We start from the raw sequence: 57,671 nt of genomic DNA, 5'->3' as shown, positions 1-57,671 counted from the left end.
CGCCTGCAATCCATGCACCATAGACTAGCGGACTGCCATTCACATCCATCATACGGTAATATCTGAGGAACATCGGATGAAGCAAGTACATGCCAAACGATGCATGGCTGAGATGAATAAGAACAGCTTTCAAATATTCGATGCGGGATGCCTTAATCCGAAGTGCTAAATGAATAAGGAGCAGGCATGCAGCAGTGATATAAATTTCATTTTTCAATTGCACCAAAAAGATATCGTTAAATAGTATTTTTCCCTGAGCTTCACGTAAGTAGTAGATCACATTGATAGCGCCGGAAGTGACTAATACCAGAATTAATGTGCTACGTAAAGCAATGCTGTTTCGATTGCGCTCCCAATAGGAGTAAAGCTTCGTATAGTTGATTCCAATGTAAGCCCCGATACAAAAGTACAAGCTATATGCGAAAAATCCGCTGGTGACGTATTTAATTCCGATTTCTTTCGCATTCAGCATATAAGCCCATTGTACGAGAAGTCCTCCTGTTATCAACCAATTAACGAGACGAGGCCACTTTCTCATCACATACCACAGCAGTGGGAAGAGCAAATAACACTGGATGATAATGAAGATAAAATACAAATGAGCATAGGTTTTTCCAATCATCAATTTAACGAAAAAATCCCAGGTTTGAAAATAAGAAATAAACTGTTCAAAACTAGTAAATCCATATCTGAAATAGATGATAGTGGCATAATAAATAAATGAAAATAGAAGAAACGGCAGCATAATTTTAGTCAAACGCTTCTTGTAGAACGATTTAGCCGTCTGCTTGTTTAATGGTTTATCATTGTAATTGTAGAAAAGAGATATGCCACTGATCAGAATGAATAGAGGTACGGCGAATTTGGATAAAGTATTGAACAGGACCAGAATCAGAAACAGTGTGGAGTTAGGGTCGGCATTGACCACCGAAGAGGATGTCGCGTGAATCATAATGACGGCAAGTATGCCAAATGCGCGAAGGCTCTCAATCTCGGTCAAAAGCGCCTTCTTAGTTGGCGGTTGAGACATTATGCACCTCTTGAATAAGTTGATAATCTTACATTATTTGTTGTTAAAATGCTGACAAGCTAGTATAGCACAAAAGTGGGAAAATATAATGAACTAGTTTGTGGAGAAATTGTGCTCTGGCAGCCTTGAAATGGATATAAACACAAATAAGGACAACCATCTGGTTGTCCTTATTTATGCATGATGAACGGTGACGCTAACCTTGCTCTGGTAGATGCTCTGGCTGATTGACTACGACAGATCCATCATCCAATCTAAGCCATGTTTGAAAGTCAGCTTCCCCTTCGGTTAATTGTATGATCCGTGCGCCTCGCGGAAAGCCTTCTTTTCCATAGGTGTTATAACCCGTTGCCCGTCCATAACAGAGACGTATGCCGTGAAGCTCACCCCAGTAATCATTGATATGGTCATGACCCACGAACGTGCCACGTACATCTTTCATTTCAAGAAAGGCGGTAAATAGTCCGGAATTTATTTTTGGACTTGCTACGCCTTCGTGTTTTTGCCCATAGCAGGTATGCTCGTTCCATACCTCGTTATATTCGGGTACAGGGATATGGAAAAACGCTAGTGAGGGTAGTGGAACATCATTGTTTTGCTTCGTTAAACGAGCGGACTGCTCCTTATACCAGCCAATTTGGCTGTGAGTTACCCATGCATAGCCGCCAACTGGCTGATCGGCATATTCGCCAGAATCTAATAAATATAATGCGGCAGCTGGTCCGTTATTATTTTTAGAATGGATTTCAAGCACATAATTTCCTACACGATCCCCTAGGCTAGGGCCCATTTCTGTTAAGCTAAGCGGTCTTTCCTGCTGCAATCGAATAAGCTCTTCTCTGGTGGTGCCAACCTCGGTATCATGATTGCCAAACACAGCTGCCCAGGGGATATTAAATTCTTCCGCTGCTTTGACAGCATTTTTATAGGACTCTTTCCTATCTGCACAATGCTCGCTATAAATAACGTCACCTGTAAAGATCACCAAATCCGGTGCTTCTTCTTGAAGGATATTCTTCATTAGCGAATACGTCTGTAAATCCTCTTGCTGCCCATTTTGCCAATGTAGATCGGTAAATTGAACAATTTTAAAATTGCCGTCCTCTCGAAAATGTAAGCTCGCCATAGTACCCTCCACTTTTATGTGATTAGAATGTTATACGCCAGAAAGCTGTATTGATGGTTTATGTACAATCATTTCGATACCATTGCTCATTATCCTGCAAAAAAAAAACGCCATCTCTTTCATTATTGAAAGAGACGGCGTTTTCGTTACTGGGACCATATATTAAAAATCAAAGTTGTCAGGATCTGGGCCAACCCGAAGATTCTGGTTTAAAGCATCAATCTGAGCTAGCTCCTCTTCAGAGAGCACAAAATCAAATACGTCAGAGTTTTCAATGATGCGCTGTTCTTTCGTAGATTTCGGAATCGTTACAATACCATGCTGTAAATCCCAGCGCAGAATGACTTGGGCAATGGATTTGTTATGTTTATCAGCGACCTCTTTAAGAACAGGATGTTCTAACAGCTGACCCTGCATTAACGGAGACCATGCTTCGATTTGAATGCCTTGTTCCTTGCTATATTCAATCAACTCTTTCTGAGTTAGCTGCGGATGGAGTTCCACTTGATTGACCATCGGTTTAACGACAGCATCTTTCATTAACGTCTCCAGATGATGAATCTGAAAATTGCTTACGCCGATCGCTTTTACACGACCATCCTTATATAGAGTTTCCAAAGCTCTCCACGCTTCTTGGAATTTACCTTCTACAGGCCAATGAATAAGGTACAAATCAAGATATTCCAGACCTAGCTTATTTAGCGTTGTTTCGTAGGCTGCCAGCGTAGATTCATATCCAAGATCAGCATTCCATACTTTTGATGTAACAAAAAGCTCTTCTCTAGCCACGTTGTATTCAACCATAGCCTCACGAATACCTTGTCCGACACCTGTTTCATTGTCATAAATAGCTGCAGTATCAATACTGCGGTAGCCATTCTTGATGGCTGCTTTGACAGCATTAACGAGCTCAGCACCATCCTCAACTTTAAATACGCCAAGACCAAACCATGGCATTTGAACACCGTTGTGAAGTGTAGTTGTATCCTGTAAATGTTTTGCGATCATAGTGAAGCCCTCCTGTGTTTTGTTTCATCTTTTTTTTCCAAAGCTCTTGCCCAGCCGGTTAATATGACAGCTCCGACAACCATCAAAGCTCCTACCCATGCTGTATGAATAAGTCCAATCGAGTCCGTAACGACACCGCCCAAATAGGCTCCAATTGCAATACCAGCGTTAAACGCAGCAATGTTAACAGCGGAAGCGACATCTACCGCCTTCGGCGCATATCGCTCAGCGAGCATAACCACATGCACTTGCAAGCCGGGTACGTTCATAAAAGCAAACAGTCCCATTAAGAAAATTGTAATCAAGCCAGCTACTTTAAACGGAGCGGTGAATGTGAGAATGAAGAGTATAATAGCCTGCAAAATAAACATGTAAAACAAGGCGGTAATCGGCTTCTTATTGGCAGCTTTTCCTCCAATGACATTGCCGATTGCTATCGCGATGCCGTAAACCAAAAGAATGGCCGCTACCGTACTTTCCTTAAATCCGGTTATATCGTGAAGTAACGGGGATAAATAAGTAAAGACAACAAACGTGCCCCCATACCCAATGGCAGTAATAGCGAATGCAAGCAGCAATCGTCCATTCGTAACCAGCTTCACCTGCTCGCGGAGCGGTGTTCGAGTTCCTTTGCGCAAATCAGAAGGAATCAAAATCATATTGGCTATAAAGGCTATTATGCCAATGACAACAATGCCGACAAAGGCAGCACGCCAGCCCCAGTTTTGTCCAATCCAAGTACCCAAGGGCACGCCTGTAACGGTAGCTACTGTAAGTCCTGAAAACATAATAGCGATCGCACTTGCCCTGCGGTTCTCGGGAACGAGATCAGCTGCAATGGTAGATCCAATCGACATAAATACACCATGAGCCAACGCCGAGATGACGCGTGCTGTCAGTAAAATGCCAACCCCACTCGCTATTGCGGCAAGGCTATTTCCGGCAATAAAAACAATCATAATCCAAAACAATAATGTTTTTCGCGGAATATTAGATGTTAAAGACGTTAGTATCGGCGCTCCAAAAGTCACCCCCAAAGCATATAAAGTAACGGTTAGTGCGGATGTTGTAACAGATATATTCAAGTCTTCAGATATAAGCGGGAGAAGCCCTACACTGATGAACTCTGTTGTCCCAATCGCAAAGGCGCTTATGGCTAACGCAAGGAGCGCCAAAGTACTTCTTTTTTTATCTAAAGCCATTTGTATAACCCCTTTTGTGTAGTATTGCCGGCCGGTAAGTGCTATTATGATTGGTTTAGGCGGGAATGAACAGTACGTACTTTGAAGTACTATAGGTACTAAAAAGTAATAATTGCATCAACAGTAGGCTACAGCTCAGTTTGGGAGGATTAACCTGTGATTAAGAAGAAATATAATATTTCAGTGGAAGCGACCCTCGAGGTAATTGGGGGAAAATGGAAGTGTGTAATCCTTTGTCATTTAACACATGGCAAAAAAAGAACGAGCGATCTAAAACGTATTATGCCCTCTATTACACAAAAGATGTTAACGCAGCAGCTGAGGGAGCTGGAGCAAGATGGCATCGTGAATCGGATAAGCTACAATGAGGTCCCCCCGCGGGTTGAATATGAGCTTAGTGAATACGGATGGAGCTTAAAATCGATATTGGATTCCCTTTGTTCATGGGGTGAAATCCATATTATAAAAGAGTACGGGGATAAGGCTGCCGTATTAGAAGACAACGGACTAAATAATCTTGAAATGGACATCGTCGAACAGGAAAAAGATGTGCTTTGCTAAAAGATCCAATCACAAACAGGCTTAGACAATATAAATAATAAAAATCGGTTAAGCGGCCTTGGTCCTGAATTCTATTGGACTGAGGCCGTTTAGTTTTGCCTGCAAACGCTCGTTATTGTAAAAATAAATGTACGCATCGATGTCTTTTGAAGTTCTTCGAAGGTTGGGTATGTACGACGCAAATAATACATAAAAAAGACCTCCCGCCGCTCCGTGTTAAGGAATGGGGGAAGGTCTCCGGTTATCCAGTCGTCCGTCCTGCATATTATGCGAATAAGTTCGGTATGGTACGAGATCGCACCTAATCGCGTATCTCTGGTTTATTAGGGGGCTGCTTGTATAGATGCGGAATGCGGAGGAAGCCGTCACGTACCTCATGCAGGGATGCGTATTCGTGTGCCACCAAGACGGCGGTATTGCAGCCTGTCTAATAAAAGGCGTCGCAGTGGATTCTTACCCTATTAAGGAGCATCAACTAAGTTCCAACTAATCAATCCTTTATATTCTGCTGCATAGACATAGGGGTTGATTTTCAATAATATTCCTCGATCTATTTCCCACTGAATGCTTACCTCCTGCTGGTCATAAGAAATATCGTCATAAACATTCATAGGTATTCCAAGCTCCATCGTTGTTTCATTTCCATGCTCATCAACAAATATTAATGCATCTTTCAAGTGGTGTCCTTTGCCATCTGTAAATTCTTCAGTCAAAGTCGCTGAGAGACGCCATGGACTGCCTGTTCCACGGGTATCTTTCACATGGATGTCCCAATCATTATTTCGTTCTGAAATAGTCGGTTGGCTTGCAATCTTTATATTCTCAAAACTCATGTTTTCAGCCACACTCGTGAAAACTAATTTTCCGGTAACATTGACTTTTACGGTTTCAACATTGGAGTGCCAGCCCCTTTCATCCACTGCATAAACTGCAATTTGATGCATGCCTAATGTTAATTGGTCTGCGGGTATAGTATATTGATAGATGATTTCTTCACCTTTAATAGTCGAATTTTCTGCACCGGGAGCAAAATTGACTGGAGCAGCACTATCTATTGCATAATATAAATCAACTGCATGACTATCAAGGTCGCTCCAGCTCCCGTTAATGGTATAAGTTGTGCCGAAATCAACTGGAATTTCCTTATTCGCATCCATTAACGTAACGGTTGGCGGACTCTCAACAAAAATATTTAGAAAAGCTATAGAATAGGCCCCTCTCGGATCTCTTGATGCTACTTGAAATATATTTTCGCCTTTTTGCAATAGACTGGATGATACGAGATAGTTCCACGGCACTGGATCTGTAGAACCGCCATTATCCAGCTCTTCAGTGTTTAGGAGATTATTGTTCAATGCATAGTATAGCGTGTTGGTGGAATTATCAGGATCTTGCCAGGTTCCTGTGACCTCATAATCTTGACCAACCTTAATATGAATAGTGCCAGCCTCATCGATTGCCACTTTGGGGGCTTGGTTAATATCAATAAAGTAATTCACTGGTGAAGTTTGGGTAACATGGTTACTTCCCCGAAAGTCTGTCTTTTCAGCAACTGGGGTTGTTTGTGATACCTGGTTTACTGCAACCTTAAAAGAAATGCTCTGTTCATGATTATCAGCATTCATGTCAGATAGATTAACGGCTAACGTATTCCCAGACCACAAAGCATCATTCAAGGGTACAGTTCCGTTACGATCTGTTAATGTCAATGAACCCGGTACATACGTAACATAGTCATTAATTGTTGTTTGTCCCACGATGTTTTTCCAGTCTTGTTTGCCTGAGAGATATTTCGCCGTGATGGTGTAAGTTAACTCATCACCAAAAAAGACGGTGGCGCCGTTTACATTAAATGAATCTCTGGTTATCGTTTCTTTCACTTCGCTGTTTACCAGTCCAGGAACAGTTTCAAATACAACCTGATTCAAGGCATAGTCACCTCCGGTTGAACCCGTAAACCCCCAATAGATCTGGTTCGAACCAAAGACATCTTGTACATTGATGGGGATATTAACCTTACTTGTCCCTTCCAGTTGATAAGATAACATGCTTTTCGCCACATTCCATTCCACTTCAAATCTGCGCCATGTATCGTTGGATAATATCCCAGTATATTGAAGATTGTTATGCATCATCTTTCTTGTAAAATCAGGGAAATGATAGTAATCAGTATATATGCTGGTTTTACCTGGATAGTTCCAAGCAATATGGTTCCCAGCGGAACTGTCTACGTCAAATCGACCTTCACCAATGCCACCATTATTTATATGAGTGTCAAATTCAACCGCTAGACTATTTTGAATGCCATCATACGGACCATTATGATTCTGTGATGCCCACACCCCAAGACCGGCGCCGTTGTTAGGAGACAATGCGTTTGTGCCTCTGGAATCATTATGCATAACAAAAGCAATACCATCCGCTGCATCCTTTCCTCGATTTCCGAAGTAGATATACATTGACGATTTGAAATCTTGTGTTAAATCGAAAAAATTGTTGCTGGTCGACCAGATTCCACCTTTTTTCCAAGTAGATGCAGGAGTTATTTGAACGATTGAACCATCAATAATGGAACTGTTCGAACCCGTAGGTATCGTAAAAATATTATCTAGATCAATCTTGGCTGGAGGAATGTTTGCACTACGGGTTCTTCGTTGCTCACCATAGGTAGCATAAGTAACATAAGTAACGTCAACAACGGAAGGATCAAGATCCGGAGGAATAAACAGATTGTCTAATTTAATCCCTTCGAGAGGCTGATTCGCAACTGCAGCTTCACCCCGGGCTGGTGCCATCCACACGAAGCTGGGAAGCAGTACACACATGATTAATAGGAGCATAAACTTAGGATAAGGGAATTTGTTGTTCATCATTTGGATGGTTTTCCCCTCTTTTTTTCTTTAACAGCAATATAAAAATAATGAATAATAATATTAAAATGATCGCGCCCATGCCCCAATAAACAAACCTATTTCCTTTTTCGGCAGTGGTTTCAACTGCGACTTCATTGATCTGCTGTGCATCTTTACTTTTAATTTCGAACATTTTATCAAATCTCCAGGTTTGATTGCCGTCATTAGCCGTTACATATATATGATATTTTCCAGGTTCAAGCTGTTTGCCGTCCCAACTAATCGGAAAATCAAAATTAGAATTCGGAGCCATGGATAATTTGCTTTTTTTCGTTTCGTGAAGCGTCTTTTGTTGACCTTCTTTAGTGACTCTGGCATCTACATCCAAATTGTTTACAATAACCGCTTCTATATTTTGCAGATTGGCGGTAACCACCGGACGATAGTTCATTAATCCCGCTTGAACCTCATTTAACTTTAGATCAGGCCGTACCGATTTTTCAGTTTCGGTTAATTTCACGCCAATCACATAAGAAAATTTATTGTTTATTTGAACATTATGATTGGCTTGTGTTTTATCCGTTTGATTGATTTCGTAAATCTGGAAACCGCCCAAAATAATTCCGTCAAACGACTTCTCGGGCATTTGAATCGTAAACGGCACATTCTTCGTTTCGTTTCCTTTTAACGTTACTTTTTGCTTTGGAGTAATAAGCTCAGAAAATGCATATTTCAATGAACTGTCTTTTTCATGATCATGTTTGCTGTAATCAATGACTCCATTTTGGTTCGTTATCGCTGTGTTAGGTTCAATTATCAGCTCTATTTCTTCGGTTGATCCGTTTTTCACGGTTAACGAAATCGTTTGTTTTGAACCGGGACTCATTTTCAAGTCAAAATAGGTAAGTTTCTTATTGATCTGATTCTTGGGAATATTCGCTTTAACGGAATAACTCATCGATCCAGCAAAAGCCGTGTCATGGTTTGCGACCATCCCCAACCCAATCCATAATGAAACCAGAAGCATTAATAAACCTTTTTTCATTCGACATCCCTTCCTCGTTCAAATGGAACGCATGTTCATGCCCTGAAAACAAAGTTGAACCCGGCTTTAAAAAAAGCCCAGTTCAACAATTGAAACGATTTTAACTTGGTGCGTTAGACAATTCCCAAGTAATTTCTGCCGTATAATGGATAAGCGTATCTGCCGACCCCTCCAAAACCTTTAATTGGACATTTCTATTATCGCCGCCCGTTCCTGTGAAAACGTCGACCCAGGTTCCGCGTCCGGCGCCTTCTTCAGCCATCATCACCGGCTTTGCATCCATATTATCAAAGACAACGTCATACGCTTCAGGAGGAGCGGATACATTGCCGGACAGTGATTTTACTCGTCCGTTTCGAAAGGATAATATGGCGCCTGCCAACACTTTCCGATCCTCGCTTGTGAATTCGGAAGCCTGTGCCTTCAGAGACCATCCTTCACCGGTTCCGCGTTTATCTGTAACTTGTACAAACGGATTTTTATTTAAGGCATAATACGTTATGTTTCCGCTAGCAATTTTTTGGGTTCCGAATTGGATATTGGAGACATAATCAAGTGTCAACGCTCCAATGCTTCCAGTGCCTCCGTTTCCCGGATCTTCAGGATCAATCGGCCAAGGCGGATCCGGATTATCCGGATCTTCAGGATCTACCGGATTCGTTGTCCCCTCATCGGGAATAAAGCTTATGGTGCTGCTGGAAACGGCCGAATCAACCCCAGCTGCCTTGACCGGATTGCTTGAATAGGCTGCCCCGGCAAGGATAATTCCTAATACCAGTAGCTTAATAACCTTCATCTATCTCGCCTCCTACTGTATACTATTGCGGCGCATCCAGCAGACTCCAGTATAATGTGGAAGCATATTCACCAACCAGGTTCCCTGCAGGGACTTCAATTATCACATTGCTAGCGTTAAATTTATCCACCCATGTTCCCAGACCTGTATTAACCGCCGCAACCATCAGGTTTTGCGGTGCGGTTACGTCCGTATCTGTGCTTAATTGAACGCTATTTGCCATGGGCGTTGCGGAAACATTCCCGGTAGTCGTCACGAACATTCCAACCGGAAGCGTTACAACCGCACCTTTCAACACTATCGTGTCGTCCGTTTGATCTTTGAATGGCGTGGCCGATACTTGCAAGGTCCAACCTGTTCCCGTTCCGCGAGTATCCGTTACTTGAACATTGGGATTTACTGTCGTCGTTGAATAGGTCATTTTTCCGCCGGCCAATTGATGCGTATCGAACAGTAACGGCGAGACATTATCAATGGTTAATGACCCTTGATTTCCAGTACCTCCGCCCGGCACGCTTGGGTCGATCGGCGGGGTTATAGTATCTCCCGGAGTTATCTGAATACTGCCTTGAGAAGTGGCATTATCTGCCGCGCTTGCCGCTGCGGGGAACGCTAGTAATAGAATAGCTATTGATAATAGAAATACTTTTTTGATTTTCATTTGCTGATTCACTCCTAATGGTATCGTTCTTTAATAGTTAGTTAATTCTCACAAGCCAATTTGATGGGTCATAAATTTTGTGAAATTTTCACTAGTCAATGACTTGCTAAAATAAAAACCTTGATAATAGCAGCAACCAAGCTTTTGCAAGATTTCAAGCTGTTGTTTTGTTTCCACACCTTCTGCTACCACCATGACATTCAATTTCTTACACAACGAAATAATGGACTCTACAAGGATCTGCCGCTTCTTGCAACTTTCGATTTCACGGACCAGAGCAATATCCAGCTTTACGCAGCTTATAGAGTATTCACATAGATACGACAAAGAGCTATGTCCCATGCCAAAATCATCAATGGATACATTGATATCCATAGCTTTCAACTTCTCAAGGTTGCGACGAACGGAGCGGCTTTGAGGAATTACCGTTCTTTCCGTAAGCTCCAGTTCCACATATTTAGGGTCAATAGTCGCTTTATTTATGCATACCTGTATCGTCTGAACAAGGTGATCCTCTTCTTCCAGCTGTCTCGGATCCACATTGATCGAAATGGTCAGGTTGCTATGGCCCTGTATATGCCATTGCTTTAAATCGCTTATAGCCTGATTCAAAATCCATGCAGTCAATTGTTTGGTAAGACCTGCTTCTTCGCAAATACCTAAGATTAGCTCTGGCGATATCGCTCCGCAAACCGGATGATTCCAGCGCAATAGAGCTTCCGCCCCTATTACTTCACTCTGACCGTTTAATTTGGGCTGGTATTCTAAATGTATAGTGTCTTTCTGATTATTGAATCCGTATTCCAGTTCGATAGCCAGTGCACGACGGAAAAACGAACGTCGTGAATCGTCGCAATTATGAAGAATGCTACGCGTTTCTTGTCGGAGATGTCGAATTTCCTCAAGCTTCTGTCTAAATATCAAAGTATGCTGTCGTTGTCTGTACTTTTTCTTTAAGCGTCCGATATCGATGTTGCTTAGCATATTTAAAAAAATTCACCTCCCCCATTACAACCATAATACATGAGACCTTCCTCCTGATTACTAGTGAGTCTGTATTTACCGAGTTAGTGCTTGTCTAAGTAAAAAGGAAAGCAAAGCAAAGGATCGGATCGGGCAGAACGCCTGTCCTTTGCTTTGCTTTGCTTTACCTTCAGCTCATCTGAGAAGCTCAAGCGGCTACCGTATGATTAGATCATAGCTAAAAAGTTGAGCACTTCGTTGATTGAGTATCGAATGATTGTTCTTTTGTTCCAAATAAGAGCACTTTCATTCAGACCAGGGATTTCAATACACAACGAAGGCATACGGTAACCTTTTTCGGAGAAAGCGTTGACTACAACAATGAACGCTTTCAGAAAAAAACAGGCGACCACTCCCCGGTTGAATACCGAGAAACAATCGCCGCTTAAGGTTCTTATTTTACTGTCTACTTGATGGGGCTATAACCACAGAAGTCATCCTTTTCTTGCCGAGACCGCAATCATTTGATTCTAGCATTTAATAAATCATCACTACTGTGCGGGTATATGAAATTTAGTAATAAATATTTTCTCTATCGGGTCTATGTCCATGTGAATTAATCCGCCGCTCTTCTCAACGATTTCTTTTAATATTCTTATGCCGACACCGTGGTTTTCTTTATCTTGTTTGATGGTAACCACCCCTTCATCTTCCATCTTTATCTCTCCGTTGAATGAATTTTTGATCATAATACATAGCCAACCTTCATTAGTAAAGCTTGAAACTTCGATAAACCGATCCGAGTAATCCTCTATCCTGCAGCATGCTTCAATGGCATTTCTTAGTGCATTTGAAAAAATACGGATGATATCCAGCTTAGACAGCGCAATGTGAGGAGGGATAAGTGCAAGCGCCGAAAAACGAATATGATATTCGTCACATACATTGGCCTCATCCTGTAAAATGGCATCCAGTATAAAATTATTGGAATAAGTCTTATGAACTAAGACACTATTGTGCATTGTATACTCAATATCATCTATTAATTTGGACGCTCTATCATTCTCATTATTTTTAAGCAGAGTCTTAACCCATGACATCATCGTATTATAATCATGTTTAAAATTCCGGAAGCTCTCCGTGTATTTTTGATACGATTTGTAATGTCTCAGTTGGCGTTCGAGCTGTTCTTGCAGTTGCTTGGTTTGTCGCTCATATTCCTGAAGATATGCAGCCCGAATAGTTTTGTTCCAAACAACCAGCATTAGAGCAAGACTCCAAATATTTGATACTAAATATAATATCGTAAACCATAGTGGGTTCGAATCAACAAATCGCCCGTCGAAGATCAGCATAAGGTAAAAAAGTAATGCTATTTGAAGAACGACGATATTTTTCATTTGGCTTCCATTCCAATGAAATTTCCTTAATTGTAATTCATTAACAATCGTTTTCTTTATAATATAAATAAATAGGATTGAAGCCAGCGCTGCAATCGAAACAACCGTATAAAATTTCTCGCCTTGAAGAATATAATCAATATCTTCACTCAAAATCAAGGCAAAAACCGAGGCCACAATTCCTTTAAAGGAGAAAATAATAAAAATATAAACTAATCCATAGAACAGCATGGGTATGAGGTTGATTTCGAAGAGAAATTTGAGTCCCAACATGAATAAAACACTCTTAGCCAAAACACCCGTTTGAGGAAGATTCATATATTCCACTGCTATATAACAGGCAATATTGGAAATAACGACAATCGCATAGTTAAGCCAGTGTCCTCGATTGACCGGAAATATATTATTACAGTAAAGCAGGAATTGGATATTATAGACAATCAATAAAGCAACAAATACAAATTGCATATCCCTCCCCCTTTATTTAGACATTTGGCAGATATAGTTTGAAAATTCCTGTTTCACTGATCTCATGTAGGTCACACCGATAGGAATACATTCATCTGTCTTTAACTGTAAATTTTGAGGCTGAAATTTTGCGATATATTGTAAATTAACTATATATGAGCGATGAACCCGAATAAAATCCTTTCCTTGAAGCTGATGCATTAGCTGATCCATTGTTCCGTAAAATTCAAAACTTTCATTTCCTTTATAGTGGACCGTAACGACCCGTTTTCTGATTTCGAAATAAGAAATGTCCTTCATAGGTATGATTTTGCATGAATAACCGGATTCACATATAAACATCTCGCCCTCTTTAACCTCAGCTAATGCAATGGCCCGAGCGAGAATCTGCTCAAACCTTTCCGTTGTCGTATTATGCTTTACCAAATATTGAACCGGAGAGATGTCAAATGCATCGAACACATAATCCTCGCTAGTCGTTAGGAATACGATTTCCGACTTGCAGCCAATCGTTCTCAGTTTTTTTGCAGTTTCAATACCATTCAATGATCCCATCAAGATATCCAAATAAATAATATCCACCTGATTAGGAGAATCAAGCAAGTGGAATACCAAAGATTCTCCATTTTGAAAAGTGAAAATATTTACTAATATGCGATTTTTGTTGGCAAATTCATTAATAAGAAGTCTGTAGTTATCTAACATTTGTTGATTGTCATCACACAGAAAAATTGTCAGCATTATTGTCCATCTTCCTTAACTATTATTGTTATCAAGAACGAAACTCACTGAAGTAATACAGATCGCTTAATAGAATCATAGATCAGGAATAATAAATCAATTGATTTTTATTAATTATTATATCACTATTCAATAAAAAAAGGGATGTAAGGCACTTGACAAATATTATCTATGCACCACAGTAAGAAGGAGTAGCGCGATCTTTGTGCTTAAATCTAACAGATATTGGATGTGGATATTCCTTTCCAACTAGACATAAAAAAGAAAGCCTCAAAAATATAGGCTTTCTCTTTTTTTCTTTTGGGAGCATATCATGTGGACGACAGCCTGTTTGTTTACTAGCGGGAGTTATGCTTTTTGTTCGTACAGCTTTACGATTTCAATAATAGTATTGACGGCTTGTACCATATTGTCAGCCGATACGTATTCAAAGCGGCCATGATAATTTTCTCCGCCAGTAAATATATTTGGTGTCGGCAATCCCATGTATGAAAGCTGCGAGCCGTCTGTACCGCCGCGAATCGGCTCAATAATCGGGGTGATGCCGAGGTTAATCATCGCTTGCTCGGCAATGTCTACGACTTCCATCACCGGCTCGATTTTCTCCTTCATATTGAAGTATTGGTCTTTGATTTCAAGCACAATACGTTCTTCTCCGTACTTCGCTTTCAGTTCCTCCACGATACGAGTAAGCTCAAGTTTTCTTTCGCTAAATCGGCTGCGGTCATGATCACGAATCAAATAACGAAGCTCGGTTTGCTCAACGTCGCCCTGAATGGATGACAGGTGGTAGAAGCCTTCATGGCCTTCCGTCTGCTCAGGCGTTTCATCAGCTGGCAATTTTCCATGAAGCTCCATCGCAATTTTGGCGGCGTTGATCATTTTGCCTTTGGCAGTACCGGGATGAACGTTTTTGCCCTTGCACGTAATGATGGCGCCCGCTGCATTAAAGCTTTCGTATTGAAGCTCGCCTAGCGGACCTCCATCCATTGTATAGGCATAGATGGCGTCAAAGGCGGCTACATCAAACTTATGCGGACCTCTGCCGATTTCTTCATCAGGGGTGAAGGCTACTCTTATTCTGCCGTGCTTCAGCTCGGGATGATTAATGAGATGAGCCATCGCTGTCATGATCTCTGTAATGCCAGCTTTATCGTCTGCACCAAGCAGCGTAGTGCCGTCTGTAGTAATCAACGTATGACCCTTATAGTTGCTTAGCTCTGGAAAATCGCTTGGTGACATAATGATGCGCTGAGCTTCGTTCAAGACGATGTCTTGTCCATCATATTGTTCAATAATTTGCGGATTTACGTTAGTACCAGTAAAATCGGTCGCAGTATCGATATGGGCGAGAAAACCGATCGTTGGGATCTCTTTATCCGTATTGGCTGGAAGGGTAGCCATGACATAGCCGTTAGCATCCATTGTAATCTCCTGCATGCCGATTGTTTTCAATTCCTCTACCAGCATATGGCCAAGCGTAAGTTGTCCAGGCGTGGAAGGGCAGGTGTCGCTGCTTTCATCGGACTGTGTGTCCACCTTCGCATAAGTGATAAATCGGTTTATAATCTCGGTTTTCATCATCATTCTCAGCTCCAATACAATTTGTCATATAACAAAGTATAATACAAAAGCGGCGTCGCTTCATCGTCATTAGAAGTGGATCCCTGTTCTATTCACTTTTAAGATGATACGCTGATCCATGATTTTTTTCAAATCGCTTTGGAAACAATGAGAGCGGAGGAGGGAAGACGGCATGAATAACTATATGGATATTATAATTCGTACAATTGTTGCTATTTTACTGCTTCTATTAGTAGCTAGGATATTGGGGAAACAGACGATTTCCAACATGACGTTTCATGATTTTGTGACCGGTATTACAATAGGGGCACTTGCAGCCAATTTGGCATTCAATGAAACATTGAAATGGTCGCATATCATTTTGTCACTTGCGGTTATGACTGTTACGTCCTATTTGTTATCCGTCATTGCCTTAAAGAGCCGTAAATTGAGAAGTTGGATCTCAGGTTCTCCAACCGTACTGATCGAAGGCGGGAAAATTCTTGAAAATAATATGAAGAAAGTAAGATATACACTGGATTCTTTGGATCAAGCGTTAAGGGAAAATGGCATTTTCAATATGGATGAGGTTGAATATGCCGTACTAGAGGACAACGGGATGGTGTCGGTATTAAAAAAAGAAGAGTATCAGCTTGTAACCAAAAAGGATATGAAGCTTCAATTAAACACACAGGCATTTCCCGTTGAATTAATAATGGATGGTTCACTTTTGGAGAAAGAAATGAAGGAGAATGGGCTGACGAAGGAATGGCTGGAAAGCGAACTGAGAAAGAAAGGGAAGAAAATATCTGACGTTTTCTATGCGGTAAGAGGGACGAAGCAGCAGCTTATCTTTGATTTTTATGAAGACGGTATACATAAACCTACGGATAAAGAATAAGGATGCGCGTAACGGTAATTTGCATCGCAGATTACCGTTACATGCTAATTAAAGACTTATATGTGCGCTGCGCTGGAAGGCTTGTTTTTCGCGGCTCCCAATCTGCTTGCACCAACAAACATTGCCGTGATCAAGCCAATGCTGCCGACACAAATACTGAGTATAAAGCCGTGATTGATGGCTGTTGCCAGCGCTTCTTGCAGAAACTTCCGTATTTGCGGGTCTAGTTGACCACCTGCACGCATGAGTAGTTCTGGATTGGCTAACGTGTTGATTTTATCAGAAGGAATCCCAGCCTTATCCGCACCCGCCGTAATTAATCGATGTAAGTTGTTATTCACAATCGTCGCCATAATGGAGGCACCCAATATACCGCCAATGTTGCGCCAGAAGCCGACGATAGAAGAACTAATGCCCATATATTTAGGATCAACGTTTGCAGCAATTGAGCTCTGCGCAACACTCATTAAAGGGCCGACCGCGCCAAAGCCAAGCAAAATCATAAGTGCAATCATATAGCCGCTGGAAGCATGAGCGCTAACTGTAGAGAGCAGTGTAGCTACAATAATGGTCATTAGCATAGTGAACAGCATTAGTGTACGGAAGGCGAATTTGGACTGTAGGAAACCAAATAGAATAGCACCACCGATTAACGAGGCCATCATAGGTGTCAATACGCCGTTGGAGTTGGTATGCCCTAATACCCCTACCGTAAAGCTAGGCAGATATGTAATGGCTGAGAACATAATTACACCCTGGCAGAAGCAAAGGATACTTGTGCCCAAGACCATCTTATTTTTAAAGATACTAAGAGGAAGAACCGGCTCAGGGGCACGCAGCTCGACGAAAATAAATAAAGCGCCGATTACAGCAGAAATCGTGAATAAGCTAATTTCCTGCCATGAGCTCCAAGCGTAGTTTTTGCCGCCCCATTCCAGTGCAAGCATTAAAGAGACGGTGGTAATGATTAAAAATAATGTACCTAAGTAATCGATTTTTGGTTTCTTCTCTGAACGGGTTTCTTTGAGTGCAATCATCAGAACAATCATCGATGCCAAACCGATCGGCACGTTGATATAGAAATTCCATCTCCAACCAAAATGTTCAGCAATGAAGCTGCCCAGCTGCGGGCCCGCAACGGAGGAAAGGCCGAAGATCGCACCGAATACGCCAGACATTTTTGCTGCATCCTTTGGGTCTTTAAAAATCGTATAAATAATAGTGAAACTGATCGGAAACAAGGCGCCAGAGCCTATCCCTTGAATGACGCGGAACCATATGAGCTGATCAGCGTTCTGAGCAATACCGCATAAGGCCGAACCGATAAGAAACAGTCCAATTCCAATCATGTAAAACATTTTTCTACCGAACAAATCGGACATTTTGCCAAACACGAGCATCGTGCTTGTTGCTGCCAGCATATAGGCCGTAAATACCCAGCTTACTTTATCAAAAATGTTAAAATCCTCGCTTAATTTGTTAATGCAGGAGGCAACAATCGTATTATCCAATGACGCCATTAATAACCCAAGCGCCATGGCAAGAATAATGAGCTTATTATTTGAACGTGATTTTTCCATACTAAACCCTCTTTTCCTGTTCTAATTTATCCATACGATCCAATCCTTCTTGAATCGTTTCCAGCTTAGCACTATATTCCTTTATTCCGATTTCAATGCATATAAGATGTGCAGGCTGCATGCTGTCTTTATAAATGGCGTATTTCTCACGTAACTGATCCAATTGTGTTTGTGCGTGCACTTGAGCCTGCTTTAACCACGCAATGACCATGTCATTCCCTACATACTGGCCAAAAAATAGCCTCATTAGAAAATCTGACTTGATCGTATCCGATTCCATAGGGCTGTGCAGATATTCGTAAAATCGGCTTTTTCCAGCTTCCGTTATAGTAAACACATTTTTATTTGGCTTGCCCTCCTGAAGCACATTTTCCTTGGTGATCAATTCCTCCTTTTCCATCCGATGCAGCATCGGATAAATCGTTCCATAGCTTGAGCTATAGAAATAAGAGAAAATATCCTCGAATAATTGTTTAATTTCATAACCTGATAATGACCGTCTCATAAGTGTGCCTAAAATAACATCCTGGCTGTTCAAAGCAAATGTACCTCCTTGTCGTTCCACTAGAATAGATGGGTATAGATGCAAAAAATATCCATTTTTATATTTCGATTCATAATATATCACTCCGATATATATGATGTCAATATATGTTAATAAGAACATTTGGTAAATACAATAGGAAAGGGCTGTCATTGTTTTGGCGATAATCTACCTAACGGTAGGTTGAAAACATCCCGCTAACCTGCTATTCTAAAGAAAGTTCAAGTTGCAGGGGGAGTCATGATGAGTAAAAGCGAGGAAACATTGGCGTCCATCAAACAAGTTAGCTATCAATTATTTGCAGAGGTAGGTATTACGAAAACGACTTACTCGATGATCGCGAAAGCGGTGGGGATAGCTAAACCATCCATTTACTACTACTTCAAATCAAAAGAAGATCTAATTGCAGCTATTTTCGAAGACTTATGCAGCGCGATTGAATTCTCGACTTTTTTTGAGGTGGAGACATTTACAAAAGAAAATTTTGAGGAGAAGCTCATTGCATTTGGAACCCATATGATTGATGAGCAGGCTAAGGACCCGTATTATAATCGCGTGTTGCAGGAATACATGCTGATGGCAACAAGGTTACCCTTTTATCATGAAAAATTGCTTATGATTCAAAAAGGATATTTGCAAGGATTTGAAATGCTGATGGAGAAGGCAAGAAAATTTGGACTCGTTTCAGATCAGAACTTTGTCGCCAAAGCCCATGTACTTGCTTTAGTCCTTGATAATATCGGAAACTTTATGATGCTGGTTGAGCATGTCGATTACAAGCAGATCTGGGTAGAAGCTGTAAGCAGCGTTTTCAAAGGAAGTGATGCTCGTGGAAGCGAGTAGACGATTAATTGGGCTGGATTTTGCCCGTGCATGGGCACTGTTTGGCATGCTCATTGTCAATTTTATTGTGATTACAAATGCTGAGCATAATGGCCCTGCGTGGTTAATTACCGTTACTTCGTTATTTCAAGGACGTGCATCCGCTTTATTTGTGCTTCTTGCTGGAATAGGCATTTCACTTATGTCTAGGAAAGCTGCTGCTAGCCAGGATAAAACAAACATTATGGCGGTTCGTCAACTCATTTGGAAACGATCGCTATTCCTATTTATTATCGGATTGCTGTTGTATGTGATGGAATGGACAGGCGATATTTTACATTATTATGGTGTTTATTTGTTCATAGCGGCAGCGCTAATTACAGTAAAAGATAGGACCTTGTATGGGTTAGGTGCAGCAATCCTAATAACGGCACAATGCCTTCAGCTTATCTATGACACCTTTACAGGGTGGGGAGGTCCTGTACCGTTTATGAATTATGTTGATTTTTGGACACTGGACGGTTTTATTCGCAATTTATTTTTTAATGGCTATCATCCGGTATTCCCATGGTTTTGCTTTTTCATAGTGGGTTTGTTGCTAGGGCGAATAAACCTTAATAATAAGGCGCTTCGAAATAAACTGCTTATCATTGGAGCGGCTGTCACCATAACGATTGAGCTGCTGTCAAAAATATTAACTTATCTGTTTATCCCGAGTATGGGCAGTGAAGTCGCTGCTTTTCTGTTCAATACAGGTCCGATTTTGCCGAATATTTTGTACATTTTATCTGCAACAGGTTCTGCTATTGTCTTCTTGATCGTATGTCTGTACCTGACCGAAAAATATGATAGAGGCTGGTTTATAAATGCCATCGTTCATACAGGCCAGTTAACGTTGACTCATTATGTTAGTCATGTGGTGATCGGTATTGGTATTTTAATCGTACTAAATCGACTAGAAAACCAATCGTTGATATTTGCTTCCACCTACTCGGTATGTTTTTTCCTATTGAGCATCCTATTTAGTGTTTTGTGGCGGAAGAAATTTTCAAGGGGACCTATTGAACTGCTGATGCGGAAAATAACAGGATAATGGTGCGTAAATGAGAAAACCACTCCATTAGGAGTGGTTTTTTTATGGTCTGGTTAAGAGGTAGCCTTAGCGGCCTGACCTTTGGGATGACGCGGAGCAGCATAAGTGCTCGGACTGGATTTGCTCATCGCTTTCCTCTGCTGCACATTGTTTCGAACGAGTGCGAAGATGACGAGCAAGGTGCCGAAAAACTCATAAACGCTAATTTGATAACCTTGGAAAGCCATAATAACGAATGTCGTAATCGGAACGAAATTAATAAACAATATGCCGTTTAGCGGCGATAATAATTTGATCCCTGCATTCCAGCATAACAAGGCGGCGAGTCCCGGCAATAAGATCATGAAGGACATTTCGTACTTAATTGAAAGTATCGTTTCCCAAGTGGGCACGGGCAGCACACCAAAGGTGGATGCAAGCGTAACGATGACAAAAGATACGGCGCTGCCGAGCAAGCAGGTTAATGTGGAATAGCGGAGGATGGACCATTGTTTAAACTGGGTTCCACCCATGGAATAAATGACCCATCCGACAACCCCCGCAAAAATGAGCAGGAGCGGGAAAATATGTTGGCCAGCCATCATGAAGAAAGCTAATTTTCCGTTCGTAATAACAAGTAAAGCTCCGACAAGGGCGATGGCTACGCTTGTAAGCATATATTTTTTTGGCGCTGTTTTTTTAGTGACCCACAATACCATAATAGATATCATCGGCATAAGTACTTCCATTATCGAAGCAGCGACTGTTCCTGATTCACCCATCAGATGCTGCCCAAGGAAAACGGCCATATTATAGACTGTAAATGCCATCGTTCCATAAAATAACAGAGATTTACCTCTGCCCTCTAAGCGGAATGCGGATTTACCTTCTTTAATTAATAATAGTACGCTTAGAATGATCGCAACGACAAAATAACGAATAAACGAAAAATAAAAAGGATCAATTTGTTGTAATGCAACGTGGGCTACAGGAAACATAGCTCCCCACGACATACTTGCAATGAGGCAAAGTATGGATCCGATAATGACTTGTTTTTTAAGCACGAATGGACTCTCTCCCTAATAGAAATTCTGCCGATTTATTGTCTATAGCCAATGATAGGGGGTTGCAAGGCTATAGTAAAACGATTGAAAATAAAGTTTATCATCATTTATAATGATAGTTAAAATATATCGAATGGGAATCGAAATGCAGCGGAGGGGTCAAATTGGAATTTAAGGATTTGAAAATTTTTCAGACCGTTGCTGCACATGGCAGTATAAGCAAGGCAGCGCTCGAACTGAACTATGTGCAATCAAATGTAACAGCAAGAATTAAGCTGCTGGAGCAAGAGCTGGATACGCCATTATTTTATCGTCATAAGCGCGGGATGATTTTAAATACGGAAGGCAAACGCCTGCTCGAGCATTCGAGAGATATTTTGTCCAAAATGGAGGAAATGAAGCGTACCTTTCACAATAAATCAAACCCTTCCGGTGTCCTTGAAATCGGAATTGTGGAGACCGTAATCGCGCTTCCTCATATTTTATCCTCGTATTACAGCAAGTATCCGAATGTTGAATTATCGCTGAAAGCCGGAGTGACGGATCATTTGCTGCAAGAGGTTCTTGATATGAAGCTGGATGGCGCTTTTGTTACTGGACCAATCAGGCATCCATTAATTGAGCAGGTGGAGGTCATTCAAGAAAAGCTAGTGCTGGTTACCAAAGGAGATGCCTTTTCAATGGAGGACATCACGACAAAACCGCTCTTGCTCTACAATAAAGGCTGCGGTTACCGCGGGAGATTGGAAAGCTGGATGAAGGTAGAGGGTATTATCCCGAAACAAATTATGGAGTTTGGCACATTTGGGACGATTATTGGCAGTGTCGCAGCGGGTGTAGGCATAACGATTATTCCGGAATCATCGATCGTGGATTTAGCTGCTAACGGCATCGTCTACTGTCATAGTGTACCTGAGCCTTATCGTGATATTACGACTATTTTTATTCGGCGCAAGGATTCTTATTTAACGAGTACACTACAATGCTTTATCGACGAAATTATTGCAAGGACGAGTCAAGTGGAATCATGAAGCATGCCGACTGCAACTTGCAGTCGGCATTTTGTTATTCGATCCACTGTCTCGGCCCGATCGTGTGGAACCTTTCCGTTTGATCGGGATTCATAGCGTCTTGGATACGTTTATAAGTAAAATCACTGATTGGTCGAGGCAGATCATCTATGCTGCTGTACTGACAGGCTACGATCTCTGCATAACAAGGCTGTGGTTTTCGATTGTTGACTGCTTTGCAAATGAAAACAAAGTGATGCATATCATTGCTTGGATCGTAATATACACCTGTTAAGCGATCTACTGTAACTTCAAGCCCCGTTTCTTCAAATACCTCTCTTATGGCAGTGTCCTGTGCAGACTCGTTTTGTTCAGACAATCCACCTGGGATTTCCCAATTATATTTTCCATAGTTATGTTTCACCAGCAGAACACGATTTTCAGAATCTACGATAATAGCAGCAGCACCTATTGGTTTTTTTGACAATTAAAGTCCTCCTATTTATCTGTTAGAATGATGGCACCATCTATACGGAATGATATGGAAATAAGTTGCAGTGAAATATACAATGCTGCACCTATTCCGTAAGCAATAGCCTTATGTTCATCAAAAAAGCCTGCAGGCTTCACCCATTCGGTGGAGTTCTGCAGGCTTTTTATTTGGGTACTGCTTTTATAGTTATCGAGTTGCAGCCAAAATAATGCCGATTGCTTGCTTCGCTTTATTTTTAATCTGTTCAACTTGATTGAAGTCTATAGCCTGCGTGTAGATTTGCTCCCGCTCATCCTGTAGCGACTTGGCAAGAGCGAGCTGCTGAACCGATGTTTTGATTTGCGCAGCGTAACGGTTTTTGATCTCGGTAATGGTATCCGAGTAGGCTTCATCCGTTCCAGGCTTAATGCAGCTGTCATACATATCGATGATTTCATCACCTGTACGGTCGGGAAAATACTCATGCGGTGCTGTGCTGTCAAATATAGCGAAGCCAAGCTCACGAACGATGACCATATCCAAGCTGTTCGGATCGAAGCCGCAATGGTAAATCTCTACGTTGAATCCGCGTTCAACTCCAGCCGCGGCTATTTTTTTGAGCATGGTGGATTTGCCTGAACCAGCTCTGCCTTTAACCAAATACCTTTTTACCCCCTCGGTCAGATTTGGGACAAAATCGACCGAGCCCTTTGGCGTGGCGGCGCCCAAAAAACGGTGATCAACGCGGCTTTCCTTATCCAACCTGTTATCGCCATAAAATGTATCGATATACGATTCGGTCAGCTCATCGGCTGCTTGGAAATTCATGTTCTGAATATAAACGGTTTCCCAATCGTCATGAATACGAAGCGCCTCAGCAAAGCCAGCGTAAGCTCGTTCATACGCCTCAGTAATTTGTGCACTTAAAATTTCTATTTCTGGTGTTCGCGCATATAGTTGTTCTGCATCAGCTGCCTCACCGAAATGAATGTATTGAATGGCTGCACCTGACAAGGCTGGATCAATGGCGCGCGGCAACGTACCATCGACGATACCGAGCTGCAGCGAAGGCACGATCAGCCCATCAAGCAAGTCGTTGTCGAAGGGACAATGCAGCAGCCATATATCGTAGCCATCTCGCACCATATCGTCTGCGATTGATCGAATGAGGTTTGATCGCTCTGCAGCGGGTCCTTCTCTTAAAATAAATAAGCGCTGCAGATTTTGCAAAGACGAGTCGAACAGGCTGGTAAATCCGCGAGCTGTATTTCCATTCACATAGAAGTTTTTGATGATTCCAGTCATAACCGTCACACCTTCCTAGGCTAATGTCATGCTGCATACTCCATCGTATTATTTCCATGTTGAAATGGTGCTAGTATCCACTATCCTTTATTGTGCCTTTAAAGTAATAACGGTAAGCTCTGGTCGACAATTAAAACGAACCGGAATCCGGGTCATCCCTACTCCGCGTGTGGTATACACTTGCAAATTGCTATTTGGAACATGGTATAACCCGTTAGTATATTTGCTCCCATAGGGAGGTGTATATAATGCCCCTATAAATGGAATTCGTACTTGCCCGCCATGGCTATGGCCTGACAATTGCAGGTCGACCGGATAGCGGGTATATTCATCTGCAAAATCTGGTTCATGAGCAAGCAAAACGGTACAAGAACCGTCAGGGATGCCTTTTAAAGCTCGGTTGATATTGGGATTTCCAACCCATGGATCATCGACTCCGGCCATGTATATAGGCGTTTTACCTTTTGTTAACGCGACATTCTTGTTATCGAGTACATGGAACCCGGCTTGTGCTAGCCCATTTGTAACAGCTCTCCGATTGCCGAAGGCATCGTGGTTGCCCAGTACGGCAAATTGCCCAAAGGGTGCCCGAAGCTTAGAGAGAAAGGCTATCGCTTCTGGAATAAATGCTGTTGAATGATCAAGCAAATCACCAGTAAAGCAAATAACATCTGGTTTTACTTGCCGGATCTGCTCTACCAGCTCTGACAAATGTTCGGGATTAGAATGGAAGCCTAAATGCAGATCGCTAAAATGAACGATTCGAAAGGAGTTGTAGGAGGCGGGCAGCTTCGGAAGCTTAACCTCTACATGCTTAACTTCAATCCAATACGGCTCAATTAGGCGTGAATACACACCGGATAAGCTAGCGGCCCCCATTAGTCCCAATGTTAGTTGCATGCTCTTCTTCAAGAAAGTCCGTCTGCTCATAGGTGCTGAAGATGGTCGCATATTACCCCCAATTTCACTCTCTGTATGATTTCTTTAAATAAAGCTCCGAGCTATAAGAGCAATCATAGTATCTTTTTGTTACGTCAATGTGACAAAAAAATAAGACCCCGCAACATGACTGTCGCAGCGCCTTTAATTCGCATCCGTATTTACTGGCAACGAGAAATAAAATGTTATTTCCTCGTTTTGAATATGAAAGCCAAACATTGATTCATGCTTCTGCAAAATCGTTCTCGCAATCGATAAGCCTAAGCCTGTTCCGCTTAACTGTTTATTCCGTGAGCTCTCCATGACGTAAAACGGTTCCCATATATGATCCCACTGCCGCTGTTCATCATTTTCTACACCGTTGTTGATCGAGAAATATAACTGTTCTTCTCTATTATCGACTGCTATGCGGATCTGTTGATTCGTTGAATACTTCATTGCATTGGAAATAAAATTGTTTAGTACCATCTCTATTTTCTGCTCGTCAGCTAATACATGGGATTGGCCGAGCAAGCTGTCATCTACAGAAAGTGAAATTCCCTGCTGTTGAATGGAAATGCGATATTTCTGTAAGGTTCGATGGAGCAGCTGTTTGAAATCAAAGGCGCTCATTCGATACAGATCGGTTTGCAGCTTGGAGAGCTCGAGCAGCTTATTGACCAAGATCGCAATGTCATCGGTTTGCTGCTGTATAACATCAATATAAGTACCGTCGTCCATACCATCCTTTATCCCGGATGAGTAGGCTTTGATCAAGGAAAGCGGGGTTTTCAGCTCATGTGATATGTTTGCAATAAACTGTCGCAAGTTATCATTTTTGGCTTCCAACTCATGATGTGCATGCTCTAATTTATCACTCATTGTATTGATGCTTTTTGCTAGCGATTCAATTTCATCGTTGGTACGGATATGAACTTTGGTAAACGATAAATTTGAAATGCCTTCTGCTGCTTCTTGTATTTTGGCAAGTGGACGAACGATGCTTCTCGTAAAAAGCGCTGACAGCATAATTAGCAGCAGCAGCTCGCCTGCATAAATATAGAGGTTAAATTGATTGACGATGGTGAGCGTTTCAGTCGAGTGTGAAATGGATTCACCTACTACAAAAATCATCTCGTCTTTTTTCATGAAGGTAACAAGAAAGCTTGATTTCAGTTTTTGCTGATTATAAATTTTTCTAACCATGATATTTTCGTTAAGCTTATCGATGCTTTCTTTCGTAATCCAGAACTTGCTTAGCGTAATGCCTTTTTTGTTTAAACGATCTATAATCGTACCGTTTAGCTCATTTATATTATTATGGTTAGGTGTATTTACGATGGTAACATCATGCTCATTCTCCAGAGCCTCTGCACTTTGCAATAGCTGCTCCGTATCCATCTTATCGATCTGCTCGGTTAGAGCAGCAAGGGCATGCTTTTTTTGATACAAAAGATATTTGGGCAAGAAAAATGAATTCATGACAAACGAGAAAATAACGACTATACAAAACACGAATAAAATTCGCACAATCAACTTTTTATTTAGTTTATTCATGCGGTTGTTCCAAGCTGTAGCCCATTCCTCTATGGGTTTTGATCAAATGATCCCCGATTTTTGCTCTTAGCCTGCGGATATGCGTATCAACTGTTCGTTCTTCGCCAAAGTAGTCGAATCCCCAAATACGATCGAGCAAAGCTTTCCGTGTGATAATAATCCCTCTGTTTTCAATAAAATATTTCATTAAATGAAACTCTTTATTCGTAGCTTGCAAGTCTGTTTCATCCTTGAAAATTTTTTGACTATCGATATCTATTTTTATATTTCCTATCGTAATTTGATGATCCATATGAAGCAGCTTTTTCACTCGTAAAATCAATATACGCGGGTCAAACGGCTTGCTGACATACTCATCCGCACCTGATTGCAAGGCGATGAGCTCATCCTCGTCTTCACCTTTTGCCGTTAACATCAATACCTTCGTTTTGCTTTGTTTTTTGATCTCTTTACAGACTTGAATGCCATTCACCTTAGGCATCATCCAGTCTAACACGGCAATATGAATATTGTTCGAGTAGAAAATTTGCAGCGCTTCTTCACCGTCCTGTGCTAGGAAGGTATGGAAGGCTTCTTTTTCAAAATACGCATTTAAAATTTTGAGCATAAAAGGCTCATCATCGGCGATTAATATATTCATAAAGCGCTCCTTCCAAGCAAATATGAAAGATAGAATACGTAAGGGATATCATACCTATTATTAGAATAAACTGCACATCTTGTTTTCGTTTCATACCAGCGGCAGCTCTGGTCATGAAGTTGTAAGCAAACCATAACTAAAGACGACTACGACAACGATGAAAAATAAGACGACCAAATAAGCAGCTATTTTCATCTCATCAAAAACCTGATCTGTTCATTAGCTGATCTCGGTTGCCGGCTTCCTTAATCAGCTCCATGATCTTAGGGGCACCTTCGCCATTTTCTTGGGTATTCATATTATCGGCATAAATAGATCGATTCTCAAAGAGATGCCCAATTGCCTTAATAAAGCTTTGAGCGGTCATTTGCTCTTGAAGCAGCAGCTCGGCAAAGCCGGCCTGCTCAAAATATTGTGCATTCATAAGCTGTCCACTACGGCTTCCACCTCTCGTATGCGGGATAAGCAGCATTGGCTTCTGCAGTGCAAGCAGCTCCATGATGGAGTTTGAACCTGCACGAGAAACGACAACATCCGCTATCGCTAGTAGATCCGCAAGCTCTCCGCTGACAAATTCAAATGCCTTATAGCCAGGCATGGAGAGGGTGTGATCAACCTTGCCTTTGCCGCAAATATGAACCATTTGAAAGGTATTTAGCAGCTCATGCCTGGTCGTTTTGACCATTTGGTTGATGCTGTCCGCCCCTAGGCTGCCGCCCATTATAAGAAGAACTGGCTTCTCGGAAGTAAACCCGCAGGCATTTAATGCGCGCTGAATGTTTTCTGACTTCAAATTTTTCTGCAAGATAGGTCCCGTATAAACAGCTTTTGAATCAGGAAGATTTGCTGCTGTTTCCTTGAAGGCGGTACATATCGTTGCAGCAAAGGGATAGGAGATTTTATTAGCTAATCCCATGTTCAGGTCCGGTTCATATATAACGATAGGCACCTTATTAAGCCTCGCTCCAAGCACGACCGGCACTGCAACGAAGCCGCCTTTTGAAAAAATGACATGTGGCTTTAATTTTTTAATAAGCCGGTAAGCTTGGAAAATTCCGCGAACAACTCGAAATACGTCGATTACATTTTCCCAAGCCAGATAACGTCTTAGCTTACCGGTAGAAATAGGATGGTAAGTCACCACTTTGTAGTCAGAGACCAGCTTTCTCTCGATGCCTTGCTCTGACCCGATATAATGGATGTCCCAATTCTCTTCTTCACATTTAGGTATCAGTACAAGATTTCCTGATACATGGCCTGCAGTGCCTCCTCCAGTCAATACGATTGTGTTTTTCATGCCAAGAAACCACCTTTATGCAGCATTTCTTTTATTTCCGGTTTGCTCATCAATAAATGATCAGAATGGTAATGATCGAAATGCACAGGATTGCTGGCGGCATAGGTTTCTTGTAATCCAGCTATAGGGAAAGGAGGCAATATGACATAATAGTCATCATCCAAATGAATGGAAGTGGTGCTTTCAAATTCAGAAATAAGCGATTCACACATACTCTCACCAAGGCGAGCGCCTGTTTCAAGGATCTGGATTTCTGATGTCGCCAGCTCCTCAATTAACACCTCTGCAAGGTCCTGAATACGGCATCCTTGCATTCTCATCACATAAACCTCACCACCGCTGCTTTCATCCGTCGCTTTGAGCAGCAAAGCCACGGCTTCTTCCAATGCTAAGAAAAAACGGGTCATTCTTTTATCTGTAAGGTTGATGTGCAATCCTTGCTCAATTTGTTGCCTGAAAATAGGTAGCACGCTGCCTGTCGATCCGAGAACATTGCCGCTGCGCACACATACAAATTTCGTCTTGCCCTCTCTTAAATTGGCATGGACAATGAGCTTCTCACCTATTGCTTTGGTCATTCCGTAGGTACTCGATGGGTGGGAGGCTTTATCGGTTGATACATAAATAACCTTCTCCACTTTGTTTTTAATTGCGGCCTGAATGACATTTTGAGTGCCTATAACATTCGTTTTCATGGCACTGTCCGGCTGCTGCTCGCAGATCGGAACATGCTTTAAGGCAGCTAAATGATAAATATAATCCGCCTGCTGGCAGGCCTGCATTATTTCGTATTTATCGCGTATATCTCCAATGATGAAGGTTAACTTCGGATGATGATGAAATTCGTGCTGCATTTCGACTTGAAGCGCTTCGTTTCGGGAAAAAATACGGATTTCCTTAGGCTCCCTCTCTAACAGTCTCTTTACGAGCTCTCGGCCCCAAGAGCCTGTTCCTCCGGTAACGACGATTGTTTTATTTTTCAAAGCTGGTTCCTCCCGTTAATCTGTACGATTTATAGGATCAAGCATAAAGTTTGAATGTTACGCCAATATGGCAAAATGCATTCTCGGGAGTTAGGAACTGTTAGTGATTCTATTTACAAAAAAAATAAGCCCCGATAATGAGAGCTCATGATAAATGGGGATATCCTTATTTTTTGGTATATCCATGATAAACGATGCTTGCAATCAGAATGCCCAACATAAACCCTGAAATAGGAGAAACAACGGTTATGCCAATATAGTTGGTGCTGGATGTGAAGATAAGCTTTAATGCTAAGGTCATGAATGTACAAAATAAAACAATGGCCCAATATACGATTTTGAGCTTTTTGGCTACGCCAGTATAAGTAGAGCTCACCTTAACTTTATTAAAAAAGTGGTAAAACAGCAGAGCTTCTATAATTAGCCCGATGATCGATAAGGAACGCTGAAACCATTTGTATAGAGGTATGCCAGCTACCGTTTCACGAAGAACGGTGAATGTCGTAACGAACATCCCTGAATAATGCGTGCAGGCATCGATTAAAATGTGCGAGTAGAAGCCAATGATGATCGAAACGAGAAAGACTAACCAGCTTTGTATCGTGTTTAGCTTCCAATCGCTAACGAGGCTGTATACTTTATGGTCTAGATTGCCTAGTGCAGGCAAGTTTTTGGCTAAGGGGATTTTTACAACATAATGAAACAAATAAGCGAGTATGATGCTCATTGGTATCGCTTGATAGATCAACCCGCTAAATGTATGGCCGATCGTTTGATAGGGCTGCAGCGCAATGAAATATTCAAAGTCGGGAGACATGCTTCCAAGACATAGTCCAGTTAAGCTAAAGTAAGCTGGCTTTACTGATTTTAATGGAGCTATGTAAAGGGGATGAGCAAAAGTAAAAGGCAATTTGACACCTCCAAAATAGTCTAGTTACGGATATGATGATAGCTATTATGTACAGATCGATTGCTTTATTGGGCTTACGAGTTGAAACCATTTCATAGGAAGACGGTACTTTTGTAAGAAATGTTACATTTAAGCTGAGGCAAGGACATTAACGTAATAATTGGGCGCTTTCCCCCCTTGTTTTAATGAGGTAATTTTGGGACAATAATAAGCAGATTGTTTGTTTCGGCCTACTAGCTAGAATAGGACTGCTTGCTGCAGTTTTGAAAAGAGGATCAGTTATGAATAAAGCATCTATATATGGTTTAACGTTTGATCAGTTGACGGAATGGCTGAAAGAACGAGAGTATACAAAGTTTCGGGCGTCACAGGTATGGGATTGGCTTTACCGGAAGCGTGTAACGGCTTTCTCCGATATGCTTGATGTGAAAGAAGAGATTATCCAGCTTCTGTCTGAACATTTTGTCATTCAAACGCTTAGTGAGCATACGAGGCAGGAGTCAGCGGACGGAACGAATAAATTTTTGTTCAAGCTGCATGATGGCAATTTAATTGAGACAGTACTGATGAGACATAAATTCGGTTTATCCGTCTGTGTTACGACACAAGTAGGCTGTAACATTGGCTGCAGCTTCTGTGCGAGCGGTCTGCTTGCCAAGAGCCGCGATTTAACGAGCGGTGAGATTGTGGAGCAGATTATGAAGGTACAGCTTCATTTGGATCAAGCGCAGCAGGACGAGCATGTGAGCCACGTTGTCGTGATGGGGATCGGAGAGCCATTCGATAACTTCAAGAACCTGACGGACTTTATCGGCGTTATCAAGAGCCAGAAGGGGCTTGCAATCGCAGCTAGACATATTACGGTATCGACGAGCGGCTTAGCGAACAAAATCGTTGAATTCGCTGACTCGGATTTGCAGGTTAATCTTGCGGTTTCCTTGCATGCGCCGAATAATGAGCTGAGAACGCGTATTATGAAAATAAACCGTGCGATTCCGATCGAGAAATTGATGGAATCCATCGATTATTATTTGGAGAAAACGAATCGGAGAATTACACTGGAATATATATTGCTGAAGGATGTTAATGATCAAAAAGAGCACGCTCTAGAGCTAGCTCAGCTCATTGGTCACCGAGGCAATCTGGCCAACGTCAATCTCATTCCGTACAATCCAGTCGATGAGCATAGCCAATATCAAAGAACGGATCGGGAAACGGTGCGGGCGTTCTACGATACGCTGAAGAAACAAGGGATTAGCTGCAGTGTTCGCCTTGAGCATGGCACGGATATTGATGCTGCATGCGGCCAGCTGCGAAGCAAACAGATCAAAAAAACCAAAGAGCAGATATTGGGTCAAGAAAGTTCAGTCGTTTGATCCCACTGGAAGCGTATCATACGTTTTTAATCGCTGCTTTTAAAAGATAATCATGTGAAACATATGAGAACACCTTCTAAAAGAGGTGTTCTTTTTATCGTTTTATATAGCCATTTTTTCTGATTATTTACAATTTCGGATAAGATGGACATACTACAGTCATATATTTTTAGATAAGAAGGGTGTATGCATATGAAGAAGAGGGCATTGGATTTATTGATGATTATGATCGGAGCACTTATTTTTGCATTAGCAATCAACTTATTTGTTATTCCGAACGAGTTTGGTGAAGGCGGTGTTACCGGGATAACGATTATTTTATATTATGTATTTGGATGGGCGCCATGGCTGATGAGCTTAATTTTCAACTCCTTCTTGCTCATTGTCGGTTATCGTTTTCTGGATAAGCAGACGGTCATTTATACGATTGCAGCGGTACTTTTTCACTCTCTATTTCTCCATTTAACAGCTGACTGGAGTATTCAATCTGACGAATTAATCGTAAACGCTGTGTTCGGCGGGTTGTTTGGCGGAGCAGGAATCGGGCTAATTATCCGCGTTGGAGGCACAACCGCCGGAACGACGATATTGGCGCGTATTGCGAATAAGTATTTAGATTGGAACATTAGCTACGCGCTGTTGTTTTTTGACTTAATTGTCGCGTTCTCTTCTTATTTCATTATCGGTGCCGAGGCGCTGATGCTTACCATTGTGATGCTGTATATCGGTACAAAGGTGATGGACTTCATCATTGAAGGGGTTAATCCGAAAAAAGCGGTCACCATTATATCCAAGGAGCAGGGCAAGATTGCCGAGCAGGTTAATGTGGTGATGGACAGAGGGGTTACCGTTATTTATGGGCGCGGTCACTATACGAACACGCCGCAGGAAATTTTATATATCGTCATTAGCAAGCAGGAACTAAGTCAGTTGAAAAAAATTGTGAAGGCATGCGACAAAAATGCATTTATTACGATTCATGATGTGCGTGACGTGTTTGGTGAAGGTTTTATTGATATTTCAAAATGATGACAGCAACTGGGATTAAAAAGAAGGTCGTGGAATTTCGCTTATTTTCGGGATTTAGAGTAAAATTAAAACAAGATAGCAGATAGGAGTTGTTAAGATGTCGAAAGATGAAGTGATTTTGACCCAAGAAGGCTTAGAGCAGCTGCAAGCCGAGTTGGATGATCTTAAATATGTGAAGCGCAAAGAATTGGCTGCACGGATAAAATTGGCGATCAGTTATGGCGACTTAAAGGAAAACAGCGAATATCACTCAGCCAAAAATGATCAGTCCTTTATGGAAACAAGAATTCTTATTTTAGATAAAATGCTGAAGAAGGCTCGCGTGATCGAAGCAAAGAGCTTAGACCTATCCAAAGTAAGCATCGGTTTAACCGTCATTTTAAACGATATCGAATTTTCCGAGAAGATCGAATATAAAATCGTAGGTACAGAGGAAGCAGATGTAGCTGATAATAAAATTTCCTACGAGAGCCCGCTAGGCAAAGAACTGCTCGGTCAGACGGTAGGCAGCATCATTAACGTAAGTGCTCCTATGGGTGTTATTAAATACGAGCTTCTTGAAATAAGAGCGTAAATAATTATCCCAATGACGATTGCAGCAAAGCTAATCCGCCTCAAGCGGGTTAGCTTTTTTTGACGAAAAAGGGCAGAGACGACAGCATCGTTAAAGAACCGATCGATACAAACATATTACGACATAAACAGATGAGAAAAGATTAATGGGCTTTGGGACTATAGCTTGATGTAAACTAATACTTTGTATGGCAAAGTATTACCATGACAGTTGCAGCAAAAAAACATGACCGATGGAAGCTAGATATGTTTCCTAAAACCTTTTCTAGGAGGAAAGCCATTATGAATTATCATTTCTTTGTAGGCAACGATAACGGAAACAGTGAGCATGATCTTATTATTGATGGCAAGCTGGTTCAGCAGCCTAATGTAAATTGTACGGTGGACGAGCTTCCATGGAGCGAGGAGCAAACTCCGGAGAGCTTTATTAAGAACTTGCAGGATCAACTGGTTGTAACGATTGATTCGCCTTCAGCAAGACCAGGAATGTACTATGTTGGGAAGTTCGCTCTGGAGAGCGGAGAAGTTTTGGACAATCTACAAATCGGAATCGACCTGAAGAGCGATATGGATTTACCAGTCATTAACACGCTTGCTCAAATTGCGGCGATGGCGGTTCAGAAAGCGTACGAGGAAGAGAAAAAGATACCTGTACAAATTGATGTGGAGGTAGACATGGCAACGGCGCTTCCCGTTACGCAGCATACGGATGAGACTTCCGCTAAGTTCGAGAAACGTTTTACCTCTGGTTTGCATCATGTGACGGTTCATTTGGGCATGCAGCGCGTAGCCGTAAAAATCGTATTCCCGTTTGCGAAGGTGGTTCCAGAGGCAACGCCCGTTATTTTCACGCTGCAGAAGGATACAGCAGGCGGTTGGAGAGAGGGCGAAATTTTTGGAGATTTCCTTGAATCTTATGAAGTAGATAAGAAATTCAACGGCAGTTATTTCAAAGACAAACGCATTCTTCATGTCGATATCGGAGATGGATCTACAGAGTATCCGATTACGGAGGGCAATAAATTTTTGCGTCAATTCGTGCACGGCAGCCATCATGGCGCCGGTTATGCGATTGAAGAAGCGCTGCAGGAGTTTAATCGTCTTATTCATTTGGCGGATAGCCCGCGTCAGTTTTTTAGCGATGTCATTAAAAACCCTAATCATAAGTACCACGCACGAGCGCTCAAGACACTCAGAAGACCGCTCGAGAGCCAGGTTAGACAAATTGTGCAGCATGTCAAAAAACAGCTGACCAAAGCACGCAATGAGATCGATCTGATTTGCGTATATGGCGGCGGAAGCATACTTATGCGCTCGATACTCTATGGACAACTGAAAGAACTGTGCACGGAAAGAGAAATGCAGCTGCTGTATATTCCTGCCGAGTACGCGGTGCAGTTGAATGCAATGGGTCTTGACGCATTCGTGCGTGGCAAAATCTATGAGGCTCTGAAAAATAAAGCGGTTCAGCCCGTACCAGCAGGCTGAGGTATAATCTAACGGATTTTGGTAGGTGACAGGTATGAAAAAAACAAAACTGCCCGGTGAAAATATTAGCTTGAAAACAAAAAAATCAGAAGATCCACTCATTATGCTTTGGTTGAATTCACAATCGAACCTAATGGATTCTCTTCGATATTTGGTTGAAAATGAGGTCGCCGTAAACGGCGTTCGGAATTTACAGGCCTTTGTTCCGATGGAGAGGAATAGATTGCAAAGTAATTCGACCTTGCAGCAAGAGAGTGAATCACGTCCTCCATTGACGGGTGCGCAGCAAGTGGCAGCAGCGATAGTTGAAGTTAGTGCAGCTGCCAATGACCCCATTCCTAACCACAAATCTGCTCCGGTCGCAGAGGAAGAAATTGATGACGAAGATATTGAAGCATGGAGCTAACAACTGCAAATTGTAATACGGGGTAATTCATTATCATACTTAATATGACTAAGTAATGCGAGGTATTACCGAGTGTTACAAAACACCACCAAGAAATCCTTTATCATTCTTGGTGGTGTTTTTTATGTGAAAACATCTCTTTAAGTCTAGTAACCATTGTATGTTGGATAATGGTTTTTATTTTATTTAGGTACAAAAAGAAGGAGGGCAGCTGCCCTCCTTCTTTTTATTTGTGTATATTAGTACGCTAGTGCGAACAGACCGTGAATATGTGACAGGTAACGAACGTTACTTGCTTCCTTCATAAGGGATGCAGGCAAGCCCTTAAGCTGTGTCGCGTTGCCGCCAATTGTGCCTACGCCATCTTTACGGCCAAGGCTGCCCAGCGTTCCGGAGAATACAGGTACAAATTTATCCATTACGCCGCCTTTGATTTGAACCGCTAGGTTGTAACCTACCGTTTCGCCCATTTGCCAAGCAAGCTGAGCTGTTGGAGGGTAAGGACGTTCGCTGCCTTCTGGGAATACAACTGCGCAGTCGCCAGCAAGGAATACATCAGCGTGTGAAGTCGATTGAAGCGTTGATGTAACAAGTGAACGACCGCGATCTTCTGCAAGGCCGCTGCTGCCGACAACTGGGTTGCCTTTAACGCCGCCAGTCCAAATGATTGTGCTAGATTCAATTGTACGTCCGTCTTTAAGCGATACGGAGCTTTTTGTAGCTTCTGTAATCGCTACGCTTGTAATGAAGTTAACGCCGCGTTTCTCAAGGCTGGCTACAGCGCGCTCGATCAATACTTTCGGGAAGATTGGAAGAACGGCAGGGCCGGCTTCTACGCAATATAGCGAAATATCATTGAAATCGATGCCTTTGCTGCGACAAACCTCAGGAAGTCTGTCAGCGAATTCACCAACAAGCTCAACGCCAGTCAAGCCGCCGCCGCCAACAACGATTGTTGCGTCAGCTTTGTTGCCTGATTTTTTGTAAGCGTCAAGACGATCTTCAACATGCTTACGGATTTTGTTAGCATCAGCAACGGATTTAAGAACAAGGCTGTTCTCTTCCAGTCCTGGAATACCGAAGTAGTTCGTTTCACTTCCAAGTGCTACAACAAGAGTGTCGTACTTTTGCACTTGTCCGCTTTCAAGAACAACTTGCTTCTCGTTTGGTTTAATTTCTTTTACCGAGTCAACGATGATGTTAACTTGTTTGTCGCCTAGAAGCTTGCTAAGCGGTAGAGCAACCGCTTGCTCAGCGATTGTGTCCCCAGCAAGTCTGTGCAGCTCAGTAATGATTTGGTGAGTTGGAAAACGGTTAACGATTGTGATGCTAGCTTCTGCTGCAGTCAAATGTTTGCGTGCTGTTAGAGCAGTAAGAAGACCACCATAACCGCCACCAAGAATTAGTATTTGCTTCGACATGTTCATCCTCCGTTCGTTCTATACGTATTCGGTGTATTATACTTTATCGTTTTTGCGTTCAGACAATACGCTAAGGAAAGCTTGCGCGAAACGTAGCGTTTTTTGAACTTCCGGATCTTTTAGCATTTTCAACATAGCGAATAGGCCAACTGAAGAGTTAGCAGCTTCTTGCGAACGCTCGCCAGCTTCAATAGCTGCTGTTGCGATACCTTTTGCTTTCTCTTGAACCGGTTTGACGAATTCACCGATACCTTGAGCGAAATCGTTGATCAACACTTTGTCTGTAGCGATGTTTTGTGCAAAATCATAAGCTTTGGTCATTAGAGTAACCATTTCAGCTAATTTCGGCAGGCTGTCCACGAGTACAGTTAGAGACTCTTGAACCTCCGGCTTCATCAATTGATCAAGTACATCCAACGTTTGTTTTTCTTCGACGAGGCTTGCTGCTACCTCTTGTCCAGCAGATGGTTGTGACATAATAGAATGTCCTCCTTTACGTAAATTTGAAAGTAAGTTGTAGTCTCAATTGTGTCAGCCGCTAAAGACAAGAATGCACCCTGAAAGATTGTTACACTTTTCACATAGTTCTACGAAAAATGTCTGTGCGTACGTAACAGTCTTATTCCTGCATCAAGCAGAAGGATGTGAATGCGCGTATGACGTAATCGGATTAAACCCTTTGTTTCTATTCTACATCGTTTTCACGAAAAGTTAAAAAGAAATTTATAGCTTTTCATAAAAAGATTTCGAATTCCCCTCACAACCAGTCGTATAGCTGCAGTTTGTGGATTAAACATCCAGTTTATGGATATTAAATTGAAACACAAGTAGAGATATTATGCTCTGCACCTTCCAACAAGCGTAAATGAGACTCAATAAGTTATGATAATAAGAAACATTTATAAAAAACATGAATAAAAGGAGTTCTCCTATGCAGCCCTATACGCAAAGAGTCGTATCCATTATTAAGGCGATTCCAGAAGGCACCGTCATGACGTATGGTCAAATCGCGGAACTGGCCGGCAATCGCAGGGGTGCAAGACAGGTCGTCCGAGTGTTGCATTCGTTAAGCGGCATTTATAATCTTCCCTGGCACAGAGTTGTTAATGCAAAGGGAGAGATATCGATTCACGAAGAGGAAGCTCGTTATATGCAGATCTTTTATTTAAACGGGGAAGGTGTTGCAACAAGCGAGGCAGGACGGGTTGATTTAGAGAAATACCGCTACAATCCTGAAATAGAAGAAGAAAGATAACCTCATGGAGATGAAATTATCTTTTTTCTCGTGGATGGGATTAACATTTTCTAATGAACCCCCATTTGAAACCCCGTATCCGAACCTTTATTATGGTATAGACCATTCGGAAGGGAGAGAAATAAAATGACAACAGAAATTATACCCGGCAACGTGAGAAACTTTACCGTTTCCACCGAAATCTTTTATAACCAAAGCTTGGATATTTATTCGCAAATGATTTATATCGTACTCAGCTCAAGCACGACGGATTCCGCATCGCTCACCTTAGACGAGGTTGCTAAAAAAGGCCGTATGTCGACAAAACTTGCAATGAAAGCAATGCAAGAATTAGTTAACGAGCAGCTAATCCCACATAAATTGTTCCGTAAAATGATCGGAGAATTCCAGGATGATCGCTTATCTTGGGCAGCAAAAGGTCTGCTCACTTATTGCAAGGAGCATAGAAACATTACAATGCCTGAACTATTAGCACTCTCGGATCAATCTGGTGAAGACGAGAACAGCATCCGGAAGGCATTGATGGAACTGGAGCGAAACGGTTATTTAGAGGATTTTACTGAATTAAACAAGTTAATGCACGGATAATTGAAGTAGCTTTGACGGTTATTTTGAAAAAAGCAGGACTTATACAGCCATAACGCTGTATAGGTCCTGCTTTTTTATCTGCTGATTAGCGGGTAAGTGTATTTCGTTATTCTTTCGTTAATTTCTCGAGCAGCGCGTCGCCTCTCGTCCCAACCATTACATAGGCAAAGCGAGCGTTTTGCTCGGTTTCGATTCCTGTGCCCTCCGGTACAAAATACGTTTCAATACCGTAGTTGATATTTCTCCAGCCGCTGGTGGAGCCGTTAATAACGATTTCCTTGTTCGTTACCGTTTCACCATTTCTATATATACGGTCAAAGTTGTAAATGCCGTCCGTGCCTTGTTGAAGAACGACCTTGATCCGGCTGTTGCTTCGACGCGTCTCTAATTCCTGAGCGATGTGATCTGGCGGTGTCGAAATGTTGTATTGGAGTCGTACGTAATCTCCTTGCAAAATAGATCTCGGATCAAGCGGCTCAATCGCCAGCTTAATTGAGGTGCCGCTGGAGAGCAATGCCTCGCTTACTGCGGCATGGTAACCGACATAGCCGAGCTGCAGTGCTACGACGATAGCGATTAGAACAGGGCTTCTGCGCAGCAATCGGCTGAATGAGTCCGCTTGTTCAGACACGCCCGCCCGCGTCCTATAGGCATAAATATAAGTAACTGCAATGGCAATTATGCCGAGCAAAGCGAGCGTAATCGACTTGTGCAATAACGTCCAGAACAAGTCATAATACTTGAACGCAAGGAAGATAAACCAGAATACGAAGCTTACTGCTGCCTCAAAAACTTGGTTGCGGCGTACAAATAAGAAGGCTGCAATCGTAACCACAATGAAGTTCAATATATTGAATAGCTCATAGGAGTAAGGAAAGATATCCTGCATAAAGGTCAGCCAGAATAGAAGCAGAAGTGTAAAGAACCAACCGCATTCTCGTACTTGGTTTTTGAGAGCACCTTCTCTCAGCAGATGGTGGCTAGCATAAATGACCGCATTTAGCGATGTCAAAATGAACACGATGAAGGAAGCGGCATGCTGGACAGATCCAAATAACTGAAACAGAAGAATAGCGATATTAATATTAATTAAGGAATAGATGAAGAGATGCGGTACCCTTCCTTGCCATTTGAACCATCCGACAATCGATACGGCCAAGAAAAGAATAGATAAGGCTGTTATGTCGATCCAAGCTATAGAAATAAGACCAGCTATATAGCCAATCGTAAGCACCGTGTAACGAACAGCGGTATTTAAGCGATTCAGCAACAGCGTCGGAATAATAAATAGCAGAGATACCACAAATAAAATGTTTTCGGGCGGGATTTCACCAGCAGCTAACAGCACTAAGCCTACCAAGGAAATGCTGCCAATCAAGACACCAATTACCGTAACGATTGTGGATGCGATTTTGCCGAAAAGGGCGCTCTTATGGGCTTCTGCTTGTGTGTTGGCTGCTTGTTCAGGTTGTTCATCAGAGTTTAAATCATTTTTGCCAAGCTTGTTCAGGTAACGGAAGAAAAAGACGTTGGCTGTCAGCAATAAGGCTACAAAGACGAGTCCAAGCATGAAAAAAGCGGTAGAAGCATGTTCGGACATCAGCTCCAGATATTTGAATACAGCAAAAGCAGAAGCGGCTAGCGCGTTGAGTGTGAGCATGATTTTGTCCAGACGCACTTGAGCGAAATAGTAGAATCCGAACGCAATCGCCGCAACGCAAGCGATATTCATCCAAGCTCCATAAAGATCGTATAGAGTAGAACTCGTCAAAACAAGCAAGGAAATATGAAAGACGATAAAGCTAATGAATTTAAGCGGAGCAGAAGTGAGTCGTTTGGCTTCTATTAGTACGAATAGGATGAGATTAATAAGCGCAAATAAACAGCCAATCAGCAAAATTTCGTGATCGCTATGCACGATGTGATATGAACTCGGGAAAAAGTATTGCCACAAGGTCAGATGAACGAGTATATAGGCTAGTATATAAAACGGATTAAAGCGGGTAATGAACGAGAGCAGCAGGGCAGGAATGGACCAAATGAGAAATAGCTCATAGGTGTCCGCATGCGAATTATATATTTGATTTAAAAGGGCAACCGCCACGCCAAACGCGATGCAGCCACCGACTAGAAAAGTAGCAGACAAAAAATAGTGATGCCCGAGCATAATTTTCATTTTGGAAAAAATAAAAGCTGCGCCATAGAATAACACCATGATGCCGGCAGACGCGAGAATTTTATCTGCGCGGACAAGGCCGCCCCAGTTCGCCGCAAAGAAGTAGATGATGGAAGCAAGCAGCAGTGAAACGCCCATAAGAAATCCAACACGCGTAACATTTAATCGAAGCATAGCACTCACAAGCCTTTCTAGTTGATCTGGCTTTTATTATAATGACCCATTCTAAAGTGAACTAGTACTCACTTTTTGTAGTACTGCCTTTCTCAGCGATAAGCAGCCCTTATATGATATAACCCAATTTAGCTGTTTATCTAACAGAGAAATAATTGAATTTGTTATGACAGCGGAATAACAATCCTGACGCTTTGTCGTCAGTTCTGTTTTTTTGGCTATGCTAGTAACAAGATAAGTGAAAGATGGCCTTTCTGCCGGCTGCTCAAAGGTTTATGAATCAAAAGGGCTGTTATTATGCTATTCTTAAGGTTACGAAAGAATTAACTACTAAAGTGCGGAAGAGGTTTATAGATGAGTGAAATAAAGTTTGCGGATTATGCCTTAAGTCAAGAAATTGTGCGAGCATTGGAAAGCCTGTCCTACGAAACGCCAACAGAGGTACAACGCGAGGTTATTCCGGTTGCGCTTGAGCAAAAAGATCTGGTCGTTAAATCACAAACGGGCAGCGGTAAAACAGCAGCCTACGGCATTCCATTGTGCGAGTTGGTTGATTGGAACGAAAATAAACCTCAGGTGCTCGTGCTGACGCCAACGAGGGAGCTTGCTCTCCAAGTAAATGAGGATATTACGAATATTGGCCGCTTCAAGCGGATCAAAGCGACGGCTCTGTACGGTAAAGCGCCTTTCCATATCCAGAAGGCTGAGCTTAAGCAAAGAACGCATATGGTTGTTGGGACGCCGGGACGCGTACATGATCATATTGAGCGCGGAACACTGCCGATCGAGCGCATCAAATATCTCGTCATCGATGAAGCGGACGAAATGCTAAACATGGGCTTTATCGAGCAGGTACAGGCTATTATTCAGCAGCTTCCAACAGACAGAGTGACGATGCTGTTCTCCGCTACGTTCCCCGAGGATGTTGCTAAGTTATCGCATCGATATATGAACGCTCCCGTTCAAGTAGAGATCAAGGCTGAAGGGCTTACGACGGCTACAATTGAGCACTCCGTCATTGAAGTGAAAGAAGCAGATAAATTTAAGCTGCTTCAAGATGTAATGATCGTTGAAAATCCAGATAGCTGTATTATTTTTTGCCGGACGCAGGAGAATGTGGATCAAGTGTTCAGGCAAATGGCTGAGCTCGAATATCCATGCGACCGTATTCATGGCGGTATGGAGCAGGACGAGCGTTTTGAAGTTATGAATGCGTTCCGCAGAGGGCAGTTCCGTTACTTGGTTGCAACGGATGTAGCAGCAAGAGGCATTGATATAACGAATATTACGCATGTCATCAACTTCGATATTCCGCTTGAGAAGGAAAGTTATGTTCATCGTACGGGCAGAACCGGACGAGCTGGCAAAACGGGAAAAGCAATCACCTTCGCGGCACCTAAGGACGGTAGACGACTTGCAGAAATAGAAGACTACATCGGATTTAGCATTAACAAAGCGAAGTCGCCATCAGAGGAAGCTGTTGACCTTCGTCGAGAAGATTTTGAACAGAAGCTTAATATTGGTCCTGTTCTCAAAAAAGATAAGCGTGAGCAGTTGAACAAACAGATTATGAAGCTTAACTTTAACGGCGGCAAGAAAAAGAAGCTTAGAGCGGTCGATTTTGTCGGAACGATTGCAAAAATAGAAGGCGTGTCCGCAGATGATATCGGTATTATTACGATTTTGGACAACGTCACTGATGTTGAAATTTTGAATGGAAAAGGTTCGCTTGTGCTGGAAGTTATGAGGAATACGACAGTAAAGGGCAAGCAACTGAAGGTGCGCAGAGGGAATAAGTCTTAAGACGAAAGCAACCGGATAAAGCTTAGGAGATCATCATGGAAAGCTTCATCTATCAGATTGTTTTGATGGTCGTGGCAGCTCTCGTGCTGATTGCCCTGCTGTCCATCGTATATGTAAGCTGGCGGAATGGCATTTCGCCTATGCCTTCATCAGCATCTGTGCGGAGAGTTGTTGTCGATCTGATCAAACGGATGCAAAGCCGCGGCATTATGGTGGAAGCGGGCTCAGGCTGGGGTACGCTCGCGCTTCAAGTGGGAAGAAACAGCAGGGGCTGGCGAATCATCGGCATAGAAAATTCAGTTATCCCCATGTGGATATCTTTTATTGCTGCGAAACTCGAAAATCTTGCTCATGTATCGTTCAAAAGGGGCGACTTGTACACATATTCATACACGGATGTGGATATGGTTGTGTGTTACCTCTATCCCGGCGCGATGCGGCGTTTAAGTCCGATTTTTCGCGATCAATTAAAGCCGGGTGCGCATGTGATAAGCATATGCTTTGCACTGCCGGACTGGGAGCCTGAGCGCGTTCTTATTTGCCGTGATATGTATCGGACCAAGGTTTATATATATGAGGTTTATTAGTCTTGATATAAGGAGGAGCAAATTTATGGAGATGGAATTGAAGGAGCAATTTGACGGCATCGATATTTATTTATTTGATCAACTGCTGAAGGGAACACTTTCGAAGGATATGCGTATTCTTGATGCAGGCTGTGGCTCTGGGAGAAACCTAACGTATTTGCTCCGCAGCGGTTATCAGGTCTATGCAATAGATCGATCAGAGGCTGCTATTCATGAGGTGCAGCGGCTAGCTGAGTCGATAGCGCCTATATGGGTGAAAGAGCAGGCACGCGTGGAGGCGGTAGAGAAGATGAGCTTCGCGGATGCAAGCTTTGACTTTATCATTAGCAGCGCGGTACTGCATTTCGCCGACAATGAGACGCATTTTGATCAAATGGTTGATGAGCTGTGGCGCGTGCTGAAGCCAGGCGGGAAGCTATTCGCCAGGTTAGCCTCCTCCATTGGCATGGAGTCCAGTATGCAGCCGCTTGGAGATGGACAATATCTGCTTCCTGACGGAAGCAGACGTTTTCTGGTCAATGAGGAAAAACTGCTTGGGATGACTGCAAAGTTGAACGGACATTTATTCGAGCCTCTCAAAACCGTTATTGTAGCAGGTAAACGCTGTATGACTACTTGGTGTTTAGAAAAGTCTGGATAGCACACATTCACTCATAGATGCAGCCACCAAATACCGGCGCATTCGGGCAGATGGACAAGCTTATCGCGTGCGACTCTATCAGCTAATTCATCACTGAAGAAAAATCGCGTTAATTGTTCCGCTTGCTCGGCGCTGTCAAATTCATAATCCGTTCGTATCCATTTGTGTGAGAAGCCATAGTCGTGCTCAAGAGCAGCATAATATTTCTTCAGGAAGCTAGGCGGATGAGGTGTTTCAAAGCCAGTGCCCATCGTCTCGAAAATAATAATGGTTCCGTTATCGCGGAGCACACGCTTCATTTCACTCATGACCTGCCGGATGTTAGTTTCCCAGTCAGGCAGCTCATCGCTGCACAAATAACAAATGCTCCAGCCGGACACGATTACATCCGCGCTGTGGCCCTCAAGAGGCAGCTCGCGATGATCGGCAACCTGCGTACTCCAATTCGTATGCCCGGCAGAGCCTAACCGCTCTGCCGCAATATGGAGCATGGGTTCATACGCATCGAGCGCGATAATCGAGTTTGCCTGATCGGCTAGTACGGCAGTCAGCCTGCCGGAGCCGGCACCAAGGTCTACGACATCCAATCCTCTAATCGGCCGTATTTCTTCGATCCAATCCAGCACACTAGGCTGCTTGGCAATCAATTCATGATAACGCGCTGCTTCTTCCTCATAAATAGCAAAATGGTCTGGCATCGCAATTCCTCCTCTATAGGGCTCAAAATGATTCTTCCCTAGCTTAAAGGTATACGTAACGGAAAGGTCAATAGCCGCTCTTCAAATTGCCGAAGTTGAATCAAACACCTATTCGTTTCCCACAAACGTATGCTCACTCAGATTATGGATAACGGCATCATAGGCAATAAATCTTGCAGCGCTAGCTGCGTAATGGTGAAAATCATAGTTGCGAATCATTTGTCCATCGTCCGTCATTCCTACGATAATCGAGCCCGTTCCAGCCATAACGTCGATGCCTTGTTCATCCATTAATGCGCCTCTATGAGCCGAGACCGCATCATTCACATGCCACATCGGGCAGGTAAGTCCCGGATGCTTTGTTAAAGTCTTAATCCATTCGAGGTCAGATGGCGAATCGAGGTCTGCAATACCCGCAACCAGCGCGAGCGCTTGATAAGGAGTGCGGCCAGCTTGCTGCAGTGCTTGAAATCTCGTCTTTGTAAATGGAGGCGGAGCCTCGTTCCAAATAAGAAAGTACATGTCCTCTATGACTGCACACCATGACGCGGATATGCGTCCCGCCGCCGTCTATTCCGATGACAACCTGCTCTTCTTGCATATACATAGGCAGCGCTCCTATTCGTAGTGGCTTGCTTAAAAACCCAGCGATAGCTTCGTTGTTTATATTGCGTTTAAATAGGCAAGGTAAAGTAGGAATTGTTGTGGAGAGAATAGAGATACAGGAGTGATACCGATGAAAGAGAAAAAAAGCAATGTAAAGCGATTCATAGGGCTCATCATGGAGACGAATCCTCCGAAGATGATGCTGTCTATTGCGGTTATTTTGAGCGTCATTACGACGCTTGTAGGATTAACGATCCCTTTATTTACAAAAAATATGGTTAATGGGTTCTCGCTGGGGTCACTGAGCACGGGGCAAATTGTAGGGATGGCAGCTGCTTTCATCGCTCAGGTTGTGTCCGGGGGCGTGTCGGTCTACTTGCTGCATTACAGCGGAAATAAGATCGTATCGTCCATTCGCGAGCGGTTGTGGAGCAAGCTGCTGCGCTTGCCGGTTCCTTACTATGACAACAAATCATCCGGTGATACGATTAGTCGGCTGACCAATGATACGGCGCTCTTGAAGGGGCTTATTACGGAGCATGTCACTGGTTTTTTCACCGGAATACTGTCCATTATCGGCGCATTATCGATTCTTTTCTATATGAACTGGCAGATGACGCTAATTATGTTGACCGTCTTCCCCGTGGCTGCATTAATTATGGTTCCAATTGGGCGAAAAATGTACAGCATATCCAAATCAACACAGGAGGAGAACGCGCGGTTTACTTCGGTTGTAAATCGTGTGGTGTCGGAAATTCGGCTGGTGAAAGCATCCGGCTCTGAGCCTGCTGAATATGAGCAAGGACGCGTAGGTATTCAGAATTTGTTTGGCTTTGGCTTAAAGGAAGCGCGCATGCAGGCGCTTATATCGCCAATCGTTACATTTATCATCTTATTGCTGCTCGTGTGCTTAATCGGCTTTGGCGGCGTTCAAGTATCGTCGGGCGCGATGACCGCAGGCGAATTAGTAGCATTTATTATGTACCTGTTCCAGATCATGCTGCCTATCACGCAAATATCACAATTCTTTACGCAATTTCAGAAGGCCATGGGCGCGACTGACAGCATTATCGGCATATTAGAATCCGATGAGGAAGATCAAGATAATGGCAAGGCAGTAACCCAGATGGATCAGACCTTGCAGGTGGAAAATGTATCTTTTGCCTATAAGCCGGAGGAGCCGATCCTGCGGGATGTGAGCCTGACGATTGAAGCGGGCAAAGTAACAGCACTGGTCGGCCCGAGCGGCAGCGGCAAAACGACGCTTTTCTCACTGCTGGAGAGATTCTACGACCCGACATCCGGTGCGATCCGGCTTGGCGGAACAGATATTCGCGACGCTTCACTGCGTTCATGGCGGAGCCAGATTGGCTATGTTTCGCAGGAGAGTCCGATTATCGCAGGCACGATTAAAGATAATTTATGCTACGGTCTGACGCGTGAGGCGACGCAGCAGGAAATCGAGCAGGCTGCTCGAATGGCTTATGCAGACGGATTTATTGAGGCATTGCCAGAGAGTTATGAAACAGAGGTTGGCGAGCGCGGCATCAAGCTATCGGGCGGTCAGCGGCAGCGGATTGCGATTGCAAGGGCGCTGCTGCGTGACCCACATATCCTCATGCTCGACGAAGCGACGTCGAATCTAGACAGCAAGTCAGAAGAAGTGGTGCAGGATGCGCTCAAAAATCTGATGATCGGACGGACGACCGTCGTCATCGCCCATCGCTTGTCGACGGTCGTGGATGCGGACTCGATCGTTTTCCTAGAGAAAGGCGTCATTACTGGTGTAGGGACGCATGATCAATTATATGATAGCCATGCCATGTATCGAGAATTCGCTAATGGTCAGCTTCGAATGAACAAAACGGCTTCGTAAGCGGGATAAGAGGGTGGAGAGATGGGCTATGTGCTAATTGTGGACGATGATCCACATATTCGTGAGCTTGTTCGCGTTATTTTGGAGAAAGAGGGTTTAAGCGTCCAAGAGGTACCGGATGGGCAAACGGCGCTTGCTCAAATGGAAGCAACACCTGCGGATATGGTTATATTGGACATTATGATGCCGAACATGGACGGCTGGGAGCTGTGCCGAGAGCTGCGGAAGCAGTTCGATATCCCACTGCTCATGCTGACAGCCAAGGGTGAAATGGGCGATAAGGTACGGGGCTTTCATCTAGGAACAGACGATTATTTGGTGAAGCCGTTTGATCCAGCGGAACTAACTGTCAGGGTCAAAGCGTTATTGAAGCGTTACCGAATCGCGGTGTCCCAGCAGGTTTCCGTAGCGGAGCTCATGCTCGATCGACAGACCTATGAAGTGAAGATTCACTCGGAATACACCACGCTTCCACCAAAAGAGTTTGAGCTGCTTTTCAAGCTCGTTAGTCATCTTGGCCGTACTTTGACGCGCAATCAGCTGATCGAAGCGATTTGGGGCTATGATTTTGACGGCAATGAAAGGACGCTCGATGTGCATATTAACCGATTGCGAGAGCGTTTTGTCGCATGGGAGGTTTCCATTAAGATTAGTACGATACGCGGGCTCGGCTACCGGCTGGAGGCGCTCTAATGATTAAGCGATTATCTAAAGTAAGCATCGTGCTTCGTGTCTTAGGAGCAACATCGATGTTGTTTGTATGCAGCGGAGGAGCTTTCTCACTGGCGTTCTGGTTAACCAAATGGTTTTATGCAAGGCATGAAGTCGATTGGCCTGAATATGTGGTACAGCTGGTAAACTGGGCACTTGGCATTCTATTTCTGATTGTACTGATTGGTATTGTTAATCTGACGACAGGACCGAGGCAAAGGGCGGTTTGGATCGAAATGATGGATGCTTTAAAGCGGATGGCCAAAGGCGATTTCAATGTTACGCTTGATCGCGACAAGAAGTATCACGGTCAAATCGGCGACTTTATTCAATCAATTAACGATATGGCGCATGAGTTGAAGCAGGTAGAGATGCTTCGTCAGGAGTTTATTTCTAACGTATCGCATGAGATTCAGTCGCCTTTGACATCGATACGCGGATTTGCGAGCACGCTTCAGCGAGAGGGTCTTAGCCTAGAGGAGCAGCGCCATTATTTATCGATTATTGAGAAGGAAACGACGCGCTTGTCCAAAATAAGCGATAATCTGCTCAAGCTGACCACGCTTGAATCTGAGCAGCAGCAGCTCGATCCGAAGCGATACCGCCTTGATACGCAGCTTGAGAGCATCGTGCTGGCTTGCGAGCCGCAGTGGCTTGAGAAGGAGCTGGAGCTTGAACTGGGGCTCGAGGAAGTGGAGATCGTGGCTAGTGAAGAGATGCTTAGCCAGGTTTGGGTTAACCTCATCCATAATGCGATTAAGTTCACTCCTGCTAAAGGGAGCATTAAGATCATACTCCAAAGTGTGGGCAGCGAAATCAAGGTTAGGATAACGGACACAGGCATCGGTATTTCTCTGGAGGATCAGCTGCGAATTTTTGAACGTTTTTATAAGGGTGATAAGCAGCGCACGCGCACGGCTGATGGAAGCGGGCTGGGTCTGTCCATCGTCAAAAAAATCGTCGAGCTTCATCGCGGTGAAATTCGAGTAAACAGCCAGCTGAATGACGGATCAACTTTTGAGGTGACACTGCCGGTCAACTAACAGCCATGCCAAAGAACATTGTTTATTTATAGGCACCGTCCCACTCTTCCATAAATTGCATCTGAATGCCATGTTTCAAAATAGGCACAAGAGGTTAATCATAGCTATATCGAATGACAGAGAGGGGCAAAAAAATATGGGTCTATTATGGACATTAATCGTTGGCGGAATAATTGGTTGGTTAGGCGGTCTGCTAATTGGGCGCGACGTACCGGGAGGAATTATCGGCAACATCGTAGCCGGCTTCATCGGAGCTTGGTTAGGCACGCTTATACTCGGCTCGTGGGGTCCAACAATGGGCGGTTTTGCCCTAATCCCAGCTATTATCGGTGCCGTTGTAGTCGTACTGCTGTTAAGCGCTATTATGCGAGGAACAAGACGCGCTTAGCCGAACCTTTACGTAAACTTGATAAAACCGCTGTTGAAGTAGTAACGTATACTTCAATAGCGGTTTTTCTATGTGTAGAAGCTACGAGGGAAGAGGTTAGAGGGAATGCTCATTTTTATTAGTTTGATTGCGGTATTAGTGGTTATTGCATATTTGGTCTTGCAGTATTATCCTGCCTTTGGAGCAGGTCCATCCAAGGCGCGGCAGCAGCAGCTAAGTCGGTCCAAACAGTATGCCAGTAAAAAATTTATAAATCTAATTCCTACAGCTATGGACACGACAACAAAAGAGAAGCTGAAGCTGCTCGTTCAATTTATGAAAGGCAATAAGATGGCGAGGCCAAGCAAAGCGGTTAGGATCGAGCCGCTAAGTAATGTGTATGACGGGGAGAAGCAGCAGCCTAAGTTGACGTGGTTCGGCCATTCCGCTGCCTTGCTGCAGCTGGATGGAAAAACACTGCTTCTAGATCCGATGTTCGGCAAGGCGCCGTCTCCGTTTCCATTCATTGGCGGAAAAAGATATAGCGATAAGCTTCCGTTCGAGATGGAACAGCTTCCGATGATCGATGCTGTTCTCATTTCACATGATCATTACGATCACCTGGATTATGGTTCAATTGTGAAGCTAAAGGATAAGGTGAAACGGTTTATCGTCCCGCTCGGCGTTGCCCCTCATTTGGTGAAATGGGGAGTCGATCCCTCCCGTGTGGAGGAGCATGATTGGTGGGATGAGTTTACCTATGAAGGGCTTCAACTCGCTTGTACGCCAGCAAGACATTTCTCAGGAAGAAGTCTGACGGATCGGGACGCTACGTTATGGTGCTCATGGGTTATTCACGGCCGAGAGACGAGGGTCTTTTTTAGCGGAGATAGCGGCTATGGTCCACACTTTAAAGAAATTGGCGATAAATACGGTCCATTTGATCTCACATTAATGGAATGCGGGCAATATGATGAGCGCTGGGCAGCTATCCATATGATGCCTGAAGAAACGGTACAGGCCCACTTGGACGTACGCGGAAAGATTATGATTCCGATTCATTGGGGCGCATTCACACTAGCACTACATGATTGGACCGATCCTGTCGAACGAGCGGTGAAGGCGGCTAAGGAGAGGAATGCACGAATTTCTACTCCAAAAATAGGCGAGACCGTTTTCCTGCAAGCAGATGCGTATCCGTCCTCAGCATGGTGGCGGTAAGCCGCAGGAGTACCGTTGCCGCCTAAGCTCTATCCTCGGCATGATGCATACCGAATAAGCTTATACAACAACGTAGGGGCTGTCTTCAAAGGTCGAAACACACCTTGAAAGACAGCCCCTGCTTTATTATTTAATGCCTGAAATTGCGTAGTTCTCGATAATATGCTTTTGGAAGAAGATAAAAATAATGATGATAGGTACAACCATAAACGTAGATCCCGCCATTTGAAGCGCATAGTTGCCGCCATATTGTCCTTTGAGCAATGACAAGCCGACTGAGAGTGTGTAGAGCTTCTCGTCATTGGCGATAATTAGCGGCCACAGGAAGCTGTTCCATCCGCCGATAAAGGCTAGAATGCCTTGTACCGCTAGAATCGGCTTTGAGATTGGAAGCACGATCTGCAAGAACGTTCGGAATTCACTCGCACCGTCAAGACGGGTTGCTTCAAGCAGCTCGTCTGGAATGGTAGCCATAAACTGACGGAATAAGAATATACCGAAGGCACCGACAAGGCCGGGAAGCACAATACCGATCATCGTATTCGTCAGATGCATCTCGTTTAGGATCAGATAAACCGGAATCATCGTAACCTGTCCAGGAATCATCATTGTAGCGAGTACGATATAGAACAAGTTGTTACTGCCTTTGAACTTATATTTGGCGAAGCCGAATCCGGCCATAGCATTCAGGAATAAGCCAATAAAGGAGAAGAAGACGATAATTAGCGTGTTTTTCAAATAGACGCCAAAGTTCATATTCTCAAATAAGTTTTTAAAATTTTCCGTCGTGAAGCGCTCAGGCAACAATGTAGGCGGGATATTCTGTATCTCGCTCTCTGGTTTAAAGGAAGAAAGGATCATCCATACGAAAGGAAGGATGACCAATACCCCGCCGACCGCGAGGCATATGCCTAGTATCCACTTGAGCGCTTTTTCGCCGTTCGAGGCGCTTGACGCTTTTGCTTGCGAACTCATCCATTACACCTCCGTTTGAATTATAGATCCGTTTCTTTATTCTGAAATCTGAATTGAACGAGCGTAATCATAATAATGGCGATAAACAGGACGAATGATCCCGCCGCTGCATATCCGAAGTTGCTAAGCTGGAAGCCGTTCCGGTAAATAAACAGGGCCACAGATGTTGTGCTATCGAGTGGACCGCCGTCGGTCATAATGAATGGCTCCTCGAAAAATTGCAGCCAACCGATCATGGTAGTGATCGATACGAAGAAGATCGCGAAGCGCAGCATTGGAATCGTAATATAAATCAGCTGTTTCCATGTGCTAGCACCATCCAGTTGAGCCGCCTCGTAATAAGACTTCGGAATACCTTGAAGCGCAGCGATGAAGATGATCATATTGAGACCGATCCCTCTCCATACTGCCATCAGAATAAGTGATATTTTAGCCATGACCGGATCTTGAAGCCATGGAACCGTAGGCAGATTAACCGAATCAAGAATATAGTTGAGTAGACCGAAAGCAGGATTGTAAAGGAAGCCCCATACGACTGCAACGGCAACGACGTTCGTAACCGATGGCATATAATAGACGACGCGGAAAGCTTTGAAAGCACGGTTTGCGCCGAAATTAATCATGATCGCAATAGCAAGTGAACATACGATAACGAGAGGAACCCCGATAATAACGTAGAACAACGTATTGAGTATGGCTTTTACAAAAATAGGATCAGCCAGTACGTCTACATAGTTTTTGAATCCGATGAATGAAATATTGGACCAGTCAGCAAGGCCCGCCAGGTCCATATCCGTAAAGCTTATTATTAAGGCCACAAGGATCGGCAACAACGAAAATAAGGTAAGCAAAATAAGCGTTGGAGCGATAAAGAAGTACGGTGCCTTACTCTGAGAGATCCCTTTCATAAACGACCCTTCCTTTGCTATGAGCGCCTGGCTTTATCCATTCCTAATGGAACCGGCAGCGGCTCTGTTTCAGAACCGCTGCCGGCGCTTGCGATCATTATTTATTCAATATTTGTTCTGATTTTGCGTTGAATGCGTCAAGTTCTTTTTTAATGTCTGCGTTGCCGCGGTAAATTTTCTCAAATGTTGATAGAACGTTTTGAGCAATTTCTTCCCATTGTTTAATTACCGGCATTGGCTCTGAGTTATTCATTTGATCGCCGATCACTTTAACATTAGGGTCTGTTGTCAAGGCTTTATCTTCCCAAGCTTTCTTCGTGGAAGGAAGGGAGTTCGACAGTTCCAGCCATTTTAGCTGTGTTTCAGGCTTGCTCATGTAAGCTAGGAATTTCAATGCCTCTTCTTTGTGCGTTGTATGTTGGAATACAGACAAGTTAGAGCCGCCTAGAGAAGACAGGTTGTTCTGTTTCTTAGGAAGCACAGCTGTAGCCCATTTGCCTGCAAGCTCAGGTGCTTGGTCATTGATCAGTTTAATCATCCAAGGTCCGCTAATGAACATGGGTAGAATGCCCTCACCCTTGAATGCAGGGATGATGTCCATACCTAGATCAACCGGTGCAGAACCGTCTTTAAAGAAACTGTCCAAATATTCTACCGCTTCAACAAACTCCGGTTCGTTGAATTGTGGTTTATTGTTCTCGATAAGTTTCGAACCATTTTGACGTGCGAACATGAATAGCAGCGACTGTTCTTTTACATCAAGGCTAATGCCGTATTTGTTTTTGCCGCGAGCTTTTAGCTTCGTTGCAGCATCTTTAAGCTCATCCCATGTTTGCGGAGCTTTATCGTATCCGGCTTCCTTCAGTAGATCTGTACGGTAGTAAAGAACGCGAGTGTCGATATACCAAGGCACGCCGACAGTTGCATTTTCGTATTTTGTCGTTAAAACGGATCCTGGATAGAAGTTCTCTTCAGCCAGCTCAGGATATTGAGCTACGTAAGGAGTAATATCCATAAGCGCCTTGGCAGATGCAAATTCAGGAATCCAAGTTGTGCCCATTTGAAGCACGTCTGGACCTTTTTTGGAAGCGACAGCCGTCAACAGCTTATCATGTGCCGTATCCCAAGGAAGTGCTTGTACATTGACTTTAATGTTTGGATTCTCAACCATAAATTGCTCAGCAATCTTCGGTAAAGCTTTGGCTTCTTCACCCATGCCCCATACGTTGAGCGTTACTTTATCGCTCGCTGCTCCTTCATTGCTGTTGTTGCTTCCGCAAGCAGTGAGAGCACCGACAAGCAGCATGGAGCTGGCTAGTGTGGTTGCTACTGATTTCTTAAACATTAATTATTCCTCCTGTGTGAATGATTGTTATAAGTACTATGCTGTGAAGCCGTGCAAGTTATGCACGAGGGCGGCTGTTGTTAGCCGTATTTTTCAGCCTAAGCTGGGTGTAGATGAGCAGGAAAATACTTCAAAACCTGCAACAGCAAAAACGCTCGTCACCTGTATATAGAAAATCTTTTTGACGTGGTGAAACGTTTCTATAAATAAAAAATATTACCGTTTACATCTTATAAACCGGACATGCTTAAAGTTTCGAAACGTTTCGACATCATTATAGATCAAAGTTTTATCGTGTTCAAGCGTTTTTTTATTTCAGGGAAATCGCCTCATATTAATAATATAAACGTTTCTATTCGAGGTGAAACAGCCATTGACGACTCTTTTTGAATTGTTTATAATCCAAATTAGGAATCAATAGAAACGTTTCGATTGTTAAAATTATGAGGTATTAGACATAGGCGTGGTAAAGACAGAAGGACCTGTAAACATTAACGATAAGAACGATTAATTTGATTGGCTACTACGAGGAGGAACACGGATATGGATAAGCAACCTGCGGCTCTTCTAAAGCTCATGACGCTTGAGGAGAAGATCGGACAGCTGCTGCAGCTGGCGACGCCATTCTTTCAAGGTGCAGATGGACAAATAACCGGACCGATGGCGGAAATGGGCATAACGGAAGAAACGGTTCGTAATACGGGCTCCGTGCTTGGCTTAACAGGAGCGAGGGAAGTCATTAACATACAGAAGCAGCATTTGGCGAGCAACCGCTTAGGCATACCGCTTCTGGTTATGGCGGATATCGTTCATGGCTACAAAACGATCTTCCCTGTACCGCTGGCAATCGGCTGCTCATGGGATATGGAGCTGGCAGAACAAAGTGCCGAGATTGCAGCTAAGGAAGCTGCTGCGGCAGGTGTACACGTTACATTCGCTCCGATGGTCGATCTCGTACGGGATCCAAGATGGGGTAGAGTTATGGAGTCGACAGGCGAGGATCCGTATTTGAACAGTGAATTTGCCAGAGCATTCGTAAGAGGTTTCCAAGGGAAGGACCTTGCAAATGATATTAACCGTGTAGCTGCATGCGTGAAACACTTCGCAGCATATGGAGCTGCAGAGGGTGGACGCGACTATAATACGGTTGATCTATCTGAGCGCCAACTGCGCGAGTATTATTTGCCAGCCTATAAAGCAGCGCTGGATGAGGGCTGCGAAATGGTCATGACGGCATTCAATACGGTCGATGGCATACCGGCTTCTGGGAACAAGTGGCTTATGCGAGACCTGCTTCGTGGTGAATGGGCGTTTGACGGCGTGCTGATCTCCGATTGGGGCGCAGTGAAGGAGCTAATCCCGCATGGCGTTGCAGCAGATGAGGCAGAAGCGGCGATGAAGGCGATCAAAGCAGGCGTCGATATTGAAATGATGACCACTTGTTACTCCGATCACTTGCAGCGGCTTGTTGAGGAGAAGGAAATCGATGTCGCACTAATTGACGAAGCAGTACTTCGCATTTTGGAGCTAAAGCAGAAGCTGGGCTTGTTCGAAAATCCATATCGTGGTGCGAATGCAGAGCTTGAGCAAGAAATCGTAGGATCTGCAGCACATCGTCAGGCTGCGCGTGAGCTTGCGCTTAAATCCTGTGTCCTCGTAAAAAATGAAGGAGTTCTCCCGCTTGGACGCGAGCAAAAAATTGCGTTGATCGGTCCGTTTGCGGCTAGCGGCGATATTCTTGGACCTTGGTCTTGGCTTGGTTCCAAAGAAGAGGCAATTCAGCTAGCAGCGGGTATAGCAAGCAAAATTGATGCGTCACTGCTATCTGTGACAGAAGGCTGCGGTATTGAAGCGATGACGGATGAGCAGTGGCAAGCGGCACTTACTGCGGCGAATGAGGCGGATATCCTTGTTCTCGCATTAGGCGAGCATTCTGACATGAGCGGTGAAGCGAGCAGCAGGTCTGATATTAAGCTGCCGCAGGTACAGCTAGAGCTGATTGCTAAGCTGAAGCAGCTCGGCAAGCCGATGATTACTGTCTTATTTAATGGACGTCCGCTTGACCTACATGGTGTTATTGATCAATCAGATGCCGTGTTAGAGGCGTGGTTCCCAGGTACAGAGGGCGGAGCTGCTATTGCGGAATTATTGTTTGGAGAATCGGAGCCAACCGGAAGGTTATCGATGTCGTTTCCTTATTCCGTAGGCCAAGTGCCAGTCTATTACAATCGTTTCAATACAGGCAGGCCGCAAGGCGCACCAGATGCTCAGGTGAAATACGTATCTCAGTATTTGGACATTCCGAATGAGCCGCTGCTGCCGTTTGGTTATGGGCTTGGTTATACAAGCTTTGCCTACAGCGGGGCGGAGCTGGCATTGGATACAATGAGTGTATCTAAACCATTGCAAGCTAACATAACGGTAACGAACACAGGGTCTCGTGCCGGTGAAGAAACCGTGCAATTATATGTACGCGATATGGCTGGCGATGTTGTTCGTCCGCTGCAAGAGCTGAAGGCATTCCGCAAAATTATGCTGCAGCCAGGCGAGAGCAAAGAAATTTCCTTTACACTAGAGGAAAAACAGCTGCGTTACTATCATGCTGATCTTTCCTTCGCAAGTGACCCAGGTGACTTTGAACTATATATTGGGCCTAACAGCCGTGATGTAGAAACGCTTAAATTCAAACTAAGCAAATAGAGAGGCAGTGAGAAGAATGGAAGCTGTAATCGATGCGTTGAAGGCAATGAATGCATTGCAGATAAAAGCAGGAGAGCTGACGTTTGATTTTCTAAGCAGCGGAGACCTTGCAAAAGCCGTAAATAAAGGAACGATGCTGAATCAAGTGGTGTCGAACAACGTGGATGGTTCGCTTAACAATCTTTATTTGCGTATGCATACCGATGAAGGAATTTCTTACGAGCCTCTGCTTGGTATTCGTTCGTCCAGCCGCATGTCGGCTGCGGAAGGACGCTTGCTTTGGGAGGGGACTGCATTTGGCGGCATCGCCTATCGCGTTGTCTTCACAATGACGAACCAAAGCATCTGGTTCTGGGACGTAACCGTCCATTCGCAAGGAAGAGAAGCGAAGATCGACATCATTTACGGACAAGATATTGGACTCGCTGATATTGGTGCGGTGCGCTCAAATGAGGCTTATATGTCGCAGTATGTTGACCATAAGTCGTTTAAGGATGAGAAGCTAGGTTATGTCCTGTGCTTCCGCCAGAATCAGCCAATGCAAGGCTCATTTCCTTACATGCAGCATGGTGCACTGACAGGCGCAGCTAGTTATTCGACGGACGGATTCCAATTCTTTGGTCTTAGCTATAAAGAAACAGATGTACCTGAGGCTCTCGGCAAGGCTGAGCTTGCAAATGAGGTATACCAATATGAATTCACTTATGCAGCGCTTCAATCAAAGCCTGTTTTGTTGAAGGATAATGCTCGCTTTGTGTTTTACGGCTTGTTCAAGGCTGATCATGCTTCAGCAGTGAATTCGGTAGAGTTCAGCGCAGAAGTTCAGGCAGCTTGGGAAGAAGTTGAGCGCTCGAATGAGACTGACTTCACAGCTTCAGCGGAGCCTGTAGCAAAGTCTGAGATTGCAGATGCTATAGGGTCGCCAGTTCGCACGGCATCGATGACGATAGAGGAAATTAACACCTATTTCCCTAAGCGTCATCAAGAGGAATGGCAAGACGGCAAGCTGCTCTCCTTCTTTACCGAAAGCCATGAGCATGTTGTGCTCAAAGAGAAGGAGCTACTTGTTGAGCGTCCACACGGTCATATTCTGATGTCAGGCGGCAATGACCGTATGACAGAGGATGTTATGACGACGACCTCGTACATGTACGGTATTTTTAACTCACAATTGCTAGTGGGCAATACGAGTTTTCACAAGCTGTTTACGAATG

At 43.5% G+C, this 57,671-nt stretch carries 53 protein-coding genes and 1 pseudogene (2 of these 54 cut by a window edge); 22 read left to right on the top strand and 32 right to left on the bottom strand.

The window, feature by feature from the left end:
- From AC787_RS15870 to AC787_RS15855, 4 genes are all read right to left on the bottom strand, one after another.
- On the bottom strand, nucleotides 1–1,030 hold the 5' portion of the coding sequence (locus AC787_RS15870; RefSeq protein ID WP_054025669.1) for an acyltransferase. It extends 113 nt beyond the left edge of the window; 1,030 of the gene's 1,143 nt are visible here — the first part of the coding sequence; its start codon is at nucleotides 1,028–1,030; its stop codon lies off the left edge, out of view.
- A 196-nt stretch (nucleotides 1,031–1,226) separates the two neighbouring features.
- Nucleotides 1,227–2,156 (bottom strand): metallophosphoesterase family protein, encoded by a 930-nt coding sequence (locus AC787_RS15865; protein ID WP_054025668.1) that lies wholly within the window; start codon nucleotides 2,154–2,156, stop codon nucleotides 1,227–1,229.
- A gap of 162 nt (nucleotides 2,157–2,318) precedes the next feature.
- A complete protein-coding gene (locus AC787_RS15860; RefSeq protein WP_054027093.1) occupies nucleotides 2,319–3,161 on the bottom strand; it encodes an aldo/keto reductase in 843 nt (280 codons plus the stop codon).
- On the bottom strand, nucleotides 3,161–4,366 hold the full coding sequence (locus AC787_RS15855) for an MFS transporter (protein ID WP_054025667.1): 1,206 nt from the start codon (nucleotides 4,364–4,366) through the stop codon (nucleotides 3,161–3,163). The genes AC787_RS15860 and AC787_RS15855 overlap by 1 nt, the downstream gene beginning before the upstream one ends.
- Nucleotides 4,367–4,522: 156 nt before the next feature.
- On the opposite strand from AC787_RS15855, the gene AC787_RS15850 reads away from it, so the two are divergent.
- Nucleotides 4,523–4,927 carry a winged helix-turn-helix transcriptional regulator gene (locus tag AC787_RS15850; RefSeq protein WP_054025666.1) on the top strand — a complete coding sequence of 135 codons (405 nt, stop codon included), beginning with the start codon at nucleotides 4,523–4,525 and terminating at the stop codon, nucleotides 4,925–4,927.
- Between the two features lie 48 nt (nucleotides 4,928–4,975).
- Here the strand turns inward: AC787_RS15850 and AC787_RS33300 are convergent.
- From AC787_RS33300 to pepT, 9 genes and pseudogenes are all read right to left on the bottom strand, one after another.
- Nucleotides 4,976–5,097, bottom strand: a pseudogene (locus AC787_RS33300) (IS3 family transposase); the annotation flags it as partial.
- Nucleotides 5,098–5,388: 291 nt separating this feature from the next.
- Nucleotides 5,389–7,800 carry an L-type lectin-domain containing protein gene (locus AC787_RS15845; RefSeq protein WP_054025665.1) on the bottom strand — a complete coding sequence of 804 codons (2,412 nt, stop codon included), beginning with the start codon at nucleotides 7,798–7,800 and terminating at the stop codon, nucleotides 5,389–5,391.
- A complete protein-coding gene (locus AC787_RS15840) occupies nucleotides 7,772–8,824 on the bottom strand; it encodes a DUF916 and DUF3324 domain-containing protein (RefSeq protein ID WP_054025664.1) in 1,053 nt (350 codons plus the stop codon). The genes AC787_RS15845 and AC787_RS15840 overlap by 29 nt, the downstream gene beginning before the upstream one ends.
- A 100-nt stretch (nucleotides 8,825–8,924) precedes the next feature.
- Nucleotides 8,925–9,620 (bottom strand): WxL domain-containing protein, encoded by a 696-nt coding sequence (locus AC787_RS15835; RefSeq protein ID WP_054025663.1) that lies wholly within the window; start codon nucleotides 9,618–9,620, stop codon nucleotides 8,925–8,927.
- Between the two features lie 22 nt (nucleotides 9,621–9,642).
- The gene (locus AC787_RS15830) at nucleotides 9,643–10,293 is read right to left on the bottom strand and encodes a WxL domain-containing protein (RefSeq protein ID WP_152970642.1); all 651 of its coding nucleotides are present in this window, start codon (nucleotides 10,291–10,293) and stop codon (nucleotides 9,643–9,645) included.
- A 36-nt stretch (nucleotides 10,294–10,329) separates the two neighbouring features.
- Complete coding sequence (locus AC787_RS15825; protein ID WP_054025661.1) at nucleotides 10,330–11,265, bottom strand: EAL domain-containing protein; 936 nt, start codon at nucleotides 11,263–11,265, stop codon at nucleotides 10,330–10,332.
- Between the two features lie 530 nt (nucleotides 11,266–11,795).
- Complete coding sequence (locus AC787_RS15820; protein ID WP_054025660.1) at nucleotides 11,796–13,112, bottom strand: sensor histidine kinase; 1,317 nt, start codon at nucleotides 13,110–13,112, stop codon at nucleotides 11,796–11,798.
- Between the two features lie 12 nt (nucleotides 13,113–13,124).
- Complete coding sequence (locus tag AC787_RS15815) at nucleotides 13,125–13,853, bottom strand: LytR/AlgR family response regulator transcription factor (RefSeq protein WP_054025659.1); 729 nt, start codon at nucleotides 13,851–13,853, stop codon at nucleotides 13,125–13,127.
- A 348-nt stretch (nucleotides 13,854–14,201) separates the two neighbouring features.
- Complete coding sequence (gene pepT, locus AC787_RS15810) at nucleotides 14,202–15,434, bottom strand: peptidase T (RefSeq protein ID WP_054027092.1); 1,233 nt, start codon at nucleotides 15,432–15,434, stop codon at nucleotides 14,202–14,204.
- Between the two features lie 175 nt (nucleotides 15,435–15,609).
- On the opposite strand from pepT, the gene AC787_RS15805 reads away from it, so the two are divergent.
- Entirely contained in the window at nucleotides 15,610–16,317 is a 708-nt protein-coding gene (locus AC787_RS15805; RefSeq protein WP_054025658.1) for a DUF421 domain-containing protein, read from the top strand.
- Between the two features lie 56 nt (nucleotides 16,318–16,373).
- On the opposite strand, the gene AC787_RS15800 is transcribed toward AC787_RS15805, so the two are convergent.
- Both AC787_RS15800 and AC787_RS15795 read right to left on the bottom strand, forming a co-directional pair.
- Nucleotides 16,374–17,897: a DHA2 family efflux MFS transporter permease subunit gene (locus tag AC787_RS15800; protein WP_054025657.1), complete on the bottom strand. Its 1,524-nt coding sequence runs from the start codon at nucleotides 17,895–17,897 to the stop codon at nucleotides 16,374–16,376.
- 1 nt (nucleotide 17,898) lies between these two features.
- Complete coding sequence (locus AC787_RS15795; RefSeq protein ID WP_054025656.1) at nucleotides 17,899–18,435, bottom strand: PadR family transcriptional regulator; 537 nt, start codon at nucleotides 18,433–18,435, stop codon at nucleotides 17,899–17,901.
- A 249-nt stretch (nucleotides 18,436–18,684) separates the two neighbouring features.
- On the opposite strand from AC787_RS15795, the gene AC787_RS15790 reads away from it, so the two are divergent.
- Both AC787_RS15790 and AC787_RS15785 read left to right on the top strand, forming a co-directional pair.
- On the top strand, nucleotides 18,685–19,284 hold the full coding sequence (locus tag AC787_RS15790) for a TetR/AcrR family transcriptional regulator (protein WP_054025655.1): 600 nt from the start codon (nucleotides 18,685–18,687) through the stop codon (nucleotides 19,282–19,284).
- Nucleotides 19,271–20,356: a DUF418 domain-containing protein gene (locus AC787_RS15785; RefSeq protein ID WP_152970641.1), complete on the top strand. Its 1,086-nt coding sequence runs from the start codon at nucleotides 19,271–19,273 to the stop codon at nucleotides 20,354–20,356. Before AC787_RS15790 ends, AC787_RS15785 begins: the two co-directional genes overlap by 14 nt.
- Before the next feature lie 53 nt (nucleotides 20,357–20,409).
- Here the strand turns inward: AC787_RS15785 and AC787_RS15780 are convergent, their stop codons facing one another.
- The gene (locus AC787_RS15780) at nucleotides 20,410–21,399 is read right to left on the bottom strand and encodes a DMT family transporter (protein WP_082360791.1); all 990 of its coding nucleotides are present in this window, start codon (nucleotides 21,397–21,399) and stop codon (nucleotides 20,410–20,412) included.
- Between the two features lie 164 nt (nucleotides 21,400–21,563).
- On the opposite strand from AC787_RS15780, the gene AC787_RS15775 reads away from it, so the two are divergent.
- The gene (locus AC787_RS15775) at nucleotides 21,564–22,430 is read left to right on the top strand and encodes a LysR family transcriptional regulator (protein WP_054025653.1); all 867 of its coding nucleotides are present in this window, start codon (nucleotides 21,564–21,566) and stop codon (nucleotides 22,428–22,430) included.
- 34 nt (nucleotides 22,431–22,464) lie between these two features.
- Here the strand turns inward: AC787_RS15775 and AC787_RS15770 are convergent, their stop codons facing one another.
- The 8 genes from AC787_RS15770 to AC787_RS15735 form a co-directional block, all read right to left on the bottom strand.
- Complete coding sequence (locus AC787_RS15770; protein WP_054025652.1) at nucleotides 22,465–22,896, bottom strand: NUDIX hydrolase; 432 nt, start codon at nucleotides 22,894–22,896, stop codon at nucleotides 22,465–22,467.
- 192 nt (nucleotides 22,897–23,088) lie between these two features.
- A complete protein-coding gene (locus AC787_RS15765) occupies nucleotides 23,089–24,186 on the bottom strand; it encodes a PRK06851 family protein (protein ID WP_054025651.1) in 1,098 nt (365 codons plus the stop codon).
- Between the two features lie 87 nt (nucleotides 24,187–24,273).
- Nucleotides 24,274–25,098: a metallophosphoesterase gene (locus tag AC787_RS15760; protein ID WP_235560989.1), complete on the bottom strand. Its 825-nt coding sequence runs from the start codon at nucleotides 25,096–25,098 to the stop codon at nucleotides 24,274–24,276.
- 171 nt (nucleotides 25,099–25,269) lie between these two features.
- On the bottom strand, nucleotides 25,270–26,661 hold the full coding sequence (locus AC787_RS15755) for a sensor histidine kinase (protein WP_054025649.1): 1,392 nt from the start codon (nucleotides 26,659–26,661) through the stop codon (nucleotides 25,270–25,272).
- The gene (locus AC787_RS15750; protein WP_054025648.1) at nucleotides 26,654–27,301 is read right to left on the bottom strand and encodes a response regulator transcription factor; all 648 of its coding nucleotides are present in this window, start codon (nucleotides 27,299–27,301) and stop codon (nucleotides 26,654–26,656) included. Before AC787_RS15750 ends, AC787_RS15755 begins: the two co-directional genes overlap by 8 nt.
- Nucleotides 27,302–27,500: 199 nt before the next feature.
- Nucleotides 27,501–28,598 carry an undecaprenyldiphospho-muramoylpentapeptide beta-N-acetylglucosaminyltransferase gene (locus AC787_RS15745; protein WP_054025647.1) on the bottom strand — a complete coding sequence of 366 codons (1,098 nt, stop codon included), beginning with the start codon at nucleotides 28,596–28,598 and terminating at the stop codon, nucleotides 27,501–27,503.
- The gene (locus AC787_RS15740) at nucleotides 28,595–29,581 is read right to left on the bottom strand and encodes an SDR family NAD(P)-dependent oxidoreductase (protein ID WP_054025646.1); all 987 of its coding nucleotides are present in this window, start codon (nucleotides 29,579–29,581) and stop codon (nucleotides 28,595–28,597) included. The genes AC787_RS15745 and AC787_RS15740 overlap by 4 nt, the downstream gene beginning before the upstream one ends.
- A 166-nt stretch (nucleotides 29,582–29,747) precedes the next feature.
- A complete protein-coding gene (locus AC787_RS15735; protein ID WP_054025645.1) occupies nucleotides 29,748–30,491 on the bottom strand; it encodes a DUF4184 family protein in 744 nt (247 codons plus the stop codon).
- 281 nt (nucleotides 30,492–30,772) lie between these two features.
- Between AC787_RS15735 and rlmN the strand changes: the two genes are divergently transcribed.
- From rlmN to AC787_RS15710, 5 genes are all read left to right on the top strand, one after another.
- The gene (rlmN, locus tag AC787_RS15730; RefSeq protein ID WP_054025644.1) at nucleotides 30,773–31,867 is read left to right on the top strand and encodes a 23S rRNA (adenine(2503)-C(2))-methyltransferase RlmN; all 1,095 of its coding nucleotides are present in this window, start codon (nucleotides 30,773–30,775) and stop codon (nucleotides 31,865–31,867) included.
- A 192-nt stretch (nucleotides 31,868–32,059) separates the two neighbouring features.
- Nucleotides 32,060–32,896 carry a YitT family protein gene (locus AC787_RS15725; RefSeq protein ID WP_054025643.1) on the top strand — a complete coding sequence of 279 codons (837 nt, stop codon included), beginning with the start codon at nucleotides 32,060–32,062 and terminating at the stop codon, nucleotides 32,894–32,896.
- 97 nt (nucleotides 32,897–32,993) lie between these two features.
- Nucleotides 32,994–33,470 carry a transcription elongation factor GreA gene (gene greA / locus AC787_RS15720; RefSeq protein WP_054025642.1) on the top strand — a complete coding sequence of 159 codons (477 nt, stop codon included), beginning with the start codon at nucleotides 32,994–32,996 and terminating at the stop codon, nucleotides 33,468–33,470.
- A gap of 281 nt (nucleotides 33,471–33,751) precedes the next feature.
- Nucleotides 33,752–34,957: a ParM/StbA family protein gene (locus tag AC787_RS15715; RefSeq protein WP_054025641.1), complete on the top strand. Its 1,206-nt coding sequence runs from the start codon at nucleotides 33,752–33,754 to the stop codon at nucleotides 34,955–34,957.
- Nucleotides 34,958–34,991: 34 nt separating this feature from the next.
- On the top strand, nucleotides 34,992–35,363 hold the full coding sequence (locus tag AC787_RS15710; protein WP_054025640.1) for a hypothetical protein: 372 nt from the start codon (nucleotides 34,992–34,994) through the stop codon (nucleotides 35,361–35,363).
- 239 nt (nucleotides 35,364–35,602) lie between these two features.
- Here the strand turns inward: AC787_RS15710 and AC787_RS15705 are convergent, their stop codons facing one another.
- Entirely contained in the window at nucleotides 35,603–36,784 is a 1,182-nt protein-coding gene (locus AC787_RS15705) for an NAD(P)/FAD-dependent oxidoreductase (RefSeq protein ID WP_054025639.1), read from the bottom strand.
- 36 nt (nucleotides 36,785–36,820) lie between these two features.
- Nucleotides 36,821–37,261, bottom strand: coding sequence for a DUF1641 domain-containing protein (locus AC787_RS15700; protein WP_054025638.1), 441 nt, complete (start codon nucleotides 37,259–37,261; stop codon nucleotides 36,821–36,823).
- A gap of 454 nt (nucleotides 37,262–37,715) precedes the next feature.
- Between AC787_RS15700 and AC787_RS15695 the strand changes: the two genes are divergently transcribed.
- Nucleotides 37,716–38,039, top strand: coding sequence for an MGMT family protein (locus AC787_RS15695; RefSeq protein ID WP_054025637.1), 324 nt, complete (start codon nucleotides 37,716–37,718; stop codon nucleotides 38,037–38,039).
- A 126-nt stretch (nucleotides 38,040–38,165) separates the two neighbouring features.
- Entirely contained in the window at nucleotides 38,166–38,627 is a 462-nt protein-coding gene (locus AC787_RS15690; protein WP_054025636.1) for a hypothetical protein, read from the top strand.
- A gap of 106 nt (nucleotides 38,628–38,733) precedes the next feature.
- On the opposite strand, the gene AC787_RS15685 is transcribed toward AC787_RS15690, so the two are convergent.
- Nucleotides 38,734–40,977: a GDYXXLXY domain-containing protein gene (locus tag AC787_RS15685; protein WP_200930715.1), complete on the bottom strand. Its 2,244-nt coding sequence runs from the start codon at nucleotides 40,975–40,977 to the stop codon at nucleotides 38,734–38,736.
- A 354-nt stretch (nucleotides 40,978–41,331) separates the two neighbouring features.
- Here AC787_RS15685 and AC787_RS15680 point away from each other — a divergent pair, with 354 nt between their 5' ends.
- From AC787_RS15680 to AC787_RS15670, 3 genes are read left to right on the top strand one after another with little or no spacing between them, the layout of a single operon-like run.
- A complete protein-coding gene (locus AC787_RS15680; protein ID WP_054025634.1) occupies nucleotides 41,332–42,780 on the top strand; it encodes a DEAD/DEAH box helicase in 1,449 nt (482 codons plus the stop codon).
- Nucleotides 42,781–42,815: 35 nt separating this feature from the next.
- Nucleotides 42,816–43,367: a class I SAM-dependent methyltransferase gene (locus AC787_RS15675; RefSeq protein ID WP_054025633.1), complete on the top strand. Its 552-nt coding sequence runs from the start codon at nucleotides 42,816–42,818 to the stop codon at nucleotides 43,365–43,367.
- Nucleotides 43,368–43,392: 25 nt separating this feature from the next.
- The gene (locus tag AC787_RS15670; protein ID WP_054025632.1) at nucleotides 43,393–44,007 is read left to right on the top strand and encodes a class I SAM-dependent methyltransferase; all 615 of its coding nucleotides are present in this window, start codon (nucleotides 43,393–43,395) and stop codon (nucleotides 44,005–44,007) included.
- Nucleotides 44,008–44,018: 11 nt separating this feature from the next.
- Here the strand turns inward: AC787_RS15670 and AC787_RS15665 are convergent, their stop codons facing one another.
- Together AC787_RS15665 and AC787_RS15660 are read right to left on the bottom strand one after the other, a co-directional pair.
- Nucleotides 44,019–44,705, bottom strand: coding sequence for a class I SAM-dependent methyltransferase (locus AC787_RS15665; RefSeq protein WP_054025631.1), 687 nt, complete (start codon nucleotides 44,703–44,705; stop codon nucleotides 44,019–44,021).
- Between the two features lie 108 nt (nucleotides 44,706–44,813).
- Nucleotides 44,814–45,227, bottom strand: coding sequence for a hypothetical protein (locus AC787_RS15660; RefSeq protein WP_054025630.1), 414 nt, complete (start codon nucleotides 45,225–45,227; stop codon nucleotides 44,814–44,816).
- 214 nt (nucleotides 45,228–45,441) lie between these two features.
- Between AC787_RS15660 and AC787_RS15655 the strand changes: the two genes are divergently transcribed.
- The 5 genes from AC787_RS15655 to AC787_RS15635 all read left to right on the top strand — a co-directional run bounded on the left by AC787_RS15655 (nucleotide 45,442) and on the right by AC787_RS15635 (nucleotide 50,529).
- Nucleotides 45,442–47,187 (top strand): ABC transporter ATP-binding protein, encoded by a 1,746-nt coding sequence (locus AC787_RS15655; RefSeq protein WP_054025629.1) that lies wholly within the window; start codon nucleotides 45,442–45,444, stop codon nucleotides 47,185–47,187.
- A gap of 21 nt (nucleotides 47,188–47,208) precedes the next feature.
- Complete coding sequence (locus tag AC787_RS15650) at nucleotides 47,209–47,880, top strand: response regulator transcription factor (protein WP_054025628.1); 672 nt, start codon at nucleotides 47,209–47,211, stop codon at nucleotides 47,878–47,880.
- The gene (locus AC787_RS15645) at nucleotides 47,880–48,941 is read left to right on the top strand and encodes a sensor histidine kinase (protein ID WP_054025627.1); all 1,062 of its coding nucleotides are present in this window, start codon (nucleotides 47,880–47,882) and stop codon (nucleotides 48,939–48,941) included. Before AC787_RS15650 ends, AC787_RS15645 begins: the two co-directional genes overlap by 1 nt.
- A 136-nt stretch (nucleotides 48,942–49,077) precedes the next feature.
- A complete protein-coding gene (locus AC787_RS15640) occupies nucleotides 49,078–49,329 on the top strand; it encodes a GlsB/YeaQ/YmgE family stress response membrane protein (RefSeq protein ID WP_054025626.1) in 252 nt (83 codons plus the stop codon).
- Nucleotides 49,330–49,599: 270 nt separating this feature from the next.
- Entirely contained in the window at nucleotides 49,600–50,529 is a 930-nt protein-coding gene (locus AC787_RS15635; protein WP_054027090.1) for an MBL fold metallo-hydrolase, read from the top strand.
- A 126-nt stretch (nucleotides 50,530–50,655) separates the two neighbouring features.
- On the opposite strand, the gene AC787_RS15630 is transcribed toward AC787_RS15635, so the two are convergent.
- The 3 genes from AC787_RS15630 to AC787_RS15620 all read right to left on the bottom strand — a co-directional run bounded on the left by AC787_RS15630 (nucleotide 50,656) and on the right by AC787_RS15620 (nucleotide 53,757).
- Nucleotides 50,656–51,504: a carbohydrate ABC transporter permease gene (locus AC787_RS15630; protein WP_054025625.1), complete on the bottom strand. Its 849-nt coding sequence runs from the start codon at nucleotides 51,502–51,504 to the stop codon at nucleotides 50,656–50,658.
- A gap of 20 nt (nucleotides 51,505–51,524) precedes the next feature.
- Nucleotides 51,525–52,412 carry a carbohydrate ABC transporter permease gene (locus AC787_RS15625; protein WP_054025624.1) on the bottom strand — a complete coding sequence of 296 codons (888 nt, stop codon included), beginning with the start codon at nucleotides 52,410–52,412 and terminating at the stop codon, nucleotides 51,525–51,527.
- A 97-nt stretch (nucleotides 52,413–52,509) separates the two neighbouring features.
- On the bottom strand, nucleotides 52,510–53,757 hold the full coding sequence (locus AC787_RS15620) for a sugar ABC transporter substrate-binding protein (protein ID WP_054025623.1): 1,248 nt from the start codon (nucleotides 53,755–53,757) through the stop codon (nucleotides 52,510–52,512).
- A 543-nt stretch (nucleotides 53,758–54,300) separates the two neighbouring features.
- Between AC787_RS15620 and bglX the strand changes: the two genes are divergently transcribed.
- On the top strand, nucleotides 54,301–56,457 hold the full coding sequence (gene bglX, locus AC787_RS15615) for a beta-glucosidase BglX (RefSeq protein ID WP_054025622.1): 2,157 nt from the start codon (nucleotides 54,301–54,303) through the stop codon (nucleotides 56,455–56,457).
- A 16-nt stretch (nucleotides 56,458–56,473) separates the two neighbouring features.
- Nucleotides 56,474–57,671: the start of a GH36-type glycosyl hydrolase domain-containing protein gene (locus AC787_RS15610; protein ID WP_054025621.1), read on the top strand. The gene runs 2,192 nt beyond the window's last position; only the first 1,198 of its 3,390 coding nucleotides appear in the window; its start codon is at nucleotides 56,474–56,476; its stop codon lies off the right edge, out of view.

The sequence above is a fragment of the Bacillus sp. FJAT-28004 genome (assembly GCF_001280845.1).
In the GTDB taxonomy this organism is placed as follows: domain Bacteria; phylum Bacillota; class Bacilli; order Paenibacillales; family Paenibacillaceae; genus Pristimantibacillus.
The sequence above is the reverse complement of the archived record's forward strand: the minus strand, read 5'-3'. Positions and strand labels throughout refer to the sequence as shown.

Bases quoted from the DNA above. Each gene is read 5' to 3' on its own strand.
- greA (WP_054025642.1), top strand. From the start codon at position 32,994: ATGTCGAAAGATGAAGTGATTTTGACCCAAGAAGGCTTAGAGCAGCTG.
- AC787_RS15755 (WP_054025649.1), bottom strand. From the start codon at position 26,661: ATGAATAAACTAAATAAAAAGTTGATTGTGCGAATTTTATTCGTGTTT.
- AC787_RS15815 (WP_054025659.1), bottom strand. From the start codon at position 13,853: ATGCTGACAATTTTTCTGTGTGATGACAATCAACAAATGTTAGATAAC.
- AC787_RS15790 (WP_054025655.1), top strand. From the start codon at position 18,685: ATGAGTAAAAGCGAGGAAACATTGGCGTCCATCAAACAAGTTAGCTAT.
- AC787_RS15835 (WP_054025663.1), bottom strand. From the start codon at position 9,620: ATGAAGGTTATTAAGCTACTGGTATTAGGAATTATCCTTGCCGGGGCA.
- AC787_RS15620 (WP_054025623.1), bottom strand. From the start codon at position 53,757: ATGTTTAAGAAATCAGTAGCAACCACACTAGCCAGCTCCATGCTGCTT.
- AC787_RS15680 (WP_054025634.1), top strand. From the start codon at position 41,332: ATGAGTGAAATAAAGTTTGCGGATTATGCCTTAAGTCAAGAAATTGTG.
- AC787_RS15635 (WP_054027090.1), top strand. From the start codon at position 49,600: ATGGACACGACAACAAAAGAGAAGCTGAAGCTGCTCGTTCAATTTATG.
- AC787_RS15670 (WP_054025632.1), top strand. From the start codon at position 43,393: ATGGAGATGGAATTGAAGGAGCAATTTGACGGCATCGATATTTATTTA.
- AC787_RS15820 (WP_054025660.1), bottom strand. From the start codon at position 13,112: ATGCAATTTGTATTTGTTGCTTTATTGATTGTCTATAATATCCAATTC.
- AC787_RS15660 (WP_054025630.1), bottom strand. From the start codon at position 45,227: ATGTACTTTCTTATTTGGAACGAGGCTCCGCCTCCATTTACAAAGACG.
- AC787_RS15685 (WP_200930715.1), bottom strand. From the start codon at position 40,977: ATGCTTCGATTAAATGTTACGCGTGTTGGATTTCTTATGGGCGTTTCA.
- AC787_RS15840 (WP_054025664.1), bottom strand. From the start codon at position 8,824: ATGAAAAAAGGTTTATTAATGCTTCTGGTTTCATTATGGATTGGGTTG.
- AC787_RS15640 (WP_054025626.1), top strand. From the start codon at position 49,078: ATGGGTCTATTATGGACATTAATCGTTGGCGGAATAATTGGTTGGTTA.
- AC787_RS15805 (WP_054025658.1), top strand. From the start codon at position 15,610: ATGAATAACTATATGGATATTATAATTCGTACAATTGTTGCTATTTTA.
- AC787_RS15745 (WP_054025647.1), bottom strand. From the start codon at position 28,598: ATGAAAAACACAATCGTATTGACTGGAGGAGGCACTGCAGGCCATGTA.
- AC787_RS15855 (WP_054025667.1), bottom strand. From the start codon at position 4,366: ATGGCTTTAGATAAAAAAAGAAGTACTTTGGCGCTCCTTGCGTTAGCC.
- AC787_RS15725 (WP_054025643.1), top strand. From the start codon at position 32,060: ATGAAGAAGAGGGCATTGGATTTATTGATGATTATGATCGGAGCACTT.
- AC787_RS15705 (WP_054025639.1), bottom strand. From the start codon at position 36,784: ATGTCGAAGCAAATACTAATTCTTGGTGGCGGTTATGGTGGTCTTCTT.
- AC787_RS15845 (WP_054025665.1), bottom strand. From the start codon at position 7,800: ATGATGAACAACAAATTCCCTTATCCTAAGTTTATGCTCCTATTAATC.
- AC787_RS15655 (WP_054025629.1), top strand. From the start codon at position 45,442: ATGAAAGAGAAAAAAAGCAATGTAAAGCGATTCATAGGGCTCATCATG.
- bglX (WP_054025622.1), top strand. From the start codon at position 54,301: ATGGATAAGCAACCTGCGGCTCTTCTAAAGCTCATGACGCTTGAGGAG.
- AC787_RS15675 (WP_054025633.1), top strand. From the start codon at position 42,816: ATGGAAAGCTTCATCTATCAGATTGTTTTGATGGTCGTGGCAGCTCTC.
- AC787_RS15630 (WP_054025625.1), bottom strand. From the start codon at position 51,504: ATGAGTTCGCAAGCAAAAGCGTCAAGCGCCTCGAACGGCGAAAAAGCG.
- AC787_RS15690 (WP_054025636.1), top strand. From the start codon at position 38,166: ATGACAACAGAAATTATACCCGGCAACGTGAGAAACTTTACCGTTTCC.
- AC787_RS15700 (WP_054025638.1), bottom strand. From the start codon at position 37,261: ATGTCACAACCATCTGCTGGACAAGAGGTAGCAGCAAGCCTCGTCGAA.
- rlmN (WP_054025644.1), top strand. From the start codon at position 30,773: ATGAATAAAGCATCTATATATGGTTTAACGTTTGATCAGTTGACGGAA.
- AC787_RS15625 (WP_054025624.1), bottom strand. From the start codon at position 52,412: ATGAAAGGGATCTCTCAGAGTAAGGCACCGTACTTCTTTATCGCTCCA.
- AC787_RS15665 (WP_054025631.1), bottom strand. From the start codon at position 44,705: ATGCCAGACCATTTTGCTATTTATGAGGAAGAAGCAGCGCGTTATCAT.
- AC787_RS15865 (WP_054025668.1), bottom strand. From the start codon at position 2,156: ATGGCGAGCTTACATTTTCGAGAGGACGGCAATTTTAAAATTGTTCAA.
- AC787_RS15750 (WP_054025648.1), bottom strand. From the start codon at position 27,301: ATGAATATATTAATCGCCGATGATGAGCCTTTTATGCTCAAAATTTTA.
- AC787_RS15765 (WP_054025651.1), bottom strand. From the start codon at position 24,186: ATGACTGGAATCATCAAAAACTTCTATGTGAATGGAAATACAGCTCGC.
- AC787_RS15695 (WP_054025637.1), top strand. From the start codon at position 37,716: ATGCAGCCCTATACGCAAAGAGTCGTATCCATTATTAAGGCGATTCCA.
- AC787_RS15715 (WP_054025641.1), top strand. From the start codon at position 33,752: ATGAATTATCATTTCTTTGTAGGCAACGATAACGGAAACAGTGAGCAT.
- AC787_RS15645 (WP_054025627.1), top strand. From the start codon at position 47,880: ATGATTAAGCGATTATCTAAAGTAAGCATCGTGCTTCGTGTCTTAGGA.
- AC787_RS15710 (WP_054025640.1), top strand. From the start codon at position 34,992: ATGAAAAAAACAAAACTGCCCGGTGAAAATATTAGCTTGAAAACAAAA.
- AC787_RS15650 (WP_054025628.1), top strand. From the start codon at position 47,209: ATGGGCTATGTGCTAATTGTGGACGATGATCCACATATTCGTGAGCTT.
- AC787_RS15800 (WP_054025657.1), bottom strand. From the start codon at position 17,897: ATGGAAAAATCACGTTCAAATAATAAGCTCATTATTCTTGCCATGGCG.
- AC787_RS15825 (WP_054025661.1), bottom strand. From the start codon at position 11,265: ATGCTAAGCAACATCGATATCGGACGCTTAAAGAAAAAGTACAGACAA.
- pepT (WP_054027092.1), bottom strand. From the start codon at position 15,434: ATGAAAACCGAGATTATAAACCGATTTATCACTTATGCGAAGGTGGAC.